The 57,671-nt window shown below is 38.2% G+C and carries 34 protein-coding genes (2 of these 34 cut by a window edge); 19 read left to right on the top strand and 15 right to left on the bottom strand.

Features of this window, described 5'->3' with window-relative positions:
* From argB to FEE95_RS08425, 8 genes are all read left to right on the top strand, one after another.
* Positions 1-333: the end of an acetylglutamate kinase gene (argB, locus tag FEE95_RS08460; protein WP_138657430.1), read on the top strand. It extends 447 nt beyond the left edge of the window; the window shows 333 of its 780 coding nt (coding positions 448-780); the start codon falls outside the window, past its left edge; the stop codon is at positions 331-333.
* A 1-nt stretch (position 334) separates the two neighbouring features.
* On the top strand, positions 335-1,399 hold the full coding sequence (locus tag FEE95_RS08455) for a M20 family metallo-hydrolase (protein ID WP_138657596.1): 1,065 nt from the start codon (positions 335-337) through the stop codon (positions 1,397-1,399).
* A gap of 145 nt (positions 1,400-1,544) precedes the next feature.
* A complete protein-coding gene (argH, locus tag FEE95_RS08450) occupies positions 1,545-2,822 on the top strand; it encodes an argininosuccinate lyase (RefSeq protein WP_138657429.1) in 1,278 nt (425 codons plus the stop codon).
* Positions 2,823-3,075: 253 nt separating this feature from the next.
* Complete coding sequence (locus FEE95_RS08445; protein ID WP_138657428.1) at positions 3,076-4,695, top strand: tetratricopeptide repeat protein; 1,620 nt, start codon at positions 3,076-3,078, stop codon at positions 4,693-4,695.
* 124 nt (positions 4,696-4,819) lie between these two features.
* Positions 4,820-12,859: a BspA family leucine-rich repeat surface protein gene (locus tag FEE95_RS08440; RefSeq protein WP_138657427.1), complete on the top strand. Its 8,040-nt coding sequence runs from the start codon at positions 4,820-4,822 to the stop codon at positions 12,857-12,859.
* Between the two features lie 4 nt (positions 12,860-12,863).
* Positions 12,864-13,796 (top strand): PorP/SprF family type IX secretion system membrane protein, encoded by a 933-nt coding sequence (locus FEE95_RS08435; RefSeq protein WP_138657426.1) that lies wholly within the window; start codon positions 12,864-12,866, stop codon positions 13,794-13,796.
* Positions 13,797-13,919: 123 nt separating this feature from the next.
* Positions 13,920-15,734: a WG repeat-containing protein gene (locus FEE95_RS08430; RefSeq protein WP_138657425.1), complete on the top strand. Its 1,815-nt coding sequence runs from the start codon at positions 13,920-13,922 to the stop codon at positions 15,732-15,734.
* A gap of 3 nt (positions 15,735-15,737) precedes the next feature.
* Complete coding sequence (locus FEE95_RS08425) at positions 15,738-16,421, top strand: hypothetical protein (protein WP_138657424.1); 684 nt, start codon at positions 15,738-15,740, stop codon at positions 16,419-16,421.
* Between the two features lie 6 nt (positions 16,422-16,427).
* Here FEE95_RS08425 and FEE95_RS08420 read toward each other — a convergent pair whose 3' ends face one another.
* Genes FEE95_RS08420 through FEE95_RS08385 form a run of 8 tightly spaced genes read right to left on the bottom strand, consistent with a single transcriptional unit; the run spans position 16,428 to position 23,848 of the window.
* On the bottom strand, positions 16,428-17,270 hold the full coding sequence (locus tag FEE95_RS08420) for a pseudouridine synthase (protein ID WP_138657423.1): 843 nt from the start codon (positions 17,268-17,270) through the stop codon (positions 16,428-16,430).
* Between the two features lie 25 nt (positions 17,271-17,295).
* On the bottom strand, positions 17,296-18,246 hold the full coding sequence (locus FEE95_RS08415) for a carbon-nitrogen hydrolase family protein (protein WP_138657422.1): 951 nt from the start codon (positions 18,244-18,246) through the stop codon (positions 17,296-17,298).
* A gap of 42 nt (positions 18,247-18,288) precedes the next feature.
* Positions 18,289-19,194, bottom strand: coding sequence for a geranylgeranylglycerol-phosphate geranylgeranyltransferase (locus FEE95_RS08410; protein ID WP_138657421.1), 906 nt, complete (start codon positions 19,192-19,194; stop codon positions 18,289-18,291).
* A 16-nt stretch (positions 19,195-19,210) separates the two neighbouring features.
* Complete coding sequence (locus FEE95_RS08405; protein ID WP_138657420.1) at positions 19,211-20,149, bottom strand: mevalonate kinase family protein; 939 nt, start codon at positions 20,147-20,149, stop codon at positions 19,211-19,213.
* 58 nt (positions 20,150-20,207) lie between these two features.
* The gene (locus FEE95_RS08400) at positions 20,208-21,290 is read right to left on the bottom strand and encodes a diphosphomevalonate decarboxylase (RefSeq protein ID WP_138657419.1); all 1,083 of its coding nucleotides are present in this window, start codon (positions 21,288-21,290) and stop codon (positions 20,208-20,210) included.
* 42 nt (positions 21,291-21,332) lie between these two features.
* Entirely contained in the window at positions 21,333-21,878 is a 546-nt protein-coding gene (locus FEE95_RS08395; RefSeq protein ID WP_138657418.1) for a DUF1697 domain-containing protein, read from the bottom strand.
* Positions 21,879-21,881: 3 nt separating this feature from the next.
* Positions 21,882-23,159, bottom strand: a complete 1,278-nt coding sequence (locus tag FEE95_RS08390; protein ID WP_138657417.1) for a BaiN/RdsA family NAD(P)/FAD-dependent oxidoreductase — start codon at positions 23,157-23,159, stop codon at positions 21,882-21,884.
* Positions 23,159-23,848, bottom strand: coding sequence for a glycerophosphodiester phosphodiesterase (locus FEE95_RS08385; RefSeq protein ID WP_238474527.1), 690 nt, complete (start codon positions 23,846-23,848; stop codon positions 23,159-23,161). The genes FEE95_RS08390 and FEE95_RS08385 overlap by 1 nt, the downstream gene beginning before the upstream one ends.
* A gap of 263 nt (positions 23,849-24,111) precedes the next feature.
* Between FEE95_RS08385 and FEE95_RS08380 the strand changes: the two genes are divergently transcribed.
* Complete coding sequence (locus FEE95_RS08380; RefSeq protein ID WP_138657415.1) at positions 24,112-24,528, top strand: hypothetical protein; 417 nt, start codon at positions 24,112-24,114, stop codon at positions 24,526-24,528.
* Between the two features lie 60 nt (positions 24,529-24,588).
* On the opposite strand, the gene FEE95_RS08375 is transcribed toward FEE95_RS08380, so the two are convergent.
* Genes FEE95_RS08375 through FEE95_RS08360 form a run of 4 tightly spaced genes read right to left on the bottom strand, consistent with a single transcriptional unit; the run spans position 24,589 to position 30,540 of the window.
* A complete protein-coding gene (locus tag FEE95_RS08375) occupies positions 24,589-26,463 on the bottom strand; it encodes an alpha-amylase family glycosyl hydrolase (RefSeq protein WP_138657414.1) in 1,875 nt (624 codons plus the stop codon).
* Between the two features lie 13 nt (positions 26,464-26,476).
* Positions 26,477-28,786 carry a glycoside hydrolase family 65 protein gene (locus tag FEE95_RS08370; protein ID WP_138657413.1) on the bottom strand — a complete coding sequence of 770 codons (2,310 nt, stop codon included), beginning with the start codon at positions 28,784-28,786 and terminating at the stop codon, positions 26,477-26,479.
* A 49-nt stretch (positions 28,787-28,835) separates the two neighbouring features.
* A complete protein-coding gene (gene pgmB / locus FEE95_RS08365) occupies positions 28,836-29,489 on the bottom strand; it encodes a beta-phosphoglucomutase (protein ID WP_138657412.1) in 654 nt (217 codons plus the stop codon).
* Between the two features lie 19 nt (positions 29,490-29,508).
* Positions 29,509-30,540 (bottom strand): LacI family DNA-binding transcriptional regulator, encoded by a 1,032-nt coding sequence (locus tag FEE95_RS08360; RefSeq protein WP_138657411.1) that lies wholly within the window; start codon positions 30,538-30,540, stop codon positions 29,509-29,511.
* 364 nt (positions 30,541-30,904) lie between these two features.
* On the opposite strand from FEE95_RS08360, the gene FEE95_RS22300 reads away from it, so the two are divergent.
* The 4 genes from FEE95_RS22300 to xylA all read left to right on the top strand — a co-directional run bounded on the left by FEE95_RS22300 (position 30,905) and on the right by xylA (position 38,847).
* Positions 30,905-34,225 carry a SusC/RagA family TonB-linked outer membrane protein gene (locus FEE95_RS22300; RefSeq protein ID WP_238474526.1) on the top strand — a complete coding sequence of 1,107 codons (3,321 nt, stop codon included), beginning with the start codon at positions 30,905-30,907 and terminating at the stop codon, positions 34,223-34,225.
* An 18-nt stretch (positions 34,226-34,243) separates the two neighbouring features.
* Complete coding sequence (locus FEE95_RS08345) at positions 34,244-35,851, top strand: RagB/SusD family nutrient uptake outer membrane protein (RefSeq protein ID WP_138657410.1); 1,608 nt, start codon at positions 34,244-34,246, stop codon at positions 35,849-35,851.
* A gap of 184 nt (positions 35,852-36,035) precedes the next feature.
* The gene (locus tag FEE95_RS08340; protein WP_138657409.1) at positions 36,036-37,520 is read left to right on the top strand and encodes a xylulokinase; all 1,485 of its coding nucleotides are present in this window, start codon (positions 36,036-36,038) and stop codon (positions 37,518-37,520) included.
* Position 37,521: 1 nt separating this feature from the next.
* Positions 37,522-38,847: a xylose isomerase gene (gene xylA / locus FEE95_RS08335; RefSeq protein ID WP_138657408.1), complete on the top strand. Its 1,326-nt coding sequence runs from the start codon at positions 37,522-37,524 to the stop codon at positions 38,845-38,847.
* Between the two features lie 84 nt (positions 38,848-38,931).
* Here the strand turns inward: xylA and FEE95_RS08330 are convergent, their stop codons facing one another.
* Positions 38,932-40,518: a solute:sodium symporter family transporter gene (locus FEE95_RS08330; protein ID WP_138657407.1), complete on the bottom strand. Its 1,587-nt coding sequence runs from the start codon at positions 40,516-40,518 to the stop codon at positions 38,932-38,934.
* Between the two features lie 333 nt (positions 40,519-40,851).
* On the opposite strand from FEE95_RS08330, the gene FEE95_RS08325 reads away from it, so the two are divergent.
* Genes FEE95_RS08325 through FEE95_RS08305 form a run of 5 tightly spaced genes read left to right on the top strand, consistent with a single transcriptional unit; the run spans position 40,852 to position 50,562 of the window.
* On the top strand, positions 40,852-44,208 hold the full coding sequence (locus FEE95_RS08325) for a VCBS repeat-containing protein (protein WP_138657595.1): 3,357 nt from the start codon (positions 40,852-40,854) through the stop codon (positions 44,206-44,208).
* Positions 44,201-47,449 (top strand): VCBS repeat-containing protein, encoded by a 3,249-nt coding sequence (locus FEE95_RS08320; RefSeq protein WP_138657406.1) that lies wholly within the window; start codon positions 44,201-44,203, stop codon positions 47,447-47,449. The genes FEE95_RS08325 and FEE95_RS08320 overlap by 8 nt, the downstream gene beginning before the upstream one ends.
* Before the next feature lie 11 nt (positions 47,450-47,460).
* Positions 47,461-48,810 (top strand): vanadium-dependent haloperoxidase, encoded by a 1,350-nt coding sequence (locus FEE95_RS08315; RefSeq protein WP_138657405.1) that lies wholly within the window; start codon positions 47,461-47,463, stop codon positions 48,808-48,810.
* A 2-nt stretch (positions 48,811-48,812) separates the two neighbouring features.
* A complete protein-coding gene (locus FEE95_RS08310) occupies positions 48,813-49,706 on the top strand; it encodes a GyrI-like domain-containing protein (RefSeq protein WP_138657404.1) in 894 nt (297 codons plus the stop codon).
* Between the two features lies 1 nt (position 49,707).
* Positions 49,708-50,562 (top strand): hypothetical protein, encoded by an 855-nt coding sequence (locus FEE95_RS08305; protein ID WP_138657403.1) that lies wholly within the window; start codon positions 49,708-49,710, stop codon positions 50,560-50,562.
* A gap of 60 nt (positions 50,563-50,622) precedes the next feature.
* On the opposite strand, the gene FEE95_RS08300 is transcribed toward FEE95_RS08305, so the two are convergent.
* On the bottom strand, positions 50,623-54,336 hold the full coding sequence (locus FEE95_RS08300) for a metallophosphoesterase (protein WP_138657402.1): 3,714 nt from the start codon (positions 54,334-54,336) through the stop codon (positions 50,623-50,625).
* 60 nt (positions 54,337-54,396) lie between these two features.
* On the opposite strand from FEE95_RS08300, the gene FEE95_RS08295 reads away from it, so the two are divergent.
* Entirely contained in the window at positions 54,397-55,587 is a 1,191-nt protein-coding gene (locus tag FEE95_RS08295; RefSeq protein WP_138657401.1) for a Pycsar system effector family protein, read from the top strand.
* A gap of 10 nt (positions 55,588-55,597) precedes the next feature.
* Here FEE95_RS08295 and FEE95_RS08290 read toward each other — a convergent pair whose 3' ends face one another.
* Positions 55,598-57,671, bottom strand: partial view of a GAF domain-containing protein gene (locus tag FEE95_RS08290; protein ID WP_138657594.1) — the 3' portion only. The gene runs 302 nt beyond the window's last position; only the last 2,074 of its 2,376 coding nucleotides appear in the window; the start codon falls outside the window, past its right edge; the stop codon is at positions 55,598-55,600.

The following is a 57,671-nucleotide window of genomic DNA, read 5'->3' as shown; positions in this document are numbered from 1 at the left end:
CATGACGGACACGGCCAACTTTTGAATACAAATGCGGATACCATAGCGGCCGAAGTGGCTATTCATATGAGTAGTTTCTACGATACTACGCTTTACTATTGCTTTGAGAAAAAGGGAGTTTTAAAGGATATTTCCGATGAAGATTCTGTGATTGCTCAAATTGACAATCCGAGTTATACAAAACTTTTAAGCGAGGGAATAATAGCTGACGGAATGATCCCGAAAATCGATAATTGTTTTAATGCTATTGAAAGAGGCGTAGAAAAAGTATGTATTGGGCACCATTCTATGTTGGATTCTAAAAATGAACTTTTTACAACGATTACCATTTAAAATGACACAACAACAACTTACTATCAAGGCCATAGAATTATTGAAGCAGCTGATTTCAATACAATCCTTTTCGTCTGAAGAAGATAAAACCGCGGATACCATTCAAGATTGGTTTAAGGCTTTTGACATTCCATTTGAACGTATTCATAACAATGTATTTGCCAAGAATAAATTTTGGGATGACTCCAAACCTACACTTCTTCTTAATTCCCATCACGATACTGTAAAACCCAACAAGGCTTACACCAAAGACCCATTTCATCCACATATCGAGGATGGCAAATTGTACGGCTTGGGCAGCAACGATGCAGGTGGTTGTTTAGTTTCGCTTATTGCCACATTCACACATTATTATGCCGCAGAAAATCTGAATCATAATATTTTAATGGTGGCTTCTATGGAAGAAGAAAGTGCCGGAGAAAATAGTTTAAGAGGACTCCTTCCCAGCCTTCCAGAAATTGATGTGGCCATTGTTGGCGAACCCACTTTGATGGATTTAGCCATTGCCGAAAAAGGACTGATTGTATTCGATGCTATTATTAAAGGAACTCCCTCTCACGCAGCACATCCGAATGACAACAATTCCATTTACAACACCATAGAAGTGTTGGAATGGTTTAAGAATTACAAATTCGAAAAGACCTCGGAAGCTCTTGGAGATGTGAAAATGACCGTTACCCAAATCAATGCGGGTAGTCAACACAATGTCGTACCTGCGCAAGTTGAATTAGTGATAGATGTTCGCGTAAACCACGCCTATTTAAATAAAGAGATTGCGGACTTACTAAAATCGGAAGCCCCATGTGAAATACAAGAACGAGGACTAAAATTAGGTTCCTCGAAAATCGACAAAGACCATCCTTTGGTACAATCTGGAATTGCTTTAGGGAGAAAAACCTATGGTTCCCCTACCCTTTCCGACCAAGCAGCATTGACATGTCAATCCTTAAAGTTAGGACCAGGAGATAGCACACGTTCGCATTCTGCAGATGAGTATATTTACGTTCGTGAAATTGAGGAAGGCATTGATCTTTATATCAAGATTTTAAATGGGTTTTTGAAATAAATACAACTGTCACATCGAGCGGAGTCGAGATGCTTTCTACCCTCGAATTCGTTCTCTTCCGAATCTTCGGGACACTCGAACTGACAGATACAAACTAAAATAAACAGATTCCGGCCTTCGCCGGAATGACATAAAAAATAAAATTATGCGACTCTGGGATAAAGGATTTAGTACCGATAAAAAAATAGACCATTTCACGGTAGGTAATGACCGTGAACTTGATTTGCATTTGGCAAAATATGATGTAATTGCTTCAAAAGCTCATGCCAAAATGTTAGGGAAAATAGGTTTAATCTCTTCTGATGAAACCGATGCTTTGGTACGAGAACTTAACGAAATAGGTTCGTCTATCGAAAAAGGAGAGTTCACTATTGAGGATTCTTTTGAGGATATGCATTCAAAAATCGAATTCCTATTAATAGAGAAATTGGGTGATGCAGGTAAAAAAATCCATAGTGCACGTTCACGAAACGACCAAGTTTTAGTGGCGATGCACTTATACCTGAAGGCTGAACTTTCAGAAATCAAATCGCAAACGAAAACACTCTTTAATTTGCTTATGGATTTAGCTGAAAAGCATAAAACCATTTTGCTTCCAGGGTATACCCATTTACAAATTGCCATGCCTTCATCCTTTGGACTTTGGTTTTCAGCCTATGCGGAAAGTTTGATTGATGATTTGTACTTTGTTGATGCTGCTTTCAAGGTTGCTGACCAAAATCCATTAGGTAGTGCCGCAGGCTATGGAAGTTCCTTCCCTATCGACAGAACTTTTACCACCCAGGAAATGGGTTTTGAAACCATGAAATACAATGTGGTTGCCGCACAGATGGGTCGTGGAAAAGTCGAAAAAGCAACAGCTTTCGGAATGGCCAATATCGCTGCCACCCTATCAAAAATGGCCATGGACATTTGTTTGTATATGAGCCAAAATTTCGATTTCATCTCATTCCCAGATGAATTGACTACAGGTTCAAGCATCATGCCACACAAGAAGAATCCCGATGTTTTTGAATTGGTTAGAGGCAAATGCAATAAGCTGCAGTCCATTCCCAATCAATTGACTTTGGTGATTAATAATCTCCCTAGTGGATACCATCGTGATTTACAATTGGTCAAAGAAATTTTAGTACCTGCAATTCAAGATATGAAAGCGTGTCTGGAGATTCTGACCTTTAGTTTGCGAGAAATCCGAATCAATGAAAACATAGTAGAAGACCCAAAGTATGACTATTTATTTAGTGTGGACACACTAAACGAATTAGTTCAAAACGGAATGCCTTTCCGTGATGCCTATAAACATATGGGTCAAGAAATTCAGGCCGGGACTTTCACCCCAAAACGAAATATCAAACACACTCATGAAGGTAGTTTGGGTAATCTATGTCTAGAGGATATCAAGATGAAAATGGCAAATCTATAACCTCCATAATTCAAGTTAGCGATAAAAAATCCACATTTGAAAGTAATGTTGATCTAAAGCCAGATACTATCGTTCTAGACTTAAATCTTTGGTTGTTGTTTGAAGAAAAACAATAATAGAAGTCTCTAAAACAAATGATTCTCTTAACCAAATGGAATTTTCACTGTTTACAGGGAATTATATGCTTTAAAACCAATCGACCTTTGTTTACGATTGATTGATTTTATATTTTTACTTAATTCCCTTCCAAACAATGACCAAACCAATACTTGCGCTAATACTTATTTTAGTTTCGTTCCCCACCGTATTTTCTCAAGACGTAGTTCATAAGAATCAAGAGAGTCCCGCTGTGAAAAAAGCAGGAAGATACCTGAGGGTTCTTCAAGAACATTATGCAGCAGGGGACTACCAATTACACAAAGATTACAGTGATTCCCTTTTGTTAATTGCCAGAGAACACTCTCTTACCAAAATGCATGTGCTTGCTCTCGTAAACCAAGCTGTTTTTCACAATAATAGAAACGAAAGATCTAAGTCCATCGAATTATATCATGAGGCTTTGGAGCAGTGCAAATTAATTCCCGAAGATTTTCGTTCAAGAACCGTCGTATTAGTCAATATGGGGAATACGTATAATAACATTGGTTCTTATGATAAAGCCATAACCACCATGAAAGAAGTTCTGGTTGTTGCGGATAGTACTGAAAATTCAGACAGAATAAAGGCAGCTGCACTTATTGGCTTGGCGACCAATTATGCTGAATTGGGAAATTATGAAAAGACCTTGGAATACGCTCAGAATGCGAATACGTTGGGGGAGCATGTTCAAAATACGGTGGCTATCACTGCATCTCTTAATAGCATTATAGATGCGCATGTGAATATGGCGGAATATGATAAGGCAATTGAAATAGGCGAAAAAGCGCTAAAACTCTCTTCACCAGAGAAATCTACGAAAAGTAGGGGTTGGTTGTTGGTAAATTTGGGTATTGCAAACTACCATATTGAAGAATTTGATACCTCCTTAAATTTCCTAAAAGATGGTGTAGCACTTGCTCAAGAAAAAGAGCTATCTGAAATTGAAATGTATGGTCATGAATATCTTGCAAAACTATATGAACTCAAACAAGATTACAAAGCCTCATTTGCCTCACAAAAGCAGTATTCATTATTAAGGGACAAATATCTTAAGGATAATAAAGATGCTTCGAATGCAGATTTAAAAATGGAAATTACTTCAAAGGAGGAGGCGATAACTGAAAACGAAGAAGCACTACAGGCTGCGAAAAGCAATAGAAATAAATTCATTATTTGGAGTACTATTGTGGTTATTCTTTTAAGCAGTTTACTTTTCTTTTATATAAAGAGAAAAAAAGCAATAGAAGTCGAAGAAAAGAAATTAAGGGCCCAATATCTCAGTTTACAGCAAACTATTTTAAATAAGGAGAAGGGGTCATTTAGTAATGAGGTAGTGAATATTGCCAATGGAGATGACGATATAAAACCTTATAAAAATTCCTCTTTAACACCTGAGAAAAGAGAAGTCTTTAAAAACAAGATATTAGCCTTTATGGATGAAGAGAAGCCCTTTCTTAATCCTGATTTGAATCAATCTGATTTAGCTTCAAGTATTGGTATAAGTACCCATCACTTTTCAGAAGTTTTACACTATGGTTTCAAACAGAATTTTTACAACTTCTTAAACTCGTATCGTATCATCGAAGCCCAAAAGTTGATGAAAGAAGGGAAATACAGGAATGCCAAAATAATTGCAATTGCTTTTGATTCCGGTTTTAAAAGTAAGACTTCGTTCAACCGTGTTTTCAAAAAGTATTCCGGCCAAACTCCTTCAGAATATAGGGCTAAAATCTAGCTCACTTAGTTGTTGAAATACACAAAAAAGGGGTTCACTCGCTAGAATGGCACCTTTTTTAGACAATCTACAGCCCTTCCTCCCGTTATTACCTCTCAAATCTAATTAACCTACGTTTCCAACCATGACCAAAAACCTGTACCTACTGTTGGCACTATTCGTTAGCTCCAATGTTTTCTCCCAATCATTCACTTCAATTTGGAATACGAACAATACAAATTATCAGTCTTCAGCTGATAACGAAATTGAAATACCTACAAACCCGGCATTCACTACTTACAATTATACGGTAGATTGGGGTGATACCAATACAGATACTAATGTTACAGGTAACATAACGCACACCTATGCCGCCCCAGGCACTTATACCATTACTATCTCCGGTGATTTTCCTGCTATTAATTTTAACAATGCAAGTGACAAGCTTAAGATTATTGAGATTTTAGATTGGGGTACTATTCAATGGCAAAGCATGGAAAACGCTTTTTACGGCTGTGCCAACCTAAATTTTGATGCTATAGCCCCTCCAGACCTTTCCCAAGTGACCAGTATGAAAAATATGTTCAGGGGCGGGAGTCTATTTAACGGAATTATCAATAATTGGGATGTTAGCACTATCACAGATATATCTGGTATGTTCTACGGTACTAGTGTATTTAACAGACCACTTGATAATTGGAGTACGAATGCCATTACAGACATGTCGGAGACCTTTTCAGGTGCTGGTCAGTTCAATGAACCGCTCGACAATTGGAATACAGCATCGGTAACCAACATGGCCGGTATGTTCCGAGGTGCCGGGAGGTTCGACCAAAACATCAATAATTGGAACGTTAGCCAGGTTACGAACATGTCGTCAACCTTCGCCTATACCAACTCTTTCAATCGGCCTTTAAATAATTGGGATGTTGCCAACGTAACTGATATGTCAACTATGTTCGATGGTTCAGGATTCAACCAACCTATCGGAAACTGGAATGTTAGTAATGTGACCAACATGAGTAGTATGTTCAGACATGCGCGGTTCAACCATCCCATAGAAAGTTGGGACGTGTCTTCTGTTACCGACATGTCGCTAATGTTCCAAAGACACCGAACCTTTAATCAACCACTTAATAATTGGGATGTTAGCAATGTCACGAATATGGCAAGTATGTTCGATGGTTGGATTTGGGGTGATATTTATAATCAACCCCTAGATAATTGGAATGTCGGTAACGTCACCGACATGAGTTATATGTTTCGGGACAATTCTGATTTTAATCAACCCATTGGAAATTGGGATGTCAGTAATGTTACCAACATGCAGGGTATGTTTAGTGAAACCCAAAGTTTTAATCAAGACATCAGTGCTTGGAATGTTGGTAATGTGACCAATATGTCAAGTATGTTTTTTCGTGCTGATGTTTTCAATCAACCTTTAGACAGTTGGAATGTTAGCAATGTGACCAATATGAGTGCTATGTTCTACAGAGCAGTTGTATTTAACCGACCATTAAATAGTTGGAATGTCGCCCAAGTGACATCTATGACGACAATGTTCAGACAAAACCCTATTTTCAACCAACCCTTGAATAATTGGGATACTGGGGCTGTGGTCAGTATGAACGAAATGTTTTTGACTGCCACAGCTTTCGATCAAAATCTCGCGTCATGGAATGTGGGTAGTATAACCAACATGAGCAATATGCTATCCAATTCAGGATTGTCACAAACCAATTATGACAATGCACTTATCGGATGGGAAGCACAAACCGTGCAATCAAATGTGACTTTGGGAGCAACTGGTCTTAACTATTGTGATGGACGTGATGCCCGACAGGCACTCATTGATAATTCTAACTGGAATGTCACCAATGACATCATAAATTGTTCTTTTGTACTATGTACAAATTTGGTATCTCCCGTGGACGGTGACACCAATGTGCCCGCGAGTGCCAACCTTACTTGGGCACAAACACCTGGTGCGACTGGGTACTATATTACAGTTCGAATCATACGCGGAGGCGTAGAATCAATACCTTTTGACGATCACCAAGTGGTTGGCGGAAATATCGTTGGCCTTAATCTTGAAACCCCCGGTGGAGATGATTTGCTAGAACCTGGTGACGAGGTATTCGTTACAATAGTACCTTATAATAATACAGATGGTCGCGCAGTGGGCTGTACCGAAGAAAGTTTTACCGTAGTGCCGACATGGGTAAATAGTCCTGATGCATTTAAGCTCACCTATGATACTACTTTGGCTGATACCGGTAGTACATCAAACAGGCAACTTAAAGTTAGTGCCAATACCGGTTACCCAGGATATTTCACTTATGATTATTCTATCGATTGGGGAGATGACCAGTTCGACAACAATGTTTCTGGTGAAATCACGCATACCTATCTTAGTCCAGGCACGTACACAATCGCAATAATAGGAAACTATCCAGCCCATTATTACGGTAGTGGAATACAGGATGAAATCAAGCTTATTTCAATTGACCAATGGGGTACGCAACAGTGGCAATCCATGAGAAGTTCCTTCGAAGATTGTGAAAATATGCTTTACAATGCGACAGACATACCTGATCTAACACAAGTTTCCGATATGTCCGAAATGTTCAAAGAGGCAGAACTTTTTAATGGAAATATTGACGCTTGGGATGTTAGCAATGTGACCGACATGTCCGAAATGTTTTCTGAAGCTTATGAATTTAATCAACCACTAAATAGTTGGGATGTTAGCAACGTTACTGACATGTCTTCAATGTTCGAAAGAGCTGAGCTCTTTAATCAGCCATTAGATAATTGGGATGTTAGTAGTGTAACCAATATGTATAGAATGTTCGATGGTTTTGTACGCAACATGGACTTCAATCAACCCTTAAATAGTTGGGATGTTAGTAATGTAACTAATATGGCATTGATGTTTAGAAGAACAGAAGATTTCAATCAACCCTTGAATAATTGGGATGTTAGCAATGTCACCAATATGAGTTCGATGTTCAGTTCGACCTCTTCGTTCAATCAAAATATAAATGTTTGGGATGTCAGTAGTGTAACCGACATGAGTTCTATGTTCAGCCAAGCCTCTGTATTTAATCGTCCACTCGCTAGTTGGGATGTCAGCAACGTAACCAATATGGGCAGTATGTTTCAGAGTTCTACGGCCTTTAATCAACCCATTGGTGTTTGGGATGTGAGTGCGGTAACTAATACGGCTTCAATGTTTGCATCTGCAGAAAGCTTTAACCAACCTATTGATAGTTGGAATGTAGCGGCAGTAACCAATATGGCTTCAATGTTTCAAAGCTCGGTTTCATTCAATCAACCGATAGCTAGCTGGAACGTTTCTAGAGTTGTTACCATGCAATCGATGTTTAATAGAGCCCAATCATTTAATCAACCTATAGAAAACTGGAATGTTAACTCCGTTGTGAATATGACTTCTATGTTCCAAAATGCTGAGGTCTTTAATCAACCCTTAAATTCATGGGATGTTAGTGCAGTAGCAAATATGTCCTCAATGTTTCAAGACGCCCTGTTATTTGACCAACCACTAAATTCTTGGGATGTTTCATCAGTTACGCTAATGCCTTCAATGTTTGAAGGTGCTGAAGCTTTCAACGGCAGTATTGGTAACTGGAATGTAGCTTCGGTAACCACTATGAAAGAAATGTTCAAAGAGGCAATAGTTTTTGATGAAGCTATTCAAAACTGGGATACTGGAGAAGTACTCAACATGGAAGAAATGTTTAAAGGTGCTTCTGCCTTTAATCAGCCCATAGACCTTTGGGATGTTTCATTTGTGCAAACTATGGAAGCCATGTTCGAAGATGCCACTACATTTAATCAGCAACTAAACTCATGGAACGTAGCCTCGGTTACCACTATGGAAAAAATGTTCAAAGGTGCAACAGCATTTAATGGAACTATTGACACATGGAACGTGAGAGGAGTGGAAACCATGAGAGAAATGTTCAGTGGAGCTGCGGCATTTAATCAAATCATTAATGACTGGCGGGTAGCTGGAGTGAGCGATATGGATTATATGTTCAGCGGTGCATCAGCTTACAACCAAGCTATGGATTTATGGAATTTAGGAAACGTCAGTATGCGGTCAGCTTTTTACAACGCTACTTCCTTAAACCAAGACTTGGGGGCGTGGGATGTTAGTGGAGTATCAGACATGCGCGATATGCTTGACAATACGGCTTTAATTCGAGAAAACTATGATAATACTTTAATTGCTTGGTCTGAACAGACCTTAACTATTGGTATTACACTAGGTGCCGAAGGATTACCCTATTGCGATGCACAAGAAGAAAGACAGTCAATGATAGATACTTTTGGCTGGACTTTCAGTCTGGATATACGTGATTGTCCTATACCTGAATGTACCCAACTCGCGTCACCACTAAATGGTGATACAGATGTACCTGTAAATACCAACATCACCTGGGATGCCACTCTTTTCGCACAAGGATATCGATTGACGGTTGGAACATCTGCTGGCGGAAATGATGTTGTGAACAACCTAACAATCACAAACGAGACCTCGTATGAATTCGCAACTGATTTTAGCACAGGTGATATCGTCTATGTAACTTTAATTCCTTTTAATGATGAAGGAGATGCCGTTGGACCTTGTGCGGAAGAAAGTTTTACCATATCAAGTGACCCAGCAACTATACCTGACTGTACTTCATTGACCTACCCTTTAAATGGTGCAAATGACGTGCTTGTCACCAGCGATTTAAGTTGGGACCCGATTTCGAATGCTGATGGTTATAAATTAACCGTAGGTACCTCAACAGGTAGCAGTGATATACTCAATTCTGAAGATGTTGGTAATATGACTACCTATGAATTCGCTGCAGACCTTCCTGAGGATAGTGATATTTATGTCGCGATAATCCCTTACAATGATGAAGGAGACGCGACAGGTTGTACAGAAGAAAGCTTTAAAACCGAATTGATTCCCGTTCCACCGGTATGTACCAATTTGACCAGTCCTTTAAACAATGCTACTGATGTACCTATCGATACACCTTTGAGTTGGACAGCAGTTTCAAACGCAACTGGCTATCTTGTAGTTGTTGGAACTACATCGGGTGGTATTGAAGTAGTTAACAATATCGATGCTGGAAATTTCACAACCTATAGTATTCCCACTGACCTACAAGAAGATAGATTACACTATGTAACTATCATTCCATATAACGACGAAGGCGACGCGATGGGTTGTATTGAAGAAACTTTTACCACAGGAAACTCAACTAGTCCGCCTTCGTGTACCGCACTTACGATGCCATTGAATAATGCGGCTGGAGTTGCCCCAGGTACTAATCTTTCATGGACAGCACTAACAAGAGCTACCGGATATAAATTATCCGTAGGAACTACTTCAGGTGGAACAGATATTTACACAGACGATGTAGGCGATGTTACAATCCATGACCTTGCTGCTGATCTACCAGAAAGCACAGTCATTTACGTTACTATCACTCCGTATAACGATAACGGCGATGCTCTTGCTTGTACAGAAGAAAGCTTTACTACTGACGGACCACCTTTGTGTACCACTTTGATGACTCCAGCAAACGGAGATGCTAATATTGCAGTTGATACTGGTATCGAGTGGAATGCAAGCTCAAATGCCGATGGTTACAAGTTGACTGTTTCTGGCAGTAGTGTTGCTTCTAATACTTTCACAGATTTAGACGTGCCTGCCGGAACGACATATGCGTTCGCAAATGACTTCAATAGAGGAGAAACTATTACCGTGACAATTACGCCATATAATAGTATTGGTGATGCAACAGGACCATGTACTTCAGAAAGCTTCTCAATAATTCCTCCACCAGTACCACTGTGTACCACACTTATGACCCCAGCAAATGGAACTACGAATATCGCTCGTGATACCGGCATTGAATGGAATGCCGTTACAGGAGCAGGTGGTTATAAATTAAACGTTTCTGGAAGCAGTAGTACGGCAAACAATCTAACAGATTTCGATGTGACATCTGGTACTACGCATAGTTTTGCAAATGATTTCGAACAGGGTGAAACAGTTTCGGTAACCATCGTTCCTTATAATGACCAAGGGGACGCTATCGGATGTACTATTGAAACCTTTACGATTCGACCAGTTCCTGTTTGTAATAGCTTAATTATGCCAGCTGATGGAGCAGTAGATGTTGCAGTTGACACGAATATGTCTTGGACGGTGGTTACGAATGCAACGGGATACAGGCTTACGGTTGTGGCAAGCAGCAGTGCCGCGAATAACGTTACGGATTTAGACATCACATCAGGCAATACGTATAATTTTCCAAATGACTTTGAACAAGGAGAAACAGTAACGGTAACTATCACTCCATATAACGAATCAGGTGATGCTATTGGTTGTGCAACCGAAGGCTGGACTATTAAACCAGTTCCTGCCTGTACAAATCTATTGACTCCTGCCAACGGAGCAATAGATGTTGCACTAGATACGAATATCGAGTGGAATGCAATTGCTGAAGCCACTGGATATAAACTGAACGTATCAGCTAGCAGCAGTACAGCCAACAATGTAACAGACCTCGATATTACTGTAGGAAACACATATGCTTTTCCAGGTGACTTTGAACAAGGAGAAACAGTCACAGTAACTATAACGCCATATAACGAAGTTGGTGATGCTATCGGATGTACTTCGGAAAACTTTACCATTAAACCTGTACCTAGCTGTACTAACTTGATTGCACCTGCAAACGGAACAATTGATGTACCAGTTGATACCGATATTTCATGGACACCTATTGCAGATGCTACCGGCTATAAATTGACCGTAACGGCTAGTAACAGCACGGCCAACATTTTGACCGAATTTGATGTCACCGCTGCAACATCTTATGATTTCTCAAATGACTTCGGGCAAGGAGAAACTGTTACGGTTACAATTACTCCATACAATGAAGTCGGTGATGCCCTTGGATGTACTTCAGAAACTTTCACCATAAAATCAGTTCCGGTATGTACAAACTTGACGACACCAGCAAATGGAGCAGTAGTTGCTCAAGCTCGAGATATTTCATGGAATGCCATAGCAAATGCCAATGGTTATAAATTAACAATAAGCGGCAGCAATACAACCATCAACAATATTACAGACTTCGAATTTGTCGGAACAACTTATGTTTTCCCTAATGACTTTACCCAAGGGGAAGTTGTAACGGTTACCATCATACCGTACAATGAAGTTGGTGATGCCGTTGGATGTACTTCGGAAAGTTTTACCATTCGACCCGTGCCGAATTGTACAAACCTTGTTTCACCTTCAAATAATGTCGGGCAGGTTTCCGTGATGACGGATATTTCTTGGAACCCAAGTTTTGACGCAGACGGATATCGCATTTCCGTTGGAACATCTCCAAATGGAACTGATATTATAAACAATGAAGATGTAGCCTCTTTAACGAGCTATACTTTTGGTCAGGACTTACCCTCTGAAACTTTAATATATGTAACCATTACACCTTACAATACTTCAGGCGATGCTGATGGATGTACTTCTGAAAGCTTTACCACAGAAGTTATAGCTCCATCATGTACGGAGCTATCTAGTCCGTTTAATGGGGAGGTAGATATTCCCTTGGAAAGCACGATTAGCTGGAACGAAGTTGAAAAAACGGACGGTTATCGTATTTCTATTGGGACAACTTCCGGCGGAACAGATATTGTAAACAATCAAGATATGGGAGCTGAAACTAGCTATTCACATATTGGGGAGTTTCCTTTTGATACCCAAATTTATGTGACTATTATTCCGTACAACAGTGCTGGCGATGCAGTTCAATGTGAGGATCAGTCGTTTACAACGCTTGTTCCCGAAGACAATACCAAATATGGTTTTTCACCAGATGGTGATGGGATTAATGAATACTGGCATATTGAAAATATCGAATATCATCCTGAAAACACGGTAATGATTTATAACCGCTGGGGTGATGCTGTGTTCCGAATTGACAATTATGATAATGGCCAAAATGTCTTTAGAGGTGAAGCGAATATGAAAACCAAAATGGGGGCCGGAACACTTCCCGCAGGAACCTATTTCTTCGATATACAAATTGAAGGTGAAAACATACTAAGAAAAACAAAAGGATACGTAGTTATAAAGCGATAAACCAATGAAACCAAATCACAAAATTGGCACGCTTGCACTAGGTGTTTTGCTGTCATTCTTATCAATACAGTCAATTTTCGGTCAGCAAACCGCTGCTTTTCCGGAATACAATTTTAATCCGTTTATTATTAATTCTGCTTATGCGGGATTATTACCCGACACTGAGGCGACCATAAGCTATACCGGAATTCTTAAAGAATTTGAGGGTAGCCCTAAAAACTTCAGTATGAGTTTTCACACGCCACTTAACGATGGTAAAATCGGGTTAGGCGCCGGATTCATTCGCGACGAAATTGGGGTTACTACGTCAACAAGTGCATTCGCGGCCTATTCATATAAAATCTTCTTTGATTTTAAAGACAATAGACCGTATTGGCAAATCTATCAACCCGGAACATTGTCATTCGGAATAACGGCAGGCCTTCAGCAATACCAAGACAATTTATTAGATTTAGGTATTACCGGCGACCCTAGATTCGCACAAAATATCAATGCAACCATACCTACGGTCGGCATTGGATTTTTATTCAATCATGCCCGTTTCTACGCTGGTGTTTCTATGCCCAATGTCTTAGGCGACCGATTGGCAAACGATGATAATTTGGAATTGAACAGTCCGATTTACGGATACTTTGGCTATCGTTTTTTCAACAACCGTTTTGAAGATTTCATGCTGAAGCCAAGTGTGCTTATCAAAAGTGAAAAAGGCGCTCCGCTTCAAGTTGATGCTAACATTTCTGTGAGCTATCGAAATAAATTCGAGCTAGGCGCAGGGTATCGTACCAGTTCTTCGGTAAATCTAACAGCAGGATTATATCTTATCAATAATTTTCGATTTATCTTTTATTATAACCTAGCATTAAAAGATTCTCCGATTGGAAATACTCCAGGCTTTATTTTGAGTTATCGTTTTGGAAAAGGATATTCCAATAATTAAGATATTTCACGGTTTTCAGTGTAAAACGATGGAAGATAACGGTTTAGTTTTACCGAAATAATATAACGGTAGCTACGTTTGTAGTAAAGTTACCTCCGAAAATTTTCAAACCAACCAACCGAAATGAAGAATAGTGTTCTAACTTTTAGTATCATTTTACTATCCCTGTTTGCCCCGATGCAGGCGCAAGATATAAATCCTGAAATGGAAGCTTTTCTTGAAAGAATAGACGGCGCAAGTCTTGAGGAACTTGAAAAAGAACTAGATGAAGGTATTGAGGGAATAAAGGCCTTTATGGGGTTTTTTGATGCTCCGGGTGAAGAACCAAAAATGATAACGGACGAAGAAGAACGCCTTACGGAACCTTTCCGAATTGATACTTCAGTAGTTAAAGTGATGACCCAACAGTTTGAAAACATGGGTTTTCTACAAACTTTTAAGGAAAATAAATCGCACTTGAAATTTGATAAAATCGATGATGACTATTGGAATCAAGCCGATTTATCTGAAAGTATGGAAGAGTGGTTTGTTCCGAGGAAAATCTATTATAGAAATAGTACGCCCGTAATGAGCGGAATTGAAAACAACAAAATTAGTTTTTTCTGGGAGGAAGACTGGGGTGACATTAAGGTCATTGATAGCATTGAAATTGATTACAACATTCGTTATACCAAGGCCTATGACTCCTTACAATTAACCAAGAAAACAAAAAAACTGAATTACAAGCAGGGTGTCGTAAAAGTTAAAAAGATTGAAAAAAACCACCTCTATATAACGATTAGCGATGCATATGCAGACGGAATGTACCTTAGAGCTTTCAACAAAGATGGCAAACCCTTAGGTCAAAATAGCAGTTCATTCTCCCCCACCGCTGATGATTCTGCAGGGGATACTATGGCAGCAATGCTTTCACTTTTAGAAGATGTGCAAGGCAGACTGAAAAAGGATAAATTTAATGATGTAGAAGAGCTCAAAAAGTATTTAATCAAAAATGTTTCAAAAATTGAAGGTGGAAAAGATACCGACGGAGTTAACCACAGAAAATACTTTTTTAGAGGAAACATTGATACGATAATGCTTTATTTTCAAACTGAAGAAGGTTTTCAAACGGTACCATTCACGGCAACAAACAATGGCTTATTCCGAAAAATTCTACTCAATCAGACCAAAGAGCACCTCATTTTTATGGATGAAGATGCAAAAGAAATCTTTAGAATTGATGAAAGACCCTTAGAACGTATTGGCAACCGCTTTTTTATGGAAGATGAAACCTATTTTTATCTGAATATAGCGGACAAACGTCTAAACAAGATGGAAGCTGTAAACGTATATGAAACTAGCAACGGACATGTATTTATACAGCAAAATTTAGAGCATGGCTTTATTGCCCATGATGTCAACCTCAAAAAACTTTCTGACCTTGAATTCTCAAACGTATGGTATGTAAATAAAGAATATGCTCACGCGCTAAGTCATGACAAAGAAGTGTATACCATAGACTCTGTAGGAAATATCAAAAAAGTTGAAGGCGTTGATGAAATAGTCATACAATCAGAAGGTCTAACAATGGTTAGGTCAAATGAAAAGTATGGTTTTATGGATGTTTCTGGGAAAGTAATTGTGCCTTGTACATATGCTGATGCAGAGGCATTTTCAGAAGGTCTAGCCATTATAAAGAATGACGAAGGTCAGTATGGGTTTGTTGACAAAACGGGAGAAATTATATTACCTCTAGTCTATAACAGGGCAAATTCTTTTGAAAATGGAATTGCTTTAGTTTCCAAAGGCGATGGCTATTTACTCATTAATAAAACCGGAAAAGTCATCGTAAAAACTGATAGTAACGGATATTTCATTAATGGCACGGGAGTTCAAAAGACCTATCAATTGGGCGATAAAAAATATGATGCTTTTGGGAAGTTGATTTCACAAGAATAAGCAATGCAAAAACTAACAGATTACATTTTCAACCTTTCCCCAAAGAAACTAGCCATTTATTTAGTGCTTGGGCCATTGGTTTTGTTTTTGTTTCATACCGGTATCTCCATTGCTTTTCGTACAATTTCTAATCCTGAAATAAATCAGTTCGCGAGTCTTCTTTTAGCCATTCTATCGCTTATTTTGGGTGTATTCATACTTCTATGGCTAGTCTGGTTGAGGAGTGCGGTATATTCAGTTCAAGAAACAGAAATTGGTTTAGCTCGAAGATGGTTTAAAATCGCTTATACTTTTCTATGGATTTTCATTCTTTTCAATCTAGTTGCAACAATTATTGAAATCCCGTTAAAAAATAGTAGTTGGAGTGAATATGCATACCTTATTTACACCTCACGAGAATTCATAAATTTTGGAGGAATTCTAATTGCTTACCCAATAGTTTGCCACTATGCAGCACGAGCAACCATGGTCAAACGAACGAATGAACCGGCTACTTTTATTGGAGCCATTCCTTTTACACTATTATTTATTTTCGGGACTGTTTTAGGAATTCCTTTTGTGCACAACTATTTCAGTACTAAAACTTCCACTAAATCTGAAGTAGTCGTCATTTACGGTATCAGTTTGGCTTTGTTTTTTCTGATTCTAATTGTTGGTTTTATTGCTGCAGTAACTGGGTTGGTGTAAAAGAAACTACTGAACCATTCCTAAATTAATAACTTCTTGCTTAGTAAGATAACGCCAATGTCCTCTGGGAAGATCTTTTTTAGTAAGGGTACTATACACTACTCTATCTAGTTTCGTGACTTCGTAATCAAGCTCTTCAAATAGACGCTTTACGATATTATTTCTTGAGCTATAAATCTCAATCCCTACTTGATTTTTAGGGGTATTATCAATAAAACTAATATCTTGAACTCGAACCACGTGATCTTCAACAGACAAACCTTCTTTGATGCGCTTTAAATCGGCACTTCGCAATTCTTTGGTCAAAGTAACATGATATATTTTTCGAAGTCCGTTTTTTGGTCTTGCTAATCTTTTTGAAAGTTCTCCATCGTTTGTAAATAGAATGAGGCCAGTAGTGCTTTTATCTAACTTGTCAACTGCGGTTAATTCAGATTTAGAAGCTCCCGCAACCAAACTTGCTGCTGTACGTCTTCCGCGCTCATCTCTACCTTTGGTCGCAAAGTCTTTGGGTTTGTTCAGTAGAACGTACTCTTTTTTTATAGGGTTCAGCCTACGACCGTCAAATCGAACATCATCGGTCAACTTCACCTTATAGCCCATTTCAGAAATGGGTTTTCCATTGACGGTCACATTACCTGCGGTGATATAAATATCAGCTTCACGGCGTGAGCATACACCTGAGTTTGCCAAGTACCGATTCAATCGAATCTCATTCGGATTTGAGGGTTGTTTCCTTTCCGTTTTTTTAACTGAAGATTTTCCCTTTCCAATATTTCTATTTCGAAAAGCTCCCACCTTTTTTTCAGGTTTCTTTTTACCTCCATTATTGGAATCTGACCTACCCATTGTGTTCTTTTTTACAAAGGTAGTCTTAATCCTCAAACTCCACAGTAGATTGCCGCTCTCTATTTACAGTCAATTTAGTAACGTCAGGTCTTGAATAATGCCCAACTGGGTCAAAATTTTGACGCTCTTCATACACCCGATTAAAATCCAAGTCTTGATATATCAAACCTTCTTTATAAAGAACGGGTTCGATAAGCCATTCTCCATCAGGACCAGCAATACATGAACCCCCGTTGGCTAGGGTTTCGGGTGCTTTTGCTAAAATAGCATCCATATGAGGTGTATCTTTTGGAAAGTCAGATTTCTGCATTAATGAAGAAACTGAAATCACAAAGCTGCGCGACTCTCTGGCTATAAATCGCGTTATGTCTTTAGTGTTATGTTCACTCCCAGGCCAAACAGCTATATGAAGATTTTCTCCCTGCCCGTATAGTGCTGTTCGTGGTAATGGCATCCAATTTTCCCAGCAGTTGAGTCCGCCAACGGTAAATTGCTTCAGTGGGTGCACTTGCAAGCCATTACCATCACCAGGAGCCCAAGTTAAACGTTCATCGTAGGTGGGTTGTAATTTCCTGTGAACAGACTTTATTTCTCCTTTCTGATTAATGTAAACCAAAGAAGCATAAATACTATGTCCGCCTCTGTTCTGGGCGCGTTCCATTATCCCCAAGTAAATGGCAATACTATTTTCCTTAGCTAACTTACAAATGGAGTCTAATTCACCAGCTTCAATTTGAATTGAATTTCGAACGTAATGGGCATGTATTTCTTTATTAATCTTTTTATCCCATTCGGCACCATCAGTTAATGCTAGCCAGAAGGGATATCCAGGCAATAATGCTTCCCCAAAAACGATAAGTTCAGCATTTTGCGCGGCAGCCTCTTTTAAGGTCGTTTCTATTTTTTTTACCGTAGCTGCCTTATCAAGCCATACAGGTGAAATCTGCGCTAGTGCTACTTTAAGAATATTTTCCATGGATAAATTAATTTTATAATGAGTCGTACCGAAAATCAGCACTTACAAAATACGATTTAGCACCAAATCAATATCAATTAATAGGATACTAAAGACACCGACAATAATGATAAATTTTAAAATGTTGTGTAGCCAAACATAGTGCTTTTTCGTTTTCGCCTGTAGCAATAACACAAGAAACAAAATCAAAAGTGCAATGCATGCCATGAAATAGTAGTTCATCAAGCCAACATCAAATTTCATAATCAATAAAAGGGAAGGGATAAGGGTAAGTAAAATCAAACCTGCAATCATAAACTTTGAAACCTTTGGGTCATATAGGATAGGAATGGTTCGATAGTTCTGTGCGAGGTCGCCTTTCATATTCTCCAAATCTTTTATCATTTCTCGAACTAAAATTAAAAGGAATAAAAAGATAGCATGCACAAAAATTACGTTCTCAAAATTCTTGTAGTAAACGAATACGGCAAAGAAGGGTGCAATTGCCAAGGTCGCAGAAACAAAATTACCTATGAAAGGTACTTTCTTAAGTTTATGGGAATAGAACCAAATTCCGAAGATATAAGCAGAGAAGAAAAGAACGGCCCTAAAAGAAACATAACTCGCTGCAAAAACAGCTAGAAAGTTTAAAATGAAATAGGTGGTCAACTTAAATCGTTGGCTTACCAATCGATCCAACATACTTTTCTTCGGCTTGTTAATCAGGTCTTTTTCCGCGTCGTAAAAGTTGTTGATGATGTATCCACTAGCAATGACCAGTGCGGATGCTAATACAATAAAAAAGAGATTTAAATCAAAGACCACTTTACGAAGCGGTAAATCAGGCGACAGAATATAGATTGACGCCAGGTACTGCGCCAAAGCAATCATCAGAATATTGTAGCCTCGAACCACTGAAAACAGACTCAATAACTTTAAAAGTAAGAGTTTGTTTTTTCTACTAAGCATTTTTGAGGGTGTTGTACTAGAAGTTGTACACCACTTCTAAATTATAATCTTTAAGTGCAGATTTCGCCTTGTCGATGTCTTGTGTAAAACCTAAAATATACCCACCACCACCTGAACCACAAAGTTTTAAGTAGTAGTCGTTCGTATCGATTCCTTGTTTCCAAAGTTGGTGAAATTTTGTCGGAATCATTGGCTTAAAGTTATCTAAAACCACATGTGAGAGTTGTTTTAGATTTCCGAAAAGCGACTTTACATTACCATTTACGAAATCTTCAACACAAGCATCTGTATGTTTGATGAATTGATTTTTCAGCATGGTTCGAAAACCTTCTTGCTTCATCTTCTCCATAAACAACTGAACCATCGGAGCAGTCTCTCCAGTAGTACCACTGTCCAATAAAAATACAGCACCTTTACCTTCAGTGTTTTGGCTAGGAATGCTAGTGGATTCAATATTGTCTTGCGAATTGATAAGGATTGGCAAGCTCAAATAGCTATTCAAAGGGTCTAGCCCTGAAGACTTTCCGTGGAAGAAAGATTCCATCTTACCAAAAATCAGCTTTAATTTTAGGAGTTTTTCACGGGTAAGATTTTCAAGAACCGTAATCTTATCATTTGCATATTGGTCATAAACGGCAGCCACTAAAGCTCCGCTGCTTCCTACGCCATATCCTTGTGGGATAGAGCTATCGAAGTACATTCCTGATTCAACATCCTTTTTCAAAGCTTCAAAATTGAACGTAACCAACTCAGGTTCTTCATTCGAAACCTCTTCTAAGTAAGTCACAAAATTCTTCAGGTGACCATTAGAATCTAAGGCTTCTTTAGATGGATTTTCATCCGTCTTCAAAGCACCTTTAAAAAAATTATAAGGTATAGATAAACCTTTCGAATCTTTAATAATTCCGTACTCTCCGAAGAGCAATATCTTAGAATAAAATAAGGGACCTTTCATATAATCTTCAATATGGTTAACTATGTAACGCTAATAAGACACTTTAATGATTAAAAAGTTACATCTTTTTGGCACCAAAACCAATTCGATCACAAAGGTACTGTCCATTTTCGCAATATGCAACCAACTCATTCTTAATAAATTGAAATACCTCATCCTTCTCAGAATCCGGATAAAGCACGTGTACATTGGCTCCAGCATCTAAAGTAAAACAAACATTTGTATTTGAAGACTCCCGAAATGCCCATATTTTATTGATGATTTCAAGGGTATTCGGTTTCATCAAAACAAAATAAGGCAAACTGGTCATCATCATTGCATGAAGTGTTAGCGCCTCACTTTCAACAATTTCAATAAAAGATTTTAAATTTCCCTTTGAAAAAACGGTTATTAATTTCGTCAGATTTTCATGCGCTTGGTCGAACCGGTTTTTGGCAAAAGGATGATTGTGCATTAAATCATGACCAACGGTACTACTTACTTGTTTTTGTCCTTTGTCGACTAACAAAATAGTATCATGGTAATTCTTAAAAATAGGATGTACTTCATACGGATATTTGATTCCGTATAAATCAGAACTACCATCAGTGTCTGTATGATTTCCCCATTGTATCAAATCGCCTTCAATACTTCTGCTAGCGCTACCGGACCCTAAACGTGCTAAAAAAGATGCCTTTTTATTAAAAAAGTCATCTTTCATTTCAGGATTTAGTTCCTGTTCAATGGCCATCAAACAAAGCGCTAAAGCCGACATACCACTGGCGGAAGAAGCTATTCCGCTACTATGCGGAAAAGAGTTCGAGGTTTCAATGGTAAAATGGAAATCCTTTAAGAAGGGAAGGTACTTTTCAATACGATTCAAAAAGATTTCGATTTTTGGTTTGAAATCTTCTTTGAGTTTTCCTTCAAACAACAAATCAAATGAGAAATTCGAAGTCTTCGAAGCTAATTTTTTATAGGAAATCGATGTTGTTGTGGCACAAGCATTCAAAGTAAAACTTATGGAAGGGTTGGCCGGAATTTGATTTTCTTTTTTACCCCAATACTTTACCAATGCAATGTTACTTGGTGATTTGTAAGTCACTTTCCCCTCTGAAATTTCATTGGAATATTCAGAAGGAATAAAGTTTTTTTCTGTCATTGAAAACGGAATTTGTGCAAAGATAGTTGTTGGTTGTTAAATTTAGTTTTCATCAGCTAATTCCAACAACTTCACCATTGTTCTATGATTTCTAGTAGTTGCGGACACTTTTAGTTTTCGCTCAATAATATTGTTAGTTAATTTGGCCTTTCCTGCGCCATTTAAACAGTTGAGATAGACACATTTATTGCTAATAGAAAACAGTTCGTTAGGGTAGTCTTCCTGAACCAGATTAGCAATGGATTCACCTTCCGGGGCATTTTTTAATAAGACATAATAAATTCTTTTTGCCTCTAAATCCTCTTTTTTAGAGTAAGGACTTTTTTTTAGAATATCCTCTAGTTCAGTTTTCGTTTTCACCAAAACTGGAACGTCAAAACCAAATGAATTTGTAATAGCTTTTTTGATTTTATCTTCTAAATTCTGAAGCTTCCTTTCCTCTGAGCTAAAAACCAGATTTCCGCTTTGAATGTAAGTTACCACATCCTTAAGGCCCAATTTCACCATCAGGGCTTCTAAATCGGCCATTTTTATTTTCTTTTGACCACTGACGTTGACTCCTCTTAACAAGGCTATATAGGTTATCATAACTTACGATTTTGTTATTCCTTTGGCGGCTATATAAGCGCCCGTCCAAGCGTTTTGAAAATTAAATCCCCCTGTTATGGCATCAACATTCAGAACTTCTCCTGCAAAAAACAAGTTGGGTAGCACTTTGCTTTCAAAGGTTTTGAAATTAATCTCTTTTAGATTTATTCCTCCCGCTGTAACGAATTCTTCTTTAAATGTACTTTTCCCGTCAACGGAAAATTGGCATTTCGTCAATTGATTGGCTAATGATTGTAATTGTTCTTTATTCGTATCTGCCCATTTCGTATCCTCAGAGATTCCGGTTGCGCGAACCAGATTAGTCCATAAACGTCTTGGAATGTCGACCGCTTTCGTACGTAGGACTGTTTTCTTTCCTTCTACTGTCTTAATTTCCTGTAATAAACTAATAACAGCTTCCGAGTGATAATCGGGAAGCCAATTAATTCTCAACTGAAATTTATAATTCATTTCATTCAAAAACTTTGCACCCCAAGCAGAAAGTTTTAAAATAGCTGGACCGCTCAAGCCCCAATGCGTAATCAAAACTGGTCCATCAGAACGCAACAAAACCTTATCAGACACCTTGGTTTTCAACTGTATTGTAATTTTAGGTTGGTACACCTTTTTTGCTAAAACCTCTACACTCGCATAGGTACTCAAACCAGGAATTCCTTTAATCCGATCATCCTTGATATTAAAAGTAAAGAGCGATGGAACTGGGGGTTCTATGGAGTGTCCTAAATTTTCAAGTATTTTCCAGATTTTTGGATTGCTCCCTGTAGCTATCAATAATTTTCTGCAGTAGTAGGTTTTTTTAATGGAAGTAACTTCCCATCTATTTTCACCGTCATTTTCAATTGTGGTGATACCCACTACACTACTATGTTTAAGGATTTGAATTCCTAAACGTTCAGTCTCTTTTAAAAAGCAATCGATAATGGTCTGCGAGGAATTAGAAACAGGAAACATTCGACCATCCTCTTCTATCTTCAAGGCAATTCCCCGTTCTTCAAAAAAAGAAACGGTATCACCACTGCAATAGTTGTGGAAAGGCCCTAAAAGTTCTTTCTCTCCTCTTGGGTAGTTTTTAACCAGTTCACCAGGGTCAAATTCCGCATGAGTAACATTACATCTTCCACCACCAGAAACTTTCACCTTTGAAAGAACATCCTTGCCCCGTTCGAGGATGGCAATTTTTAGATTTGGATTCGTCTCCGCAATATGAATTGCGGCATAAAAGCCAGCTGCACCTCCTCCAATAATGAGCACATCATACATTAATTAACCCGTTCAGGATAGTTTGTTATGATGCCATCTACGCCCAATCGTTTCATGGCCAAAATATCTTCTGGCTCATTAACTGTCCATGTATAAATCTTAAAACCCGCTTCTTTGATTTTTAAATTATTTTCTGCGTTTAACATCCTAAAATTAGGATTAATCGCCTCAGCATTAAGTTCCTTTGCTATTTCAATGGCATCTGCGGGGTCTTTTTCAGTGAGAATTGCAATAGGAATATCAGGATTTATTCTCCGCATTTCGCGAAGCTCATCCCATTTAAAACTGGAGATAACAAAATCATCAATTTTCCAACCCATCTCTTTGACGTAATAATCGGTAATAAAGTTCACCCGATTTGTCGTATTTGAACCTTTCAATTCTATATTAAGTCTAACCTTGTGATCAATGGTTTTAAGAATGTCTTGAAGCATAGGTATTTTGTGGCCTCCATCCAAAATAACCGCAGTAAGATCAAAATAGGTCCAGTCTTCAATAAAACCAGATGCATTTGATAAACGGTCCAGGGTTTCATCATGAAAAACGACCGTCTCTCCACTTTTCACATTAAAGACATCAATCTCAATCATATCTACACCCATATCCAAGGCCTTCTGAACTGATGCTACCGTGTTTTCTGTTTCATGACCCATCGCACCTCTGTGGCCAATTACTAATGGTTTGTTCATAGTTTCACAGCTTAAAAAAAGGAAAAGTGAAAGTACCAATCCAACAAATTTCATCTTAATCATCATTTACATTTAAATAACCCTCAAATATACAATTGGTTCTGCAATTTAGAAATTTATAGATGGATATCCCCCTCAATCAAAAAATAGACTAAAAACTTCATAAATCACATATAATCAGATAGATAACAATTGTTAAAGTTTTAAAAAATAGTTCATTTTTAATTACATTTATTTCACAACAACCAATTAAAACCAATATTATGTTTACAAAAACAAATTTAATCTCGACCATCATAACTGCCATTTGGGGCTTTATGGGTGGTTATCTTTTATGGGGAGTTTTGGCTGACAGCTTTCTTAACAATCATTTAGGAACTGCAGCTGGAGTGCCAAAAGAAGTCCCAGAATGGGGACTACTTGCACTTGGATGTCTAATTCAGGCCTTTGCCTTTTCAAGTATTTTCAGACACTGGGATGAGAGTCGTTATACGACCTCAGATGGTATGAAATATGGGATTCTTATCGGTGTCTTAGTCGGATTAGGAAATGAACTCATTAACCATGCTACAACCAATGTTCTTGACTTAACAGGAGCTCTTGTTAATGGATTGATTTATATTGTCTTTTATTCCGTAATGGGCTTTTTGGCCGGACTTATTTACAATAAAGTCAAATGAAACGTTGAAACCCATATTAAAAAAGGCTTCCAAATGGAAGCCTTTTTTGTAAAATAAAAGTTAGTTCAGCTGAAAAATGAAAGATTCCAAACCTTTCAATTCGATTTGAATCTTACCCATGCCATCATTCACTTTTAGAAGGTTTTCACTTCCATATAAAACATCTCTTATAGAATATTCCCCATCCATAAGATTCCATTTTTGAATTTGTTCTTTAGGTATTTTTAGTTCAAAGGAATACTCCGTATCCGCATCAAAATTGGAAACTACAATTAGTTTTTCGGTTGCTGACCAGCGCACAAATGAAAGCACTCGATGATTATAGTTATTAGTATGTTCTCGATTGTAATAGTGAATATCTTCATATGCGCCCATAAGCGCATCGCTGCCAATAGTAAAGTTCAAGAGCCGCTTATAAAAATCACGTAAGCTTTTTTCTTCTTCAAATAGTTGGCCTCCATCAAACTTTCGATCGTTAAGCCATCTTTGATGTGTTGGTACTCCTATATAATCAAAAATGGATGTTCGGGTTGGCTTACCAAATCCTGCGTCTTCTTTACCGGCTTCCCCTACTTCTTGTCCGAAGTACAGCATTGTTGGTGAGGTACTTATTGTTGCAGAAACGACCATTGCAGGCTTCCCTTTTTCAGCACTGCCAGCAAAATCAGGACTAGCAATTCGCTGCTCATCATGATTCTCTAAAAAGTGTAGCATATTGTGCTCAATATCTTGTAGGCCTTCTTGAACTTTCGGAATATGATCTGTCCAACCATGACCCTGCATGATGTGTTTTAGGCTATCATAAAGTTCTACTTTGTCATAGAGGTAATCCATTTTTCCTTTAAGCAGATACTCCCGATATAAACTTGGTTGATATACCTCAGCAAGTAAGAAAGCATCAGCATTTTTCATTTTTATATGGGAATTCATATAACTCCAGAATTCCACCGGAACCATTTCCGCCATATCATAACGAAAGCCGTCAACTCCCATTTCTACCCAATACAGGGCGATATCTTTAAATTTTTTCCAAGAACTAGGTACATCTTTATCTGACCAAAATTGATAGTGCTCTTTATAATTTTTTGAATCATATCCATCGGGAAGCCTATCAAAATCGTAGGAACCATCAGGTCGAACACCATAATTTATTTTCACAGTTTCATACCAATCATTCATACTAGGCTGTGGTGACCGAGAACCATTGCCTGTCCATTTTGCAGGAATCTCTTCGAATTTTCCATCAGATAAAACATGAGTATCTCCACCTAAAGGAATGTATCCATTTTCCCAATTTGGGACTTTGAACTCCGCCTCAGGTACATAATAAAAATTATTATCACGCTCATATTCCACTAAAGTATTATCTGTAGCACCAAAAGGTTCGGAGCCCTTTGGAGTTGATTTGCCTTCATAATTTCTGGCAACATGATTCGGTACGATATCGATTAGTAATTTCAGACCCGCGGCGTGCGTACGTTCTATTAACTGCTGGAACTCTTCCAGACGTTTTTCCGGGTTTTCCGCCAAATCAGGATTCACATTATAATAATCCTTAACAGCATACGGAGAACCTGCACGACCCTTGAAAATATCAGGGTCATCGTTGGAAATTCCAAATTCGGAGTAATCGGTAATTACTCCGTGGTGCGGAACACCTGTGTACCAGATATAAGTTACCCCTAAATCTTTGATTTCCTTAAGCGCTTCCTTCGAGAAATCCGAAAATTTCCCAACTCCGTTTTCCTCAAGGGTTCCCCAGGGTTTATTATTAGTATTTGTATTTCCAAAAAGTCTAGGGAATACCTGATAAACGACTTGTTTCTTTTTAGCGGTTTGACCTTGCGTCATTTTCTCAGTGGTGTTTTTATCGGTTTGGCAGCCCAAAAATACAATTGAAATACATAGAAGTGTTCGTTTCCAGACCCCTTTCATTGGTAAAATAAATTTAGATAGATATTACCTTTGCAGGTTCCAAAACAACCCGCTCTCCGTTTACACGAATTGACATATCTTCTTTGCCTCCCTCTAATTCAAATTTTGACCCTTCGTTAGACACCGTTACTTTTAAAACTCGCTTTCTAAAATTGATTTTGAAAGAATAGGCCTTCCATTGTTTTGGAATTCGAGGTGTGAACGACAATTTATCATCTAGAACCCGCATTCCTCCAAAACCTTCTACAATGCTCATCCAAGTACCCGCCATAGAAGTAATGTGTAAACCTTCTTCAACTTCTTTATTATAATCATCCAAATCCAAGCGCGATGTGCGCAGATAGAAAGTATAGGCCTGTTGCATGCGGTCTAACTTTGCTGCTTGAATACTATGAACACATGGAGATAGTGAAGATTCATGAACGGTAAAAGGTTCATAAAAATCGAAATGCTTTTGAAGTTCTTCAGTCGTGAAGTGGTCTTCGAATAGATAAAAACCTTGTAAAACATCAGCTTGTTTGATGTAAGGAGAACGTAAGATTCTATCCCAACTCCATTTTTGATTTATGGGGCGTTGCGAATTTGGCAAATCTTCAACGGTAATCAATTCTTTATCTAAGAATCCATCTTGTTGCAGAAAAACATCCTCTTCCTCGGAGAATGGGAAATACATATTTGCAGCTACTTTTTTCCATTTGGAAGTTTCCGAGTCTGTCAGTTTTGAAACTCCAATGATTCGGTCATAATCTTCAGGATACCCATCCTTTACTTTTTGTAATTGCTCGACGGCATAATTAATACACCATTTTGCCAAATAATTTGTGTACCAATTGTTATTGACATTATTCTCATATTCATTGGGGCCGGTAACTCCTAGAATTACGTACTTCTCTTTTTGCTTTGAAAATGTGGCTCTTTGTTGCCAAAAACGAGCGATTCCAATAAGTACTTCCAATCCCATTTCTGGGATATATGAATAATCCCCCGTAAAACGGTAGTAGTTGTAAATGGCAAAAGCGATGGCTCCATTTCTATGGATTTCCTCAAAGGTAATTTCCCATTCATTATGACATTCTTCGCCATTCATGGTGACCATCGGATACAAGGCAGCTCCGTTTGAAAATCCTAATTTCTCGGCGTTTTCAATGGCTTTTTCCAAATGATTGTACCGATATTCCAAGAGATTTCTAGCAACAATTTGGTCTTTTGTTGCCATGTAAAACGGAATACAATAGGCCTCGGTATCCCAATAGGTACTTCCGCCATATTTTTCTCCAGTAAATCCTTTTGGGCCAATATTTAGTCTGGAATCCTTGCCGGAATAGGTTTGATTTAGCTGAAAGATATTAAATCGGATGGCCTGTTGTGCTTTTACATCACCTTCAATAGAAATGTCGCTCATTTCCCAGATATCGTTCCAGGCCTCTTTTTGCTTTTCTAACAAAGCTTCAAAACCTAAATCAGTTGCTTTTTGCAAGACATTTTTTGCAGCTGCTACTAAATCTTCTTTCTTATGATTGGTATCAACGACATAACCGCCAAACTTATGAAGCTCTAGCGTTTCTCCTTTTTTTACCTCTTGCGAATACCCATGAGAAATAGAAAGTTCTTTTTTCGTTTCAATAGGCTTTTGTTCGATTGGCTTCCCGTTAAGATGAAGTTGCGATTGCATAAAAGTACACGTCGCAAAATTCGTCTTCATTGTATGCGCTTGAATAAAAGCTTGATTTCCCTCGTATGCAACATCCGTAGTATTCCAAAATTTATCATCCCAATTACTGTCTTCATTTGTAATTCCGGAATCCAAATACGGTTCAAAGAGAATTTCAACAGCATCCTCAAGCGGAGTAATTTCGTACTTAATGGCACCGACTTCATCTAAGTCCAGACTCAAAAAACGAGTTACTTTAACCTCTAACTGAATATTATTGTAAGTTTCGGCCTGAAAAGAACGTTGGTACCAACCTTCTTTCATATTCAATTCCCGCTTGAAATTAGAAACGGATTTGCAAGTATTTAAATCTAAAGCTTCCCCGTTTACGCTGACTTTGATTCCAATCCAATTTGGAGCGTTCAAAACTTTAGCAAAATATTCAGGATAGCCATTTTTCCACCAACCCACTCTTGTTTTATCAGGATAGTACACTCCACCGATATAACTTCCTTGAAAAGTTTCTCCCGAATAGTGCTCCTCAAAATTGGCGCGTTGCCCCATAGCTCCGTTACCAATACTAAATAAACTTTCAGAGGACTTTACGCGCTCTTTATCAAAGCCTTCTTCAATAATTGACCAATTATCTGCTTTTATGTAATCTTGATTCATGCAATTCTTTTAATATCATTCCCGTCTTCGCGAGAATCTTCTTTACTATCTATTTTATAAGGCCTTCTAAAAATTCCGTATCCATTTCCGTGAAATCTTTGAAATTGTGATGTGCTTCTGAAAGCACTTTATCATCTCCAATTCCGATACTGACCATTTTTGCAGTATTGGCCGCTTCAATTCCGGCTACTGCATCCTCAAAAACAACACAATTTTCGGGGGAAGCCCCCAATTTATCAGCGGCTATTAAAAAGACCTCTGGGTCTGGTTTTGCTTTGGTCACATTGTTTCCGTCAACAATAGCATCGAAATAGTGCAATAATTCAACCTTTTCTAAAATCGGTCTGGCATTTTTGCTAGCCGAACCCAAGGCAATAGGAATATTTCGTTCTTTCAGAAACTCCAAAACCCGAGTAACATCAGGAAGAATTTCAGAAGCGTTCATCTTTTCAATATATCTTAAATAATCTTCATTCTTTTCGACCATCCATCTATCAAAATCTTCTTGAGAGGCTTCAACATTTCCAATATCCAGCAAAATTTCTAGGCAGCGTTTTCTACTGACTCCCTTAAAAAGTTCATTTTGCTCTTCAGTGAATTCAAAGCCAAGCTCTTCCGCTAAATTTCGCCAGGCTAGGTAATGGTATTTGGCAGTATCAACAATAACACCATCCAAATCGAATATAAATCCGGTTTTAGTCATTTCGTAAAATAGTTGTGAATTAGTTAATGGTAGATTCTCTTTCTATTAAAGTACCTTCAATTACCTCAGTTCGATATGCCTCATCCTCCTCCTCTATATATTCTCTCTCTATCTTTTCTATTAACATTTGAGCTGCTATTTCTCCCATTTTATCACCATGCTGGGCAATTGAAGACAGTTTTGGCGAAGCATACCTCGACAACATCCCATTAGTAAATCCAACAAATGAAATGTCTTCTGGTATTTTAATGCCCATTTTTTGCACAACTCTCATACAACGTATGGCAAATATTTCATTTACACAAAGAACAGCATCTATCTCATTGGAGTTGAAAAAATCAGTTATTTGGGTGTCTTCTATTTCATCATGATAAGGCAGTGTCAGAATTCTATTCTCATTTAAGGGTATACCGTTATGTTCGAGAGCACTCTTATACCCTTCCATTCTCTTCTTACTCACATTAAAATAGTTATCTGTGGTAACCAAAGCAATATTTTTTCTACCTGACTGAATGAATTTTTGTACCACACTAAATGATATTTCTTTATCGTTCAGTATTACCTTATCACAGTTTATCACGTCGGTCACCCTATCAAATAAAACCAAAGGAATACCCTGATTTGTAACTTCAATTAAATGACTAAAATCATTTTTCTCTTCTGTTTCTGCAGATAAAGACATGATAAAGCCGTCAATGCTGCCATTTGCCAGCAATTCCATATTAATCACCTCTTTATCGAATGATTCATCAGAAACGCAAATGATAACATTATAACCTTTGCTATTAGCATACTTTTCAATGCCTCTAAATACGGTAGTAAAAAAATGATGAACAATATCTGGAATGATTACACCGATATTTTTAGTGTACTTATTTTTAAGGCTTATCGCAATATTGTTTGGCTTATAATTGTATAATTTGGCAAAGGCCTGCACCTTTTCCTTGGTATCCCTGCCTATTTCCTCGCTATTCTTTAAAGCCTTAGATACTGTTGAGATTGAAACCTCAAGTTCTCGAGCAATATCTTTTAAAGTGATTTTTCGCCGCAATGTGATTGTATTATGGGGTTTAACAAATCCAATGTACTTGTTTAAACCAGTTTTATTAATAAAATGTTATTTTTTAACATTCTTAGAACTGCTACAATGCAAATTCCAATATTCTGGTTCAAAAATAAAAAACATTATATTTGCCAAAAATTGCATATTTTTCGTTTTTCATAAGACAAACATGCGAAATGTTTAATTTACAGCTCTTTAAACCAGAAAACTCTTATTTTGGAAAAGTTATCAACACGAAACCGTTTTCGTAGTTTTTCAAATCTCTCTTAAAATCAATTTAACACTTTTTTTACATATTTTTAACGCTTGTATTTACTTAAAATTAAATTAACTCAACTTTAAATTAACATCTATGAAGATTACGCTACTTAGAAGCTTGTTCATGGTCGGAGCATTTTTATGCTTTGGACTTACGCAGGCACAGGAAGTAACCGGAACTGTTTCCGACGCCAATGGCCCCTTACCTGGTGCTAGTGTGGTGGTCAAAGGAACCACCACGGGAACCCAAACTGACTTTGATGGTAACTACACCATTAATGCAGAAAGTGATGCCACCTTAGTTTTTAGCTATGTTGGCTTTAAAACCCAAGAAATTGCGGTGAATGGACAATCTACAATTAACGCTATTATGCAAGAAGATGCAGAAGCGTTGGAAGAGGTTGTTGTTATTGGATACGGTACGACTACCGTCAAAGATGCGACAGGATCAGTTACTGCGGTTACAGCAAAAGACTTTAATGGCGGTGTAATTGCTTCGCCAGAACAGTTAATACAGGGTAAAACTGCCGGTGTTAACATTCAGCAAACAAGTGGTGAGCCAGGTGCGGGAATCTCTATTAACGTTAGGGGTTCAAACTCGGTTCGTGCAAATAACAATCCACTTTTTGTAGTTGATGGTGTGCCACTTTCAGGGGAAAACACTTCACCAGACGGTAACGCTGGTAACGGAGGAGCAACTAGCACAAGAAACCCTTTAAACTTTTTAAATCCATCAGATATTGAAAGTATTAGTGTCTTAAAAGATGCTTCCGCAACTGCCATCTATGGTTCTAGAGGTGCGAATGGTGTTGTAATCATAACAACGAAAAGTGGAAAATCTGCTCAAGGAGGTGTTTTCGAATGGTCATCTAATTTGAGTGTTGCAAGTCCAGCGAGAGAATATGACCTTTTAAATAGAGATGAATTCGTTTCTACTGTTTTTCAATTCAATCCTAACGCAGATTTGGCTACAACGGATTTTGGAAACGATACAGATTGGCAAGACTTTATAACAAGAACAGCTGCTTCTACAAACAATAACCTTTCGTATTCTAATAACTACGGAAAAGGAAATATTCGTGCAACTTTTGGTTATAGCAAGCAATTTGGTGTTATTGAAAAAACCGATTTGGAAAGAATTACAGGTAGAGTAAATCTAAGACACCGCTTTTTAGATGACAAATTAACCGTTGGTCTTTCTGCTACCATTTCACGTGTAAATGATGAAACTGCCCCACTAGCTGGTGGTGCCGGTTTTAGAGGTGACATACTGGGTGCTGCTTATTCAGCGAATCCAACTTGGACAACTGGATCAAATTTCGGTGCTCAAGGAGGGCTCATATCTCCTGCGAACTATTTGGCAAACAGCCAAATTAGAACGAACACGAATAGACTCCTTCTTAATGGTTCTGCTGAATACAAGATTACCTCAGAACTTACGGGTAAAGTTAACTTAGGTTATGACAAGTCGGAAGGTGAGAACAACTCTGTTATTGCCTCATCCGTCAGAAATATAGAAGGAGGGCTCATATCTCCTGCGAACTATTTGGCAAACAGCCAAATTAGAACGAACACGAATAGACTCCTTCTTAATGGTTCTGCTGAATACAAGATTACCTCAGAACTTACGGGTAAAGTTAACTTAGGTTATGACAAGTCGGAAGGTGAGAACAACTCTGTTATTGCCTCATCCGTCAGAAATATAGACGGTATACAAGGTATTGGTTTTGGAACATACAATACTCTAGAGCGCGAAAATAGCCTAATGGAAATAACGTTGAACTACAATAAAGATTTGGGTAATTCAAAACTAGATTTTCTTGTTGGATACTCTTTCCAAGATTTTAAGACAAGTGGTAGAAATGCAACCGCTCGTGGTTTTGGAACTACCGCACTAAATGGAATGGTTAGTGATTTACAACGTACTGTGAACGATGCACAAGCAACAATTAGCGGTCCTTTCCAACAGTTTTACTACGGAACGAATTCAAGTACTTTATTTATCAACAGATTACTACCGACGGTAGTTGCTGGTGAGGAGGTGCCGAGACTTTTTAGTCAAAGAGTACGTGCACTTGCTGTTGACACTTTCGACAATACAGATGAATTGCAATCGTTCTTCGGAAGGATTAACTATTCAATAGCCAGTAAATATTTATTTACAGCTACGGTTAGAGCAGATGGTTCGTCTCGTTTTGGACCTGAAAATCAATATGGAATCTTCCCTTCAGGAGCTTTTGCATGGCAATTGGGTGAAGAGGATTTTATCGGAGATAGTGTTTCTACTTTAAAATTACGATTGAGTGCAGGTGTTACAGGTAACCAAGATGGTTTAGGTTATGGTAACTTTGTTGCAAGACAACGTTTTGGTGGAATTGGAATTCAAAATAACGGAGATATCAATCCAAATGGTTTAGCCATCGTTGCTACAGATGTTCCTGACTTAAAATGGGAGCCAACGTTAAACTTGAACGTTGGTCTTGACTTCGGATTCGGTCAAGATAGATTTAGCGGTAGTATAGATGTATATCGTAATACAACAACAGATGTTTTATTAAGAACTCCACCTGCTGCACCAGCCGTTGATCCTTTCCAGTTTGGTAATGTTGACGCAACCATTCTTAACCAAGGTATTGAACTTGCTTTAGGTTATGATTGGATACAAAAAGCTGATTTTAACTTTTCAACTTCCTTTAACATAGCCTACAACCAAAACGAAGTTCAAGACTTTGGTGGTTTAATTGATACAGGTGCGGTTAACGGTCAAGGATTATCAGGTGCATTTGCACAGCGTTTTGCTGCAGGTCATTCTTTATTCTCTTATTACATGGCTGAGTACACAGGATTAGATTCCGCTGGCCAACCAACTTTTAAAGATCAGAATGGTGATGGTGTTGGTGATGTTTTCCAAGACAAGATATTTGTAGGAGAAGATGCTCTTCCAGATGTTACTGCTGGTTTATCATTGAATTTGAATGCTAAAAATTGGGATTTTGCGGCTTATTTTTCTAGCCAGTTCGGGTTCTCAGTTTACAACAATACCGCCAATGGTCTTTTTACCGCCGGTTCAATCACCAATGCTAGAAACGTTACACAAGATGTAAGAACTAGCGGCGAAGCCTCTGGTGCTTCTGCCGATGTTTCTACTCGTTATTTAGAAAAAGGTGATTTTGTTCGATTCCAAAACGCAACCCTTGGTTATAATTGGCCTCTTAGTGGTGACGGTTTGTTTAAGTCATTACGTTTATCTTTAACAGGACAGAACTTATTCTTAATCACAGATTATAGTGGTTTAGATCCTGAGATTACGGTGGCTACTGGAGATTTAGGTTCAGGAGTTCCTACTAGAGGTATTGACTGGTCAGGATTTCCAAATCCAAGAACCTTTACATTCGGTATAAACGCATCATTCTAATTAAAAAAATTGAAAATCATGAAAAGAATTAATTTGAAAATTTATTTTACCAGCCTCCTTTTGGTTGTAGGATTAGCTTCCTGTACCGATTTGGAGCTTGAGGAAACCGATTCTATTATTAGTGCTGGTTTCCAAGGATTAGCTGATCCTTCATCTACTGTTGATGAATTATACAATAGATTGAATGGTCAATACGGTGATCAAGGTAACCGTTTTGCTCTAATGGAAGTAACCGCTGACGCGGCAATCGTTCCTACTAGAGGTACTGACTGGGGTGATAACGGACAATGGTCTAGCTTACACCAACACTTATGGACTCCTGAGCACGTTTTCGTAATTGCCGTATGGAACCAATGGAATGGTAACCAACTACTTGCTTCTCAAATATTAGATTCAAGAAGTAACCCATCTGCCGAAAACATTGGTGAAGCTAGCTTTATTCGTGCATTGAGCATGTGGACTATTTTGGATTTCTATGGCCAAGTACCTTTCAGAGATGTGACATTACCATCTTCTACGCTACCAGAAGTTCTTACGGGTCAAGCTGCGCTAGACTTTATTATGGCTGATGTAGATACTGCAATTTCGAACCTTCCTAGCGTTGCCGCAGGTAGTGGTGAAGCCAATGGAAGAGCTAGCAAAGCCGCTGCAAGATATCTAAAAGCGAAAATACTTTTGAACAAGCACATCTACCTAGGTGGAAGTGTTGATAGCGGTGATATGTCTGCTGTTATCTCGTTAGTTGATGAAATAGCTGGTGAAGGCTACGCACTTCAAGATGGGTATTTTAATCTCTTTAGAGATTCTGCGGATAATGAAACTATCTGGTCATTGGCATCAGGTGTTGGTAACCGTATCTTCAACGGGTTACACTACAACTCGACTTCTCAAGGTGGTGGTGGATGGAATGGATTTAGCACATTAGCTGAATACTACGACCTTTTCGAAGGGGATCCAAATAGCAACCGTGTTGAGTTGGATGAAACTCCGCTTGACATGCAAGAAGAAAGACGTGGTGGTGTTCCATCCGGCGGTATTCCATTTACAGGAAGAGATCAAACAGAAGATGAAGATGGATTCGAAGTTGGTTCCAATGTGGGTAATGGTTTCCTAGTAGGACAACAATATGCACTGGACGGCACTGCATTAACAGATAGAGCTGGTGCTCCTTTAACATTCAAGAGAGATTTCTTAGATGGTGACGGTGCTCCCAACATCATCAATAATGACGAAACCACTGGTATTCGTGTTATGAAATATGCACCACGTTTTGGAGCGTTCCGCGGACATGAGATTTTCTTCAGATATGCAGATGCACATTTGATGAAAGCAGAAGCCATGATGCGCAGTGGTGGTGACCCAACTGCCATGGTAAACGAATTAAGAGTTTTAAGAAAAGCTTCTCCTCTAGGTTCTGTAAGCGAGCAAGATTTATTGGATGAAAGAGGGCGTGAGCTATATGCTGAGGCTTGGAGAAGACAAGATTTGATTCGTTTCGGCCAATACACAAGAGACTGGCAATTCAAAGCTGCCGGTTCAATTGGCAATGACACCTACAAGTTATTCCCAATCCCTGCTTCTCAACTACTTGCTAATCCAGCATTAGTTCAAAACCCAGGATACTAGGATTATTTAAATTTTAAGTTTTAAAAAAGCCCTGATGAACTTTCATCAGGGCTTTTTTTGTTTCCGTTCAAATCTCAAAATTCTATCTTTTTGTGGTTTTAAGCTATTGCTTCAAGTTCGGTTTGTGACAAACTGCTAAAAACGATATCTTTCGCTCCGCAAACGTTTTAGTAAATTTTCAATTATGTACTCCATTGGATATGATATTGGCAGTTCTTCAATAAAAGCGGCACTTGTAGCTATTTCAACAGGTAAAAGTATTGCTGTGGTCAATGAGCCCAAAACGGAAATGAAAATGCTTGCTGTACACAATGGCTGGGCTGAACAACACCCTGATAATTGGTGGTTGCATATTTGTACCGCAACCAAAAGACTTCTCAAGGAAAACGAAATTAAATCGGAAGATGTTACCGGCATTGGAATATCTTATCAAATGCATGGCTTGGTGGTAGTCGATAAAGATGGAAATCCTCTAAGAGATTCGATAATCTGGTGCGATAGCCGAGCCGTTGAAATCGGGAAAAAAGCTTTTGATAATCTCGGGAATGAGAAGTGCGCGGAGCATCTATTAAATTCCCCAGGAAATTTTACAGCCTCAAAATTAAAATGGGTTAAAGAAAATGAGCCTGATCTATATAGTAAAATTTGTAAGTTCATGCTTCCAGGCGACTATATTGCATATAGACTAGGGGGAAACATGTGTTCGACAATTTCTGGATTGTCTGAGGGGATTTTTTGGGATTTTAAATCCAATACAATAGCCACATGGCTATTAGAACATTATGGTATCCAGAAAGAACTTGTTCCTGAAATCGTAGATACATTTTCGGTTCAAGGCAATGTTTCACAAAAAGGTGCTATGGAATCAGGTTTGACAGAAGGCACACCCATCTTATATAGAGCGGGTGACCAACCCAACAATGCTCTTTCGCTAAATGTATTCAACACAGGAGAAATTGCAGCTACTGGTGGAACTTCTGGAGTTGTGTATGCCATAACCGATAGTCTCTCTGTTAAAGAAAGTTCTCGGGTCAACAATTTTGCCCATGTCAATTACGACATAAGCAATCCTCGAATCGGTAAACTTTTGTGCATCAATGGAGCAGGCATTCAATACCGTTGGTTATTGAACAATCTGAAAGTATCATCCTATGAAGAGATGAATGTATTGGCAGCCTCTGTTCCCATTGGTTCTGATGGAGTAACTTTACATCCTTTTGGGAATGGCGCTGAGCGCATGCTAGACAACAAAACCTTAGGCACTCAGCTATCCAATCTAAACTTAAACAATCATACGAAGGCCCATTTATGCAGAGCCGCTTTAGAAGGTATTGCCTTTTCCTTTGTTTACGGAATGGAAATCATGAAATCGGATAAACTTGAAGCCAATGTAATACGTGCGGGAAATGATAACCTCTTCCGTTCAGAAATTTTTTCGAATACTATAGCCACATTAATCGGCAAAGAAATCGAAATATACAATACTACCGGGGCAATTGGGGCAGCAAGAGCCTGTCAACTACATAAAGGTGATTTTGACACTTTCGGGAAACAGATTATGGATAATGATTACGTTACGGGCTTCAAACCTTCTGAAGACAAAGAGGCGTATTCTAAGGCATATCAAAAATGGAAAAACGAATTAGAACAACTTTTAAAAAACAACTAATATGGCAATCATAGGTAACAAAGAATATTTTAAGGGAATAGGGGAAATCAAATTTGAGGGAAAAGAATCCGATAATCCTTTAGCATTTAAGTACTACAATCCCGACCAGGTTGTTGCAGGCAAAACGATGGCTGAACATTTCAAATTCGCCATAGCATACTGGCATACTTTCTGTGGACAGGGTGCTGATCCATTTGGACCGGGTACACAAAATTTCCCGTGGGACCAGCCCACTGATGCCGTCGAAGCAGCTAAAGCAAAGGCTGATGCCGCCTTTGAATTTATCACCAAAATGGGGTTCGATTATTTCTGTTTCCATGATTTTGATTTAATACAAGAGGCGTCAACTTTTACCGAATCAGAAAAACGCTTGGCAAATATTGTCGATTATATCAAAGAAAAAAAGGCCCAATCAGGAGTGAAATTATTATGGGGAACGGCCAACTGTTTTTCAAATCCGCGCTACATGAATGGGGCATCAACAAATCCAGATTTCAATGTACTTGCGCGAGCAGGCGGACAAATAAAATTGGCTTTGGATGCTACTATGGAATTAGATGGCGAAAATTATGTTTTCTGGGGAGGTCGTGAAGGATATATGTCATTATTAAATACAGATATGAAGCGGGAGCTCGATCATATGGGAAAATTCTTGGGTATGGCTAGGGACTATGCAAGAGCCCAAGGTTTTAAAGGAAATTTCTTTATAGAGCCAAAGCCTATGGAACCTATGAAGCATCAATACGATTTCGATTGCGCCACCGTGGTTGGATTTTTACACCAATATGGATTGCAAGATGATTTCAAACTAAATATTGAGGTTAACCATGCTACTCTAGCAAGTCATACCATGCAGCACGAATTAGAAATTGCAGCTGCGCATGGCATGTTAGGAAGTGTGGATGCCAATCGTGGTGATTACCAAAACGGTTGGGATACAGACCAGTTTCCTAATAATATCGGTGAGGTTACCGAGGCAATGCTCGTGTTCTTAAAGGCCGGTGGATTGCAAGGTGGAGGCATTAATTTTGATGCTAAAATCCGAAGAAACTCTACAGATATGGATGACGTTTTCCATGCCCACATAGGAGGAGCGGATACTTTTGCAAGAGCTTTGCTAGTTGCCGATAAAATCATTTCTTCTTCGCCTTATGAAGCATTACGTGCAAAACGATACAGCTCTTTTGATTCAGGAAAAGGAAAAGATTTTGAAGATGGAAAATTAGATTTTAAAGCTTTGTATGAAATAGCGAAAGATAATGGTGAGTTAGAACTGCAAAGTGGAAAACAAGAATTGTTCGAAAATATTGTGAATCAATACATCTAGAGAAGGAGAATTAACACCCTTCTAAAATAGAAAAAATCCAGCCCTAAAAAGGCAGGATTTTTTCTTTAAACTGTTTCGGTATACCTATCTAAAAATTATATAAGTACTTATTACCACCAAAGTTATTACAATACCAACTGGTTTTACGTATTTCCAGCTGGTGATGTCCACCTCATTGGTATATTTTTGTACATAATCCGTTGCCCTTGGTCTTAACTTTCCAATAATCAGCATCAAAGCAATGGTAAGGACAAAGGTAATTGCTTGCATATGAAGCATATGTGGCAGCCACTCTATTCCAAGCCCCCTTGACATTATGATGTAAGTAACATAAACGACAAAGGCAAATATAATTCCCGTTTTTGCAGCTAATGGCGGAACCCGTTTGGTTAAAAAGCCTATAACTATTACGGACAAAATAGGTATGCTGTACGCACCGTTGACTTGTTGTAAGTATCCAAAGAGTCCGCTAGAAGCGTAATAAAGAAATGGGGCCAATACCATCGAAAAAATAGCCAAACCAATACCAAACTGTTTTCCTTTTGCTACTATTTGATTTTCAGGAGCCTCTTTGTTGATATACTGCTTGTAGATATCAATGCCGAAAAGGGTGACACAACTATTCAAAGCACTATTGAAAGAACTTAAAATAGCTCCAAATAGAACCGCTGCAAAAAAGCCTACAAAGGCCGGAGGCAGCACTTCAGCCACTAACTTCGGGTAGGCTTGATCACCTCTTTCCAGTTGTCCATCAAACATGTGAAAAGCAATAATACCCGGTAAAACAACGATTATCGGACCCAAAATTTTAAAAAATGCAGCTAACATCAGGCCCTTTTGACCTTCTACCAAATTTTTAGCTCCTAGCGCACGTTGTATAATTTGCTGATTAGTCCCCCAATAAAATAACTGTACCAAGACCATTCCTGTGAAAATAGTGGCAAAAGGAATACTTGAAGATTCAGACCCAATCGCATTGAACTTCTCTGGATGCTCTGTGGTGAGTTTCGAAATTCCTCCTAAAATACTGTTGTCATCACTAATCGCTAAAAGCCCAAAAACGGGAATTAAGAGGCCTCCTAAAAGCAATCCAATGGCGTTGATACTATCAGAGACTGCAACAGCCTTAAGTCCGCCAAAAATGGCGTAAATACCTCCAATAATGCCAATGCTCCAAACACAAACCCAGATAGAGGCCCATTCAGAAATTCCTAATTTACCCGGCAAATCAAACATTCCGCTGATTGCCAAAGAACCTGAATACAGTACAATGGGCAAAAGAACAATCGCATAACCGCTTAAAAATAGCCCCGAGGTCAGCGCCTTAGTGGTGGTATCAAATCTTCTTTCTAAATATGTGGGAATGGTGCTTATACCTCCTTTCAAATATCTTGGCAATAAAAATATCGCACAAATTACCATTGCAATCGCAGCCAAAGTTTCCCAAGCCATTACCAAAATTCCGTCCCGGTAAGCATCACCGTTAAGTCCGACAATCTGTTCGGTAGAAAGATTTGTCAGCAGAAGTGAACCAGCTATGACACCAGCGGTAAGACTTCGCCCACCAAGAAAGTATCCATCTGAAGATTTTTCATTCGTTTTTCTGGTTGATAAATATGCAATAATGGCAACCAAAATGGTAAAACCTAAAAATGAAACTATTCCTAACATGCGAACGAATTTGGTTTGATTATTTTCTAAATATATTGGAATTTAATAGAATATCCTGCTTAGAGAAAGTATTTGTAACAAAAGAGCGAATTACTCCATCGTTTTAGTACAAAACAGGCAGCAGTTTTTGACAAATATTAACTCTCACCAACTTCCCTGTTCATCAAAGATTGTATATCTTGCGCTGCGGCATTTTGAGCATGGTTTGTCGCTTAAAAATTCGGAATCAGCACATGCTCTAAAAACCTGAAATTTGATTGAAAAATGAAGTGCTTTTTCAAAATATTTCACTTCTTATTTTTTGATAAAAAGAATTGCATGTTGAGTTATTTGATGACAAATTTTTTAAGTAAAGTTGCTTGTATATTGCTTTTGACCACTGCGATACTTTCTTGTACTTCAAAGAAAGAGGAAATTGATAAAAGCGAGAACCAAGGTCCTAAATTGTTTTCACTCCTTCCCTCACAAAAAACGGGAATTGATTTTATCAATTCTGTAGAAAATCAGAAGGATTTCAACATTTTCAAATACCGTAATTTCTACAACGGTGGTGGTGTCGCTATTGGTGACATTAATAATGATGGTCTACCTGATATATATCTTACAGGTAATATGGTGCCCAATAAGCTATACTTGAACAAGGGCAATCTCACATTTGAGGATATTTCTGCAAAAGCAGGAATAGAAGGTAGCAAACCCTGGTCAACAGGAGTAAATATGGTTGACATCAATGCCGATGGATTACTGGACATCTATGTCAGTAATGCTGGCAATATGAAAGGTAATAATCATGATAATGACCTTTACATCAATAATGGAGACCTCACGTTTACAGAAAAAGCAGAAGAGTACAATCTAGCGAAAACTGGATTTTCAACACACGCCACATTCTTTGACTACGATAAAGATGGAGACCTTGATGCTTATATTTTGAACAACAGTAACATTCCCGTAAGTAGCTTGGGCTATGCTGAACAACGCCATGTTCGTGCTCAAGATTGGGAGGGTGTTCCTGATATCTTTAAAGGTGTGGGTGATATGTTGCTTCGAAATGATGGTGGAAAATTTGTTGATGTAAGCGAAGATGCCGGGATTTATGGCAGCCTTATTGGTTTCGGTTTAGGTGTTATGGTTACCGATATAAATAAAGATTTGTATCCTGACCTTTATGTTTCAAATGATTTTTACGAACGAGATTATCTCTATATCAACAATCAAGACGGAACATTTACCGAGGAAATCAAAGAATGGACACAGCACTTGTCACTCTCTGCTATGGGGATTGATATTGCAGACATCAACAATGACGGGAATTCAGAGATTTTTATAACTGACATGCTACCCGAAGCCGATGAACGAGTCAAGGCTGTAATGGAGTTCGAGGGCTACAATGTTTTTAAACTCAAACAGAGCAAGGACTTTTACCAACAGTATATTCAAAATACGTTGCAACTGAATAACGGGAATGGCACCTTTTCAGAAATTGCCTATTTCAGTGGTGTAGATGCCACCGATTGGAGTTGGGCGGGACTCCTGGTCGACATGGATAATGATGGCTTGCGGGATATATACATAACCAACGGTATCAATCATGATTTGACAGACTTAGATTTCGTTGACTTTTTCGCCAACGAAATCATTCAAAAAATGGCTTTGACGGGTAGGAAAGAATCAATTGATTCTATCATCAACAAAATGCCGATTCGACCTCAGCCAAATTACGCGTACAAAAACAATGGAGATATAACCTTTTCAAATGCAAATGCAGATTGGGGATTTGAAATTCCAAGTATGTCAAATGGGGCAGCTTACGGAGATTTGGATAACGATGGAGATTTAGAACTGGTGGTGAATAATGTAAATATGAAAGCTTTTATTTACGAAAACCATTCAAACGAGTTTACCGAAAACAACTATATCAAGATAAATCTTGAAGGCACAGAAAAAAATAGGTTTGCCATAGGGTCCACGGTACTTTTATACTATGACGATAAGACCATAATGCAAGAACAAATTCCATCAAGAGGATTTCAATCTTCCATGGATTATATCATGACCATTGGCCTAGGGTCTAAAGAAAACATTGATTCGCTTCGTGTAATTTGGCCAGATAACCGTTCTCAAAAAATGGTTGATATCAAAGCCAATCAAACCTTGAGTTTTAAATATAATCGTACCGACAAAACACATAATCCATGGAAAAGTGAATATAAAAAAACGCTACTAAGAGAAATAGAAAACACCAATCTTATTTCCCATAAAGAAAATAATTATAGTGATTTTGACTATGAGGGCCTAATCTATAAAACTCTTTCCCAGGAAGGACCTTCATCTGCTATTGCTGATATTGACGGAGACGGAAACGAAGATGTTTTTATTGGTGGAGCCAAAGGATACTCAGCAAACCTTTACAAACATACGGGCAATGGAAAACTAAAAATGGTTTCTCAAAATGTCTTTGTGGAAGATGCAAACTATGAAGACACCGCTTCGGCATTTTTTGATGCCGATGGAGATTCAGACATGGATCTTTTAGTAGGGTCAGGAGGCAACCAAGTTGGCGAGGAACAAAACTATCGGGTTAGACTATATTTAAATGACGGCAAAGGAGTTTTTAGTAAGTCGACTGAACAATTGCCCTCAACTTTTAAAAATATTTCTACAATAGCTCCTCACGATTTTGATAACGATGGTGATATTGATGTGTTCGTAGGTTCTAGAAGTGTGGTAGGCACCTATGGTCTCGACCCTAATCATCTATTTTTGGTAAATAATGGCGATGGAACATTTGAAGATGCTACGGAACGTTTTGCGTACGATTTGAAAAATGCAGGTATGGTGACCAACGCAATTTGGACAGATATGGATGGTGATTCCAAAAAAGACCTAGTTACCGTATCGGAATGGGGAACAACCAACATTTACAAAAATTCTGGTCGGCGATTAGCTAAGATTCCTACTTCATTAGATAGCCTATCAGGCTGGTGGAATGTCGTAAGCTCAGCAGATTTGGATAATGATGGGGATATGGATCTTGTACTCGGTAATCAAGGGAGTAATCTACATTACAAACCCACTCCTGAAAATCCAATGAAAATTTGGATTAATGACTATGATAATAACGGCACTCTTGAGCAAATTGTGACCCAAAGTCAAAATGGCAAAGACTATCCGTTACATCAAAAGCAGGAAATGACCGAGCAAATTACTGCACTAAAAAAACAAAACATCAAAGCATCTATTTATGCTACTAAAACCGTTGATGAGCTATTTTCAGAATCTATTTTTGAAAAATCGATTATGAGACAATCGTCCATATCTGAGTCGGTTATAGCAGTTAATGAAGGGGGTGGTAAATTTACAATTAAGAAGTTGCCGAGCCGAGTACAGTTATCCTGTATATGCGGAATTGCATGTGCTGATGTCAATGGTGATGGAAATCTAGATTTAATCATGGCAGGCAATAATTTTGAATTCAAGCCGCAGTATTCCCGTTTAGACGCCAACTACGGTAACGTACTCCTGGGTGATGGCAAAATGGGCTTTGATTGGCAAGACTATAACACCAGTGGTTTCTTCGTTCGTGATGAGGTAAAACACCTTCAACAATTCAAAGATTCACAAGGGAAGAAATTCCTGATTACTGCCATAAACGATAACAAACCTAAGGTATTCGCATTCGATGACTAAAAATGTATTTTACATTTTGCTATTAGTACTTGTTGTGAGTTGCGGAAATTCAGAAGGGGAATTGTTTTCAAATCCTTCGCCTCAAGAAACTGGAATTAATTTCACCAATACCTTAACCCCCACTGAAGATGCTAACATTCTAGACTACCTCTACTTTTACAATGGGGGTGGCGTTGCCGTTGGTGATATCAATGGGGATGAACTACCTGATATTTTCTTTTCGGGGAATCAAGTAAAAAACAAGCTATACCTGAATAAGGGCAATTTGAAGTTTGAAGATATTTCTGATAAAGCAGGAATTTCAGGAAATAGCAGTTGGAATACCGGAGCCGTAATGGGCGATATTAATGGTGACGGATTACTCGATATTTATGTTTGTGCCGTTGTGGGCATTAATGGTTTTAACGGATTCAATGAGCTCTACATCAATAACGGCGACAATACTTTTACTGAAAGTGCGGCTAAATTCGGGCTGGATTTTGATTCCTATAGTTCTTCAGCAGCTTTCTTAGATTTTGATAATGATGGTGACCTCGACATATACCTTTTGAATCATGCTGTTCATACCCAGGAATCCTATGGAAATGCTGAAACACGCAAAAAAAGAAACTATCAAACTGGTGATAAACTACTTCGAAACGATGGGGGAAAATTCACCGACGTAAGTGAAGAAGCAGGCATTTATGGTGGTGTAAATGGATATGGATTAGGTGTTGCTGTTTCTGATTTTAATCAAGATGGATATCCTGATATCTATGTAGGAAATGATTTTCACGAAGATGACTATTACTATATAAACAATGGTGATGGTACTTTTTCTGAAAGCCTAAAAAATTATTTCGGACATACTTCAAGGTTTTCCATGGGGAACGACGTAGCAGATATCAACCATGATGGCTGGCCGGATATCATTTCATTGGATATGCTTCCTGAAGATGAGAAAATATTAAAATCTTCTGAAGGTGCAGATAATGTTCAAACACAAAGATTGCGGACAGAGCGATTTGGTTATCATTACCAATATTCTAGAAATATGCTTTTCGTGAACAGACCACAAGCCGGTTTCATGGAAATTGCATTGACAAGTGGAGTTGCGGCAACCGATTGGAGCTGGAGTGCTCTTTTCGCCGATTACGACCAAGATGGGGAGCAAGATATTTTTATTTCGAATGGTATTGCCAAACGCCCAAACGATTTGGATTATATCAATTTTGTTTCCGATGAACAGATTCAGAAAAAAATCAGCAATACGAAACTAGTTGATGAGCAGGCATTGAACCTTATGCCTTCGGGAGCTACTCATAATTATATCTTTAAGGGTTCTCAAAATTTGGAATTTGAGGATAAATCAAAAAGCTGGATAGTTAACGACACACTAAAATCCGGAGCTACTGCAATGGCCGATTTTGACTTGGATGGCGACCTTGACCTAGTCATTAACAATAGTAATGAGGCCGCCTCACTCTACATCAATAAAACAGATTCAAAATCCAGTTTTCTCAAATTGAAATTCAAGTATACCCAGGGAAATCTACTAGGACTTGGTACAAAAGTGTTTTCATATCATAACGGAAAATTACAATACAAAGAGCTATATACAGTCCGAGGTTTTCAAGCCTCTTCAGAACCTGTAATTCATTTTGGGTACGGTTCAAGTCAAAAAGTGGACTCGCTAAAAATCATTTGGCCTGATAATACATTTCAAGTTTTAAAAGATGTTGCGACGGGTCAAACTTTAACCATTTCTCCTGAAAACACTAAACCATTTGACTATGGTACACTTAAACCTAAAACTTTCAAATTATTTGAACAGGTCAATGATAATCTAGGTATAAATTTCACGCACAGGGAAGATGGTTATATAGATTTTAATCGGCAAAAGCTGATTCCATATCAAATTGGTGACCGTGGGCCAGCACTTGCTTTGGGCGATTTAAACAATGACGGTACAACTGATGTTTTCTTGGGAGGTTCTAAGTATGTTCCATCTAAAACATACATTCAAAAAGATTCGACCTTCATCGAATATGAGATTCCTTCAATTGCAAAAGATTCTATCAAGGAAGATGTGACGGCGGTAATTTCAGATTTCAATGCCGACGGCAAAAACGATTTACTTTTGGGTACTGGAGGTGCTGATTTCTTCAATAAAATGAAGCCTTTGCTTAATAGTTATTACATTCATAAGGATTCTGTTTACGAGATAAAGCCCTTACCTCAAAGTTTTGAAAATGCGTCCATAATGCGTCCTTACGACTTTGATAACGATGGTGATTTGGATGTATTTGTGGGCAATCAATCCGTTTCAAATGATTTTGGAAAGCTTCCTACTTCTTATGTTTTAGTAAATGAAAATGGAAATTTCTCTACCCTTGAAAATAAAGAGTTTCAGAATATAGGAATGGTCACCGATGCCATATGGCATGATTTTGATGGTGATAACACCAAAGACCTTATTGTAATTGGAGAATGGATGGCTCCTATCTTCTTCAAAAATGAAAATGGCAACCTAATTAAACATGATGTCGGAGTCAATGGTCTCAATGGGCTCTGGCAAAGTATTTCTCCTTTCGATATCGATGGCGATGGCGATAAGGATTATTTGTTGGGGAACTGGGGTACGAATAGCAAGTTTACCGCTTCAGATAAGTATCCTATGAAAATGTATTATGGTGATTTTGACAAAAATGACCAAACAGAGACGATTCTAGTAACCGAAAAAAATGGTGCCTATTATCCTTTAGAAAGTCTTGACGGATTGACAGGCCAGCTAGTTTCCCTAAAAAAGAAATTTACAACCTATGCAGACTTTGCTGGAAAGACGGCAGATGAAATTTTCGAAAAGGAAGCAATGAAAAATGCTGATGTTCTAAAAGTATCTGAGCTGCGCTCAGGGTTTTTACGTAATCAAAATGGTAAATTCAGTTTCGTTCCCTTTAGAAATGAACTGCAAGTATCTCCGATTATGGCATTTATATCTTATGATTTTGATAAAGATGGTAAGGAAGAAGCCTTGGCCGCAGGAAACTATTTTGGTGTTAAACCTTTCCACGGAAGGCTTGATTCTTTTTCGGGAGCCTTGATAAAAGATGAAAATAATGTAATTTTAGGTGATGAAATCGGATTAAATCTTATGCAAAAATCCGTGAGACATTTAAATATTATTACACTTAACAAGCAACCTTATTTACTGGTTACCATCAATAATAACAAAGCAGAAGTATACAAACTAACAAAGTAAAGAGAAGAACGATGAAGAAGATAATTGCAATAATCTCTGTCTTAACCCTAATATTTTCTTGTACAGAAAAGGCTGAGCCGATTTCTGTTTCCCCAGAAGATTTACATGCTTCTGTAGATAAGGTAACTGAAATCATGATTCATGATATTTTTTCGCCGCCGGTAGCGAGTAGAATCTTTGCATATCCGAATGTTGCAGCTTATGAGATAATCGCTTTAAAAAACCCAGCATATCTTTCTTTAGCGGGCCAGTTAACAGATTTCACGGCTATCCCCGAACCGAATGAATCAAAAGTCATTAGTCATGAAGTCGCGGCTATGGTCGCACACATGGAACTCAGCAAAAGATTGATTTTTTCCGAGGATAAAATCGAGATGCTAAGAGATAGCCTTTACGGAGTTTGGGGTGGAAAAAATCCGGTTTTATTTGAGGATTCAAAGTTATTCGGACTTGAAGTAGCGGAGCACATCGGAGAATGGATGATCAAAGACAATTACAATCAAACGCGAACCATGCCAAAGTTTACTGTCGACACCGAGGACCCTACAAGATGGCAACCAACACCACCAGCCTATATGGATGGAATAGAACCCCATTGGAACAAAATACGGCCCTTTGTAATTGATTCGGCAGCACAGTTTAAGCCCATTCCACCTCCACCCTTTTCTTTAGAAAAAGATTCTGATTTCTATAAAGAATTGGCGGAAGTTTATGAAATAAGCAATCAGATTACCGCAAAAGGCGATGAGTCAGAGGAAATTAAGATTGCACAATTCTGGGACTGTAATCCGTATGTATCTGTCACTAGAGGACACCTGATGTTTGCCACTAAAAAGATTAGTCCGGGTGCCCATTGGATAGGAATTACCAAAATTGCAAGTAGAAAAACCAATAGCGATTTCGACAAAACACTATACGCCTATACCAAAGCTTCCATTGCAATGGCCGATGCCTTTATCAGTTGTTGGGATGAAAAATACAGAAGTAACCTAATTCGTCCTGAAACCTTGATTAACGAACATATTGATGAGAACTGGAAACCGGTTTTACAGACTCCACCTTTTCCAGAATATTCAAGTGGTCATAGTGTGGTTTCTGGGGCGGCATCGGTCACACTTACAGATATTTTTGGAGATGAATTCAGTTTTGATGATGACACAGAAGTGGCCTATGGTTTACCTGTGAGAAGTTTTACCTCTTTCGCGCAAGCGGCAGATGAAGCGGCAATCAGTAGAATGTATGGTGGTATTCACTATCGAGCTGCTGTTGAAATAGGTGTAAAACAGGGTCGAGATCTTGGAAAATTCGTCGTTGATAATCTAAAGATGACGAATAATCAAAAAGTGGCAATAAACCAATAAGCATGCGAAAGAAATTGGCTTGGGGTTTACTGATACTTCTATTGGGAACCTTAATTTGGTATCTCTTTCTCAAACCAAATGATTACCAAGTTACTTTTAAAACAAGGGCTATACCGGGTACGGTAAATCAAGCAATAAAGTTATGGGCAAATGGATTGGTCGATAGCAAACTGTTAAATCAAACTGATTTGCGGCACTTTTCGCATCAGCTTCGATTCAACGATTCCGTTCACACATATGAATGGAATGTAAAACCCCTAAACGATTCTACTTCACGGGTAAAAGTTCTCGTTACGGATGTTGAAAATAGTCTTCCAAATAAAATAACTATTCCCTTTTCTGAAACTGATTTTGAAAAGCGTACAAAGAATACGGTAAAAGACCTTATGGAAACGCTAAAGGAACATACTGAGAGTTTTAAAGTAACGATAACTGGTGTAGACGAAATACCTTCAAAATATTGCGCCTATATCTCTTTAAAAAGTACTCAAAAGGAAAAAGCGCTCAAAATGATGGAAAATTATCCTATTTTGAATAGTGTCTTGGCTAAAAATAATATCGCTCTTGATGGCCCTCCTTTTATCCAAATTGAAGATTGGAATATGCAAACAGATAGTATTGTTTTTAATTTTTGTTATCCTATTATAAAATCAGATACCCTACCACAAATCAATGGTGTTCAGTTCCAACAGGTTAAGAATCAAAAGGCCATTAAAAGTGTATTTAATGGAAATTATATCATTTCAGATCGTGCTTGGTATGCTATGGTTGATTTTGCAAAAAAGAATGATATGACTATTGAGCAAAAACCCATTGAAGTTTTTTACAGCAACCCTAATATGGGCGGCGATGAATTAAATTGGAAGGCTGAAGTTTTCATGCCTTTGAAAGAATAAAATGAATCGACCCTATTCCATTTTAGTACTGGTTTTCTTGCTCCAGAGCTGTGCCAATCACGGGCAACTCAAACTCATTGAAAAGCTCCCGCAAAAACTAAAAGAAAATTCTGGTATAGTTTCATATGTTGATTCAACAGCTTGGTTTATAGAAGATAATGGCAATAGTGACGACATTTATAAAACTGATTTCAAGGGGAACATCATTCATCAGCTAGATGTTAAAAAAGAGAAAAATAATGACTGGGAGGACTTGAGTAAAGACAAAGATGGTAATCTTTACATTGGAGATTTTGGTAATAATCAAAACGATAGAAAAAACCTAGTTATTTACAAGGCACCCAATCCTGAAATCGAGAAAGGGAAAAAGATTCCCGCTAAAAAAATCAGATTCAGCTATCCTGAACAACAAGAGTTTCCACCAAGAAGAGGCGAACTGTTTTATGACGCGGAGGCTTTTTTTCATAGTAACGGATATCTCTATATTTTCACGAAGAATCGAGCCAACCCGTTTACAGGGGAAACTTTCGTTTATCGCGTACCCGACAAAAAAGGTACTTATGAGGCGGAATTGGTGGACAAAATTCCCCTGTGTACAGATTGGAATATTTGTCAAGTTACTTCTGCAGATATATCCCCTGACGGAAAGAAGATTGTTCTTTTAAGCTATGGAAAGTTATGGATTATAACTAATTTTTCTATGGATGAATTAGCCAAAGGGGATATTAAAGAAATTGACTTAGGCATTCGAACACAATTGGAGTCTGTCTGTTTCTCAGATAACCAAAATCTTTTACTTTCCGATGAACAGAGAAATGGTACTGGCGGTAATTTGTATTCGTATACATTAAACTAATTTTTTAAAGCTCCTTCCACTTTTTGGGGAAGGAGCAAATAATATTTTCCTTCACTTTTATTAAAACCCAAAACCTAGTCCGAAAGAAAAGCGAAGTCCGTCTGAACTATTGAAAATTGCTGCACGTAGCGACATTATATCGGCAGCATTGATAAAAAACCCTCCACCATACGAGGTATGCCATTTGTCAGAATCTTCATTAGGCTGCCAAACCCTACCATAGTCAAAACCACTATAAATTCCGACCGTTGTTGGCAAAATTCCCGTTCTTCTTTGCCCAAGGCTTAAGCGCAAATCTGTGTTTTGATAATAGGCATTTTTCCCTGTGAAGCGTTGATTTCTGAATCCTCTTAATCCATCCGTTCCACCTATACTTGCCGCTTGGTAGAATTCATAGTCGTCACCCAGTATAAAATGTGCTTTCCATTTGGTTGCAAGAACCAAGTTACCATTGGGTATTAATTTGTAATCTAAAGATAAGCCAGGAATAATATATCCGAAACTACTACTTCCATCTGTAGTTTCCATTTTATACCCAACTTGTAATGAAGTTGCCATACCTAATGTTGGAAAAGCTGCGTTATCAGTATTCTCAAAGCTATACTCTCCATCCAAACCAACAAAACTCTTCTGGGTTTCCGTATTATTCTCCTGATAAAAAGTGTTTATAAATCGATTTTCAGTTTCTTCAACTTCAATGGACTCATAAGATATTCCCATTCGTATTTTGCTCCCTAATTGTCCGCGCCAAACTAGGGAAGGTGCCAATCTTATCGTGCTGTATTTAACTCTATTATAATCCAGCTCCAGTTCATCATCTAAGTTTTCGGTATCGTTTCCAAAGCCAAAAAAGTTTATGGCAAAATTGGGACTTGTGAATCGGGTGTCCAGTTCGAAATTCGCTTTCCCAAAGGCATTTGCAAACTCTCCCCGGTAGCCTAACTCGAATCCACTTGTAGCAAAATAAAAAGCCGCGTTGATATGATGTTGTTGTGTAAAGGGGTTTTGACGGAAACCGTTATAGGTATAGGTTTCGGTAATTCCAATTTTAAGACCATCATCAGGATTGAACCCAATAAGTGGTAAAAGTTGATTTTGAGAAGCCCTCATCTTAAGGGGCTGATAGGTATTTACAGCATAGTTATCCGTTAATTTCACCCTTGCCTTGGAAACATCTTTAAAACGGTTCTTTTTGGATTGGTAATCATAAATAACGGTGCCACCACCTTCTCCAACATCATATCTATCATTATTCTGACCCCCTATTAGACGTACTTTAATTCTGCTCTTGTAATTGCCTTTGACTTCAAAGCGATCTTCGTCATCCAATCCATATACCCAGATTTCTTTAGTGAAACTCTTGTCAAATTTCTTATTAAAAAATCGCTTTTTCTTTTCGCCATCGATAATTCTATAGGCGCTTACCTCAACTTCATCGCGGTTCAAATACTCTATTTCGAACCAGTCATCTTTATCAGTTCCGGTGATCACGGCATATTTGTTTAAAATACGATAGTACTCCCCTGCAGTTTCTTCTATTGCAGAAATTCGCTTAATCAATACTCTTTTGATCTCCGTAACCGTTTCATCTCGTACTTCTTCTGGGAAAGAAAGAAATGCTTTATCAATCACCTCTTCCGTAAGGTTCTCTCGAATGTATCTGGCCTCAGCCAACCAAGTTTCTCTAGTCGTTTCATTTAGTAAGGCCAAATCAAGTACATAGGTTTTTGGCGAAGAATTAAAGCCTCTTACACTTCTTATTTCTTCTTTAAAGCCTTCCATAAGGCGCAAGGCAGGAATTAGTCTAGTGGCTAATCCCATGAACAAACCATCACCCATAATGGAATAAGCCTGGTCACGGTCACGGGGTACCGGTTTATATATTTTCTTCTTTTTTCCTTTTTTCTTGAATTCAGCCCAACGCCATTGGTCCACGTGACGATCCCAATCCCCCAGCACCATATCGAAAAGTCTTGCCCTGGCATACATTTCTGCATCTACGTCATATTTTTCATCATCACGAAGATTCTCAAGCATTTCATCTGTACTGATGAGTTTATCTGAAAAACCGTAACTGGCTAAGTCACCGTGCCCATCACCGGCATGTTCTTCTATCATATAGAGTTCATCTCCAAAACTATCATTGAACTCCTCTAAGGCATCCTGTTTAGGAATATAGTACAATACGGGATTGGTATGGTAAATTCCAATCGCATCAGAAAGTGGGCCAATCGTGAATGGTGCATAGGGGTGTGAACCTGTATAAAAATCCTGTAGAAATTCTTGCAGAAAAGTATCCTGCAAATCATCCATCACATATTGCTGCTGAAAAACCATGGATTGTAAATACAACTCCGAAACCTTTCGCAAGGCACGCATTACATATTCCTTCCCATTCTCATGGCGCAGTCGTAATGATTTTGATTGATGCCCACCACCCTTTCGAACAGGTTTTAATCCCCCGAAAAGCGTATCTAGATTTACGGTTGGCGCGGTAACCTTGGTACCATAGTATTTGCGATACCGCTCACCCCAAATCGTTTTAAAGAAACCTGTCTTATCGAGTTCTTCCTCAGTATAAATTGAGGCAGCTGCCTCTGAAGGATATGTTTCTGTATAATCACTATCATATGTTGTTCTGTCAGGACTCAGTACTTGGGTAGAGAACAGAGATTCTTCCTTTTCAATCTCGTTGACTCCAAAATAACGAACTTGAGAAGAACCATCCTCATAGACTTCCAAAGTCGCATAGCCCATTTTACCGGAGGCAAATTGACCACCATTCATTACGCGAGCGACTCCCTTTTTCGCCCCTGCCCCACTTACAATTTGAGGAATATTATTCTCTTTTATATACTGCAACGTATGTTCATGACCTGAAACGAAAATTACCTTTTCAGAATACTGGGCCAAAGTCACCATTCGGTTTTTAAACTCGGTATAGCGCTTGTTTTGAACGTCAGCTGGAGAAGCTCCAGATGTTTTTCTAAGGACATTTATTAGCGTTCCGATAACAGGTAATGGAAACTTACTACTTCCTTGAAATAGCTGTTGTTTTAGCGAAAATTGGCCTCCATGAGGTCCATAGGTAAACATCGGATGATGCAAAGCAATCAAGGTAGTTTTATCCCTATTCTTTTTGATTGCCCCTTCTACTTCTTCCCAAAACTTAGCACGGCTTTTAATTTCACAATTATCGTTCATGGTTGGGTGTTTGTTCCAATTGGTCAAATACCACTCCGTATCTATTATAATAATGGCGAGTTTATCATTTACCTTCACTTGTGTAATTGGGCACCCATTTTCAGGTAAAAACGGATTCTTTTGCTTTAGTTTTTTCTTGACATACTTTTCTTGACGGTTCAATCCTTTTAACCCGTCACTATACCAATCATGATTTCCAGGAATAAACAATGGTCTACCTTCAAAATTTTCTAGTGTCTCCAACTGTGCATCCAGATAGCTTTTAGCCAATTCATATTCTATAGGAACATCTTTTTTATTAGGCAATCCTGCAGGATAGATATTGTCTCCCAAGAAAATAGCTGTACTATTCTCATCAGCCCTGTTCAATTTACTTTTGAATAATTTCAAAGCCGAATTGGGTCTATTCTCCTTAGATAGCCCTGCATCACCAATAAGATATACCGTATGGGAAATCTCTTTAGTAATGGGGATATCCTTATCTGAAAACCCTTGCGCGTACTTTGTCTTTTGCGTAGCACAACTCGTAAGTAAAAGGCAATACAATACGACAAATGAATACTTCTTCATATAACTGTTCTAAAGTCTAGAATTTTGTAATTTGGTGGGGGAGATTCTAACACATGCCATATGTCGGATATACTAGAGAAAACTAAAGTTTTTGCCACAGATTTATTGACGAACACGCTAAATCCAAAACATTTATATCACAATCTAAAGCATACTGAGCGTGTTGTTAAAAGTACTAAAGAATTGTTGGACGCGCATAATCTTTCCGAAGAAGAAAATGAGATTCTTTTACTCACTGCCTGGATGCATGATATAGGGTATACAAAAGGAACGGTAGACCATGAAGAAAGTAGCTGTATCCTTGCCAAAGACTTTTTTATTGCTGAAGGCTATAGTGACTTGAAGATTCAAAAAGTAATGGAAGGCATACGAGCAACGAAACGCTATTATGAACCAAAAAATCTTTCTGAAATGATTATCCGAGATGCTGATTCGTCACATTTCGGTCAAAAAAGTTATTGGGAAACTTCAGACTATTTGCGCGAAGAGCTCTCTTTACTCGGTATTGCCGAGTACACCACAAAAGAATGGTGCGACGCCAATCTAGAAATGTTCAAAAAGGAGCATCAATTCTATACAGACTATGCCAAAGAGAACTGGCAGGCAGGAAAAAACAAAAATTTAAAAAAGCTGGTCAAGGAGAAAAAGACTGAAAAGCAAATCGCTAAAAAAGAAGCGATTAAGGCGAAGTACAAGACCGAAAGTCCAGATAGGGGGATACAGACTTTGTTTAGGGTAACGCTCAAAAATCATTTGACACTTAGTGATATTGCGGATACCAAAGCCAACATTTTACTTTCAGTAAATGCGATTATTATTTCTTTGGTATTATCGAATTTGATTACCAAACTTGACAATCCCTCAAACACTTATTTGATTTATCCAACAGTAATTTTTGTAGTATTCAGCGTTGTTTCGATGATTTTGGCTGTTTTGGCCACACGACCTAATGTCACAAGCGGACAGTTCACCAAAGAGGATGTCAAGAACAAAAAAGTAAACCTTTTATTCTTCGGAAACTTTCACAAGATGAATTTACCCGATTACGAATGGGCTATTAAGGAACTGGTAAAAGACAAGGAATATATATACACGAGCTTGACCAAAGACCTTTATTTCTTGGGGCTAGTTTTGAACAGAAAATATAAAATCCTTCGTTGGACCTACACCATTTTTATGGTAGGTATTGTAATATCTGTTTTAGCTTTTGCAATAGCCTTTAAGTTTTTTGGCCCTGATAGAATTGCTTGAAAAAAGTGGCCTATGCCTTTAATTCTTCCATAAGGTCGTCGTAGGTATACGTCTTTTCTGACTCCTGATCTTTTCTATATAAGATATCCGCTCTGATAGCCTTCAGCCCTGCTACACCCTGAAGTCCCTCTAATTCCACAATTTCCACTTTACCTGTGAAATATCCTTTTGACTTCAGGAATTTGATGTAACGTAAATACTCCAACTCATCACTTTTCTGAGAATACACAATAACCATCTTTCCGGTTTGGGTAAGACGTTCGTCGGTGCCTTTTACAAAAGATTTATCAATGCGTTTTTTAATAATTTCATAGCGAGCATTGTAGGTTCCGTCTACATCAAAGCGTTTTTCATCCATCCGAAAACGAATTGATAAGGACGTATTGTAAACCAAAATCAAAGAAGCAACATCTAAAGGCACCGGAAGTTCAGGCTTCAAACTGTAGTGTTTATTTTCCATATCACACATTACCTGCATTTGCCACAAACGAAGATTATTCAAGTATAATGGGTCAAAGTTTCGGTTACCCGCAATCGAATCGCCAATATACATATTATGCTCTATGCCGTCAGTTTTATAACGCTCAAAATAATGTGGAAACATCTCTTGGGCATCTTCCTGCTTCTTGTCAATTAAAGAAGCTAGCTTTTTATTTATTTTCATTACGCTCGTATCGTAATTTTTACGATGGTCGTAATAGGAATGTGTATTTTCGTCAATTCGAGCTTCGTAACCACTAACCAATTTTTCAAGCTCGACATCCTCTTTTTTCAAATGCTCAAAAACAGGGTTTACCTCATCCATGATAAAGTTAAAAATTGCCTGCTCGCTGTTCGTATGCAGCACGTCTTTTACATCATCAATATGATTATTCACCCTAAAAATAAGTTCTTCATAAATGGGCAGTTTTGTTTTTTGCCAAGCCTCGGTCAACACCCTATTTACATCGGATAATTGAATCATTAAATCTCGTTGAATAGCCTTATTTCTAGCCATGGACGAGTCCTTAATATCAATTTGCCCGTATAGCGGACTCACATTCTCAAAAACAATTTCCTTGAAGGAAGGTTGCTCACCATGCAGCCCATCTTTGATGAAGTTTTTTGCTTCTTCCTGAAACCTCCAATAGACTGATTCGTGAACCGAAGTGCACTCATGCTGTATGATAGCATCTATTAAATTTTCCTCTTCTGTTTTCGACCGAAGTACTGCAGTGACAATAAACGGCATAATATCCTCAAGCTTGGTGGCCACTACACTATTTAGCTCATTTTTATTTGGAGAGCTTATTTCTAGAACCCCAAGTAAATTACCATTGTCGGCTATAGGAGCAAAAATTGCACTCTGATAGCCTGCTTCTTTAAGGTTTTTGTAAGGAGCAATGCCTCCCGAAAGCTCATAATATTTGTTAACATCAGTAACAGCAAAGAAATCGTTATCCTGCATTAGTGCTTTATATGATCCAGGACAGAGGGCTTCTCCACACGAAACATACTCCTCATCTCCAAGAATAACACTTTCCATTCCAGCACCGTGTACACATTGAAATTGGTCTTGTTTGGTATCATATGCAACAAAACCTACTTTTATATCCTTCAATCTGAAAAATGAACGGAAGGTTTCTTGCATGAATTCCATAAACGACTCATCTCCATTCTCTTTTTCATTTGATATCAGCCCAGATTTAATTTCCGAGATGGAATGTTCAGCCGTAACATCAAACATATTCGATATCACAAAACCTTTAGCTACGAAACTTGCTGGAGGGATTTTTTCTTTCCAAAGTTCAATGTTGTCATAGTTCTCTAAAAGCTCATCAATATCTTCTTGTTTTAAGTCTTTTGCCTTATCTGTAGGATGTAGTTCTAAGAAATCCGCATTGTATAAGATTCGGTAATGATGCATGACACCGTTGACATCAGGAATATCATAAAAATAAGGTCTTGAAAAATCGAGTTTGAATCCGTAGTAGAAATTCAATACTACGACGGCCGCCATAATATAATTAAATTCATCCTCCTGATTTCGAATTTTGGGCTCAAAATCAGGACCTGCATCAGCCAATATTTTCTCAAATCTTTTT

It is taken from the genome of Maribacter algarum (ex Zhang et al. 2020) (assembly GCF_005885635.1).
GTDB classification, from domain to species: domain Bacteria; phylum Bacteroidota; class Bacteroidia; order Flavobacteriales; family Flavobacteriaceae; genus Maribacter_C; species Maribacter_C algarum.
Note: the sequence above shows the minus strand (reverse complement) of the source record. Positions and strands in the feature narration are given on the sequence as shown.

What these genes read in the sequence shown, in the direction of transcription:
- FEE95_RS08310 (WP_138657404.1), top strand. Translation starts at nt 48,813, where the DNA reads ATGCGAAAGAAATTGGCTTGGGGTTTACTGATACTTCTATTGGGAACC.
- FEE95_RS08400 (WP_138657419.1), bottom strand. Translation starts at nt 21,290, where the DNA reads ATGACAGAAAAAAACTTTATTCCTTCTGAATATTCCAATGAAATTTCA.
- FEE95_RS08320 (WP_138657406.1), top strand. Translation starts at nt 44,201, where the DNA reads ATGACTAAAAATGTATTTTACATTTTGCTATTAGTACTTGTTGTGAGT.
- FEE95_RS08410 (WP_138657421.1), bottom strand. Translation starts at nt 19,194, where the DNA reads ATGCTTAGTAGAAAAAACAAACTCTTACTTTTAAAGTTATTGAGTCTG.
- FEE95_RS08345 (WP_138657410.1), top strand. Translation starts at nt 34,244, where the DNA reads ATGAAAAGAATTAATTTGAAAATTTATTTTACCAGCCTCCTTTTGGTT.
- FEE95_RS08315 (WP_138657405.1), top strand. Translation starts at nt 47,461, where the DNA reads ATGAAGAAGATAATTGCAATAATCTCTGTCTTAACCCTAATATTTTCT.
- FEE95_RS08440 (WP_138657427.1), top strand. Translation starts at nt 4,820, where the DNA reads ATGACCAAAAACCTGTACCTACTGTTGGCACTATTCGTTAGCTCCAAT.
- FEE95_RS08340 (WP_138657409.1), top strand. Translation starts at nt 36,036, where the DNA reads ATGTACTCCATTGGATATGATATTGGCAGTTCTTCAATAAAAGCGGCA.
- FEE95_RS08370 (WP_138657413.1), bottom strand. Translation starts at nt 28,786, where the DNA reads ATGAATCAAGATTACATAAAAGCAGATAATTGGTCAATTATTGAAGAA.
- FEE95_RS08405 (WP_138657420.1), bottom strand. Translation starts at nt 20,149, where the DNA reads ATGAAAGGTCCCTTATTTTATTCTAAGATATTGCTCTTCGGAGAGTAC.
- FEE95_RS08430 (WP_138657425.1), top strand. Translation starts at nt 13,920, where the DNA reads ATGAAGAATAGTGTTCTAACTTTTAGTATCATTTTACTATCCCTGTTT.
- FEE95_RS08390 (WP_138657417.1), bottom strand. Translation starts at nt 23,159, where the DNA reads ATGTATGATGTGCTCATTATTGGAGGAGGTGCAGCTGGCTTTTATGCC.
- FEE95_RS08330 (WP_138657407.1), bottom strand. Translation starts at nt 40,518, where the DNA reads ATGTTAGGAATAGTTTCATTTTTAGGTTTTACCATTTTGGTTGCCATT.
- FEE95_RS08295 (WP_138657401.1), top strand. Translation starts at nt 54,397, where the DNA reads ATGTCGGATATACTAGAGAAAACTAAAGTTTTTGCCACAGATTTATTG.
- FEE95_RS08395 (WP_138657418.1), bottom strand. Translation starts at nt 21,878, where the DNA reads ATGATAACCTATATAGCCTTGTTAAGAGGAGTCAACGTCAGTGGTCAA.
- FEE95_RS08300 (WP_138657402.1), bottom strand. Translation starts at nt 54,336, where the DNA reads ATGAAGAAGTATTCATTTGTCGTATTGTATTGCCTTTTACTTACGAGT.
- FEE95_RS08385 (WP_238474527.1), bottom strand. Translation starts at nt 23,848, where the DNA reads ATGAACAAACCATTAGTAATTGGCCACAGAGGTGCGATGGGTCATGAA.
- FEE95_RS22300 (WP_238474526.1), top strand. Translation starts at nt 30,905, where the DNA reads ATGAAGATTACGCTACTTAGAAGCTTGTTCATGGTCGGAGCATTTTTA.
- FEE95_RS08455 (WP_138657596.1), top strand. Translation starts at nt 335, where the DNA reads ATGACACAACAACAACTTACTATCAAGGCCATAGAATTATTGAAGCAG.
- argH (WP_138657429.1), top strand. Translation starts at nt 1,545, where the DNA reads ATGCGACTCTGGGATAAAGGATTTAGTACCGATAAAAAAATAGACCAT.
- xylA (WP_138657408.1), top strand. Translation starts at nt 37,522, where the DNA reads ATGGCAATCATAGGTAACAAAGAATATTTTAAGGGAATAGGGGAAATC.
- FEE95_RS08420 (WP_138657423.1), bottom strand. Translation starts at nt 17,270, where the DNA reads ATGGGTAGGTCAGATTCCAATAATGGAGGTAAAAAGAAACCTGAAAAA.
- pgmB (WP_138657412.1), bottom strand. Translation starts at nt 29,489, where the DNA reads ATGACTAAAACCGGATTTATATTCGATTTGGATGGTGTTATTGTTGAT.
- FEE95_RS08435 (WP_138657426.1), top strand. Translation starts at nt 12,864, where the DNA reads ATGAAACCAAATCACAAAATTGGCACGCTTGCACTAGGTGTTTTGCTG.
- FEE95_RS08380 (WP_138657415.1), top strand. Translation starts at nt 24,112, where the DNA reads ATGTTTACAAAAACAAATTTAATCTCGACCATCATAACTGCCATTTGG.
- FEE95_RS08415 (WP_138657422.1), bottom strand. Translation starts at nt 18,246, where the DNA reads ATGGAAAATATTCTTAAAGTAGCACTAGCGCAGATTTCACCTGTATGG.
- FEE95_RS08375 (WP_138657414.1), bottom strand. Translation starts at nt 26,463, where the DNA reads ATGAAAGGGGTCTGGAAACGAACACTTCTATGTATTTCAATTGTATTT.
- FEE95_RS08445 (WP_138657428.1), top strand. Translation starts at nt 3,076, where the DNA reads ATGACCAAACCAATACTTGCGCTAATACTTATTTTAGTTTCGTTCCCC.
- FEE95_RS08425 (WP_138657424.1), top strand. Translation starts at nt 15,738, where the DNA reads ATGCAAAAACTAACAGATTACATTTTCAACCTTTCCCCAAAGAAACTA.
- FEE95_RS08325 (WP_138657595.1), top strand. Translation starts at nt 40,852, where the DNA reads ATGACAAATTTTTTAAGTAAAGTTGCTTGTATATTGCTTTTGACCACT.
- FEE95_RS08305 (WP_138657403.1), top strand. Translation starts at nt 49,708, where the DNA reads ATGAATCGACCCTATTCCATTTTAGTACTGGTTTTCTTGCTCCAGAGC.